The organism is Prevotella brunnea, assembly GCF_008016795.1.
Classification (GTDB): domain Bacteria; phylum Bacteroidota; class Bacteroidia; order Bacteroidales; family Bacteroidaceae; genus Prevotella; species Prevotella brunnea.
The window spans coordinates 1-52,706 of sequence record NZ_SDIK01000026.1 but is presented as its reverse complement, the minus strand read 5'-3'; the positions used below and the strand labels follow the sequence as shown (position 1 = coordinate 52,706).

Sequence of the window (52,706 nt, the reverse complement as noted above, 5' to 3'; positions counted from 1 at the left end):
CTTCCATGATGCGAAGGTCGGAATTATTAAGATAAATAACAAATTATTCCCCCAGTAAATTTCTACTGAGCCGAATTTATGTGTCGCTACCGACAAATTTCCCTTGCTTTATCCGAAGAGTTTAAACGTAAAAGGTCGCAATCCATTTGAATTGCGACCTTTATAATTCTTGTATGCTATGACTGAAGGGCAACTTTTAGCCCAATGATGCAATGTGCTTGCAGAGACCTGACTTCAAGTTAGCTGCTTTGTTCTTATGAATGATATTGGTCTTAGCAAGTTTGTCAAGCATCTTCTGCACTGTAGGATATTGCTTTACAGCTTCGTCCTTGTCGGTAATGGAGCGCAGTTTGCGAACCGCGTTACGCATAGTCTTTGCGTAGTATTTGTTATGCAGAGATTTTGCCTTGTCCTGGCGGATTCTTTTGAGTGATGATTTGTGATTTGCCATCTTTACTTTCTCTAATTGTTTGTATCGTAGTCCCTAGGGGAATCGAACCCCTCTTGCAAGAATGAAAATCTTGTGTCCTAGCCGATAGACGAAGGGACCATGCTGTTTTAATTGCGGGTGCAAAGGTAGCGCATTTATTTTATCCTGCCAAATTTTCCTGCTTATTTTTTATCAAAAGCTTATTTTTTTGTACTTTTGTATGTTTTAAGTTAGGTTATGTTGGTAAAAACAGCTGCTGTGGTACTGCGAAGCATTAAATATGGTGAGTCTTCGCTCATCGTAGATGTCCTTACTGAAAAGTCGGGGCGAGTGTCTTTCATCGTGCGCGTTCCCAAGACTTCCAAATCGAGAGTTAAGAAGCAATATTTCCAACCTTTGACAATCCTTGATTTGGAATATTTCGATCGTGCTCGGTCCACCCTGCAGCATATCCGCGATGCGCGTATCGCTGTTCCTTATTCCACCATTCCATTTGATCCGATAAAGTCGAGTTTGCTTTTCTTCCTTTCCGAATTCCTTTTTTATGTAACGCAATCCGAGCAGGAGAACGCCGCACTGTTTCGTTATATAGTGAATAGTTTGGAGTGGCTCGACGCTTCTTCTGAAGGTCTTGCCAACTTCCATTTGCTTTTCATGGCACGTTTAAGCAGGTTTGTTGGTTTTTATCCTAATCTTACGACCTATCGGGAAGGTAGCTTTTTTGATTTGCGTAATGGTTGTTTCTCTCCGAAAGCACCGCTTCATACCGATTTCCTTTCATCTGCAGACGCAACCTTTGTGATAAATCTAATGCGTATGAATTACGAAACGATGCACCTTTTTAAGTTTACACATGAAGAGCGCAACCGAATCGCCGCTCTCATCCTTTATTATTATCGTTTGCATATCCCCAATATGCCCGAGTTGCGAAGTTTTTCGATCTTGAAAGATGTTTTTTCGTAAGCATCTGTTCATCCGACAAGTTTTAATTGTCATAAAAATTTATGCGACCCTTGTGGCTTTTCCCCTGTTGTTTCGGTTCTATAACATCGCCACCTCGAACTGACCGGGCTGATACTATGCGGTAAGTCCTTCGCTTTTTTTTATCGGTATCGGTCGCAAGTATGCTAAGTTGCGTATTCCGTTGCCTCACTTTGCTTGCTTGACTTTGCTTTTTAGCGTCATAAGGTGATATGGCAGTCGGAAAATACTGAAGTGGCGCCATCTTGCCGACCGAAGTGGCAGTGCTCTAATCCCCACTTTAAGTAAAGCTGATGACACCCTGTATTTCCTCTACCTGTCCATCATCTTCCGGCTTCTCGGGGGTAGTCTTCAGTTCTTTTATCATCTGCTTTGTGCGCTTGTAGGTTGGCGTGTTTTCTATGGCAAGGATGATGTCCTCGTTGTCCAAATCTTCTTGCGAGAAAAGATAGATGTGTGGGCGACGTTTGTACTGCGAGTTGTTGTTGTCCTTGTAATAACGCTCCCTTCGGTCTCTGCGTTCTGCCTTTCGTTCTTCTTCCTCTGCGATGCGTGCTGCCTCTTCCTGCGAGTGCTTGAGGAGATGACTGTTCATTCCGTCCACGTCTTCGATGCCGAAACCTGTGGCAAGCACGGTTACTTTTACTTTCTTGTCGAGTGCGGGGTCGAGTGCCAGTCCCCATTTCAGTTCGAAACCGTCGCTGAATCGTCCCATGAAATCATTGATATCGTTCATCTCCTCCATTGTCAGTCCCGGATTCTCCTGTCTGTCGCTGCTGAAATTGATGGATAGCAATATCTTCTTCGAGTTGTAGATGTCATTCTCGTTGAGCAATGGGGAGTTGAGCGCGTCTTCAATCGCTTGCTTCACTCTGCCTTCTCCTTCGCCATAGCCGGTGCTCATGATGGCTACACCACCATCCTTTAGCACTGTTTTCACGTCGTTGAAGTCAAGATTTATCAGTCCGTGCACCGTGATAATCTCTGCAATGCTCTTCGCTGCTACGCTTAACGTGTCGTCAGCTTTTCCGAAAGCATCAAGCACGTTCATCTCCGGATAGATTTCGCGCAATCGCTCGTTGTTGATAACCAGCAAGGCATCAACATGTTTTGCCATTTCTTCTACACCATCGAGTGCCTGATCGATCTTCTTGTCGCCTTCAAATCGGAAAGGAATGGTTACAATTCCCACGGTCAAGATACCCAGTTCTTTGCTCACTCTGGCAATTACAGGTGCTGCTCCGGTTCCGGTTCCGCCTCCCATTCCTGCTGTGATGAATGCCATTTTTGTGCCATCGTCGAGCATTTTCTTTATGTCTTCTATCGTGTCTTCTGCCGCTTGGCGTGCTTTGTCCGGTTTATTTCCGGCACCAAGTCCTTCTTTGCCTAATTGCAGATGGATGGGTACGGGAGAATCGTTGAGGGCTTGTGCATCGGTATTGCAAAGAACGAACGTTACTTCGTGAATGCCCTCTTTGTACATGTGATTAACGGCATTGCCACCACCGCCACCAACTCCTATAACTTTGATGATACTGTTCTGTTCGGTTTCCCCAAAATCAAGAATATCTAATTTATTATTGTTATCTGCCATAACCTTTTGTTCTTTTTTTGTTTTCCAATCTAAAACATCTCTTCATGAAGTTCATCAGTCTTCAGGCTCAAGGATGGAACCTCCAAACTCTTTGATTTTACGCTGTAATTTTCCCCAGAAGCTGTTTTTGCGTTTCTCTTCTTCTTCCTTGCGCAATCTTTCTTTTTCTTCTTCCTTTCGCTTGCGTTCTTCTTCCTCCTGTTTTCTCTTGTTTGCTTCGGCTTTTTCTTTCTCAGCAGCAGTCAGTACTACGCCTTGACCTATTTCCGGTGCCCTTCGAGGTGTCTGATGAATATCCGTGGTACTTGAAGTTGTTGCCTTGTTTTCGTCGAAAAGGTTTTTATCCGGATTGATGGGTTCGCCGGCGCAGTTCATGTCTCCCTTTGCCAGTAGTCCAAGGATAGTGTTCATGGTTCCGTTCTTAGCGTTGATATCCGAATCGCCGGTGGTGATGGTCTGTGCGACGAATTTTGCCATTCTAACCTTGCTTACATGCGTGTGATTACGGAAAGCCTGCTCAATGTTCTTCAGGTTTGAGCCTCCGCCGGTGAGGATAAAGCCTCCCAGCAGTTTGTCGATGAATTCCGGTGGTATCTGATAGATTACGTTCTCTATGATTTCTTCCACTCGTGCCTCGACAATCTCTATGAATTTTCTACTTTCTACAGTTCTTTCCGCATCTATGGAGTAGTTAAGGTTGTTGTCGATGTCGTTGTTCTCTGTGAATGCGCTGGCGTATTTCAGCTTCATTGCCTCCGCGTCTTTCTCTTCCATTTGCAGACTGGCTATGTCTTTCGTTATGTTTGCGCCTCCGAGTGGTAAGACAGCAAGGTGGCGGAGGATGTTCTTGTGATAAACGGATATGGTGGTGGTGTCTGCTCCCAAGTCCACAAGTACGCATCCGCCTCGTTTTTCCGCTTCTGTCAGTACGCTGTCAGCCAATGCCAGCGGAGCAAGGTACATCTCCGCAATGGCGATGCCTGCTTTCTCGAAGCAGTTATTGAGGTTATCGTAGAATGATTTGCGCCACAATATGTTTAGGAAGTTTCCTTCCAAGTGGCTTGCTTTTATGCCAACGGGGTCGATGGCGTATTGATTGTCCACTTTGTATTCCTGTGTGGCAGCGTCCAAAATCTCCTGATCCTGATAAGTCATGTTGCGGTTAGCGTCCATCAGTTCGTTTATCATGTCTCCGGTGATGATGGTGTCGTTTGGCAATTCTTTGATGATGACATTCCTCACGCTGCGAATCGACTGTCCTCCCACGCCCACATAGACATGTGAGATTTCGTGTTTCAGTTGTTTCTTGAGTTTTGCGATGATGTTGGTTAAGCACTGCCCTGTCTTGTCGATGTTATAGACTACGCCTTTGCGGATGCATTGTGAGGCGTTTTCTTTGACAACGGCGTTCACAGAGATACTTCCGTCAAGGTTCTTCTTGCCGGCAATTCCCGTAATCTTTGATGAGCCCAGTTCAATGGCTACAATGAATTCTGCCATATACGTATATATTATTTTTCTTTTTCCTTTATTCTGTTGCCTCGTTTGTTTCTTCCGGCTTTTCTTTCTTTACCGTTTCTTCTTTCTTTTCTGTTTTCACTGTATTGACTTCTTGCCGATTTTCAGTCTCAGTTCTTCTCTTACAGATGATTTGGTTGTCGAATTCGACGTTGATGTAGGAATATTTGTTCCATCCGGCGTGTGCGAGTCCATAGCGATAGAATTTCTCCAGTCGTGTTAGTTTTTTCTTTGCGAACTCACTTACAGATTTCTCGTTTGCCGATTTTCCTTTTTTCGTGGGTAAGAAGCCTAAAAAAGCGATGTGTTCTCCGACGCGTGGGACGATTTCTATTCCCCGATCTTCGCGCACATTGATTTGTTCTATTTGGTTAAGCCAGAAGTTTGATTGACTGATTGTCTTCGCGAGTGGGGCGATACCATATCGTGCGAACCACTGACTAATGTTTCCCGATGCGATAATCAGGTCGCTTGTGTATTTTGAGTTAGGCAAGATGCCCCCGTTATCATCAAGATAATAATCATCTCCATTCTCGCTTTTTATTCTGATGATGGGCATCCGTTGTGAAATTGTGATGTTTACGTGTCCGTTTTCCGTAACGTAACATTCTGCGGTGTTCACGAATGGCCCCACCTTCAGTGCTTCCTCAATCTTGCGTGGCTCTATGAATTTTAATTGTTTGTTTAGCGGATAGAGTTCTTCTTTTACGAGGATTTTCTTTATTTCTTCCGCGCTTAGGAAGCCGGAGTTATTGGAATCGGATATATTGATATCCACTTTCGTGCAGATACGATTGGTTTTGTCCGGCGTGTTCCAAGCAGTAACCGCCATGACAAGATAAATTGCCAAGATGACATCCAATGTTCCGATGATGATCTTTTTCCAATGTATCTGCATTTCTTATTTTTTTGCTTTGATGATTTTCGCTATTTCGGGGACATAGTTATCTAAGTTTCCTGCGCCCAATATCACTAACACGTCAAAATCTCTGCTTTTTACAAAGTCCAAGACCTCATCCTTAACGATCATTTTTCGTTCTATGCCTTCTTTCAGGTTTTCGAAGATAAGTGCGGAGCTAACTCCTTTGATTGGTTCTTCGCGCGCCGGATAGATTTCCGTCAGCACCACTTCGTCGAAATGGCTTAACGCGTTGGCGAACTCTTTGTGGAAATCTCTTGTTCGTGTGTAGAGATGAGGTTGGAATATCACCGTAATCTTACGGTTGGGATAAATTTCCTTCAAGCTTTCTGCACTTTGGATGATTTCTTTCGGATGATGTCCGTAGTCAGAGACCAACACATGCCGGTCATTCTTGATTTTGAAATCGAACCGGCGATCCACTCCCGCGTAGGTTTTCATGCCGTTCCGCAATTCATCGGCGGTACATCCGTTTAGTTGTGCCAAAGCCATGGCTGCGATGCTGTTTTCTATATTGATGGGAACGGGTTGTCCTAATTCTATGTTGTTTACGTTTTCGATGGGCGAAACGAGGTCAAAGCGAATGGTTCCATTCTCCATCTTGATGTTCTCTGCGTGGAAATCGCCTTCGTTTCGTGCGTAGTCATATACGGTTACGCTCGGTTGTGGATGTGGTCTCATTTCCAATTCCTTGTGTATCACCAAGACTCCACCCGGTTGTATCAGTTCCGTATAGTGTCGGAAGCTCTCAAGATAAGCCTCTTTCGTTCCATAGATGTCCAAGTGGTCGGGGTCGGTGGAGGTGATGACGCTCATCCACGGTCGAAGCCAATGGAATGATCGGTCGAACTCATCTGCTTCAATCACCACGTAGTCGCTCTTGTCCGAGAGGATGTAATTTGTGCCGTAGTTCTTTGAAATTCCTCCGAGGAATGCATTGCAGTCAAGATGGCTTTGGTGCATGATGTGGGCACACATGGAGGATGTGGTTGTTTTGCCGTGCGTTCCCGCGAAACATAGTCCTTTGTGTGTCTGTGTTAATCGTCCCAATACTTGGGCGCGCTTTTCCGTTTCAAATCCGTTTTCACGAAAAAAAGCAAGTTCTTTGTGCGTGGATGGAATGGCAGGGGTATAGACTACTAACGTGGAGTTTTTCTGTTTGCACTCCTTGGGTATGAAATCCGGATTTTCCTCGTAATGTAATCTTATGCCTTCTTGCTCCAGTTTGCGTGTAAGGTTGGTGGGGGTTTTGTCGTATCCGCCCACTACAAGTCCTTTTTGGCGGAAATAGCGTGCGAGTGCGCTCATGCCAATGCCTCCCGCACCGATAAAGTAAACTGCTTTTATGTCTTTGAAGTCCATTTTTAATTCTGTTTTATCAGTCTCAACACTTCATCCGCGATGATGTTTGCCGAGTTCTCCAGTCCCATTTTTCTGACATTCTCACTCAGATTCCTAAGTTTTTCATCATCGGCAATGGTATTCAATGCCAGTGCGAGCAATGTTTCCGGTGCGTCGGCATCTTTGGTGAATAATGCCGCGCCCTTCTTTACGAGAGCCATGGCGTTTTTTGTCTGATGGTCTTCTGCCACGTTTGGGCTGGGCACGAGAATGACCGGTTTCCCAATGAGCTGAAATTCGCTGATGGAACTTGCTCCGGCACGGCTGATTACCAAATCGGCAGCTTTATAGGCGGCGCCCATGTCGCTGATGAAATCCGTTACTTTCAGGTTGGGAAGTTCTTTCCCTTTTAGTGTTTCGAGGATGCTTTGATGATAATATTTCCCCGTTTGCCATATAAATTGTACGTCGGCTTTGGCGGCTATCAAGTCCTGATGCTCCAGCATTGAGCGGTTGATGGTGCGTGCTCCCAGACTTCCACCCACCAGCAAGATGGTTTTCTTGTGCGGATCCAACCCGAAGCTCTTGCGTGCTTCTTCCCGACTAATTGTTGTTTCGAGGATGTTCTGTCGTATGGGGTTTCCGGTCATGATGATTTTCTCCGCCGGGAAGAAGCGTTCCATGCCCTCGTAAGCCACGCATATCTTTCGTGCTCTCTTGGCAAGCAGTTTGTTGGTAACGCCCGCGTATGAGTTTTGTTCTTGAATTAAGCATGGGATGCCCATTTTTGAGCATTCGTAGAGCGTTGCTCCACTGGCATATCCGCCAACTCCTACTGCCACTTGGGGCTTAAACTCTTTGATAATTCTTTTTGCCAGTCGCAAACTCTTCCATAATTTTATGAGAACGCTGAAGTTTTTTAGTTTGTTGGCTCTGTTAAACCCCTTGATAGGTAAGCCTTTTATCTCGTATCCTGCGGCAGGAACGCGCTGCATTTCCATTCTGCCCTCCGCTCCGACGAAGAGAATTTTCGCTTCCGGGCACTTGGCTTTTAGGGCATTTGCTATGGAGACGGCAGGGAAGATGTGCCCGCCTGTTCCACCTCCGCTAATGATGATTCTTAAATCTTTATTCATTGCTCTATACTATTAACTTACAAAGTTAATCATTTTTTTTCTCTTATTGTAATTTTACTCCTCTTTTTATTTTCTCTAAGATTTTGCGAGTGAAAAAACATTGTTTGTAACCAAGAATTATTCTGTTTGTTTTCAAAAGCTTAGCTTTCGCATTCCAAAAGCTTAGCTTTTACATTGCAAAAGCTTAGCTTTTACACCGCAAAAGCTTAGCTTTTAAAATGGAATGTATAAGTGTTTGATAATCAGTGGGAAAAATGAGCCCTTCTTTCTCTTTCTGTTTGCTAATTTTCTCCTGTGTCCCGGGTGATAATAAATTGTCATTGCGAATGCTCGCCTTTGGCGGTAAAACATCCGATTCTTTATGTGTGAGCAATTGTTTGTTCGGAGATGTTATTGGAAGGCATTGAGACATTTCTCGTGTCTCCCGCCCTCTGTTTGGCAAATCGGCTGATGCTGAGCAGTGCTCCAATGTAAATGCAGTTGATGATGGTTGATGTTCCACCTTTGCTGATGAGTGGAAGTGGCTGTCCGGTTACGGGCGCCAGACCTACGGCAACCGCCATATTGAACAGTGCCTGAGTTACCAACAGGAACGAGATGCCCATGGCAAGAAAAGCCGGAAAGGAATTTTCGCATTTGTTGGCTATTTTGCCTGTTCTGAAGAGTAGCACGATATAGAGCAGTGCCACTAAAGCCGCGCCCACGATGCCCGTTTCCTCGATGATGATGGCATAGATGAAGTCAGAGAATGCCTGCGACAGGAAGTCGCGTTCGGTGGAGTTGCCGGGACCTTTGCCCACAACATTCGAAGAGGCAATGGCGATGTTGGCGTGTCCCACTTGAGCGTCTTTATCCAAGTCGAAGTCTTTTGGCGCAACATATTTATTGTCGAAAAATTTGTATATGCGAGCTTTCCATGTGTCGGCGCGGTGGAAGAGCTTGTCGATGGTACCTTCTTCTTTCTGTGTTTCCTGTATAGTCTGCTCTGTGAGGGTTTGTTTCGGATTTGTTGCAGCCTCGTTGTTCCCCACCAACATGATTAAGGCAAAGCAGAACACCGCGAATAACGCACATACACCAAGCAGTTTTCCTATTTGCTTCAAGGGGACTCGTCCCACGAACATCATCAATAGCACCGTTAGCGATATGAGCATCGCCGTGGATAAATTCTCGAAAACAATCGGACCAATGATGAAAGCCGACACGATGAGGATGAAACGAAACGCTTTCTTGTCAGCTCCTTTGTCGGTCTGCATGGCACTTAAGATTTGTGAGATGGCAAGCACGAGCGCACCTTTTCCCAATTCCGATGGTTGGAATTGTATGCCTAAGAACGATATCCAGCGATTGGCTCCGTTGGTGGTTTCTCCTGCCAGCCAAACCCATATCAATAAGATAAAAGAGGCGAAGAGCAAGATGGGTGTGGCGAGTTTGAAGTAACGACACTTTATGTTCATGACTACAATCATCATGAACCAGCCCACGGCCAATGTACCGACATGCTTGAGGATGGGATTCCAATAGTTTCCGCCTTTGTAGGATAAGGAACTTGAGGCAGAGTACACCTCGATGATGCTTATGATACAAAGAAAGAAGAAGACCATCCAGATGACCTTGTCGCCTTTGAATATGTTGTTAATCGACCTATTGTTCATTGATGTTGATAAGAGATTTTTCTCACTTGTTGTTTGTAGTTCTTAAAGTGCTTTTACCAGCGACTTGAACTGATCGCCACGATCTTCCATGTTCTTGAAAAGGTCGAAGCTGGCACAGCATGGACTCAACAATACGGTGTCGCCTGCTTTTGCCATGTCGTAACAAGCCTTTACACATTCTTTCATGGAATGAGTGTCGCGAATGGGTATGCCGAGAGAATCGAAGTTGTCGTGCAACTTCTTGTTGTCGGCACCTAAATAAACCAATCCCACGCACTTCTTTTTCACCAAGTCCTTGATGGCATTGTAGTCGTTCCCCTTGTCTTTGCCTCCGATAATGAGGATGGTGGGCGTTCTCATGCTCTCGAGCGCATACCAGCAGGCGTCCACGTTGGTGGCTTTCGAGTCGTTGATGTATTGCACGCCGGCCACCTTACACACCTTTTCCAATCTGTGTTCCACACCGGGGAAGTCGCTTAAACTCTTGCGTATGCTCTCTTTTCTTATGCCACTGATATTTGAGGCAATGCCCGCGGCCAAAGAATTATAAATGTTATGTTTCCCCGTTAGCGAGAGAGCCTCCTGCTCCATGTTGAAAGGAGTGGGCTTTTCTATCGTGTATTGCCCTTCCTCGATGTATCCAATGCTGCCTTTCTCCTTGAGTTCGGAGAATGGATATTGTACGGCTTTCACATCGAACTTCTCCAACTCTTTCTTGATAACGGGGTCGTCGTTCCAATAAATGAAGCTGTCGTCTTTGGTTTGGTTTCTGATGATGCGCATTTTTGCATCGGCATAGTTCTCAAACTTGTATTCGTAACGATCAAGATGGTCGGGAGTTATGTTGAGCAAAATGGCGATGTTCGCACGGAAATCGTACATGTTGTCGAGTTGAAAGCTACTCAACTCTATGATATAATATTCGTGTGGGTCTTCGGCAATTTGTAAAGCCAGACTCCTTCCGATGTTACCTGCAAGCCCGACATCGTAACCTGCGTCTTTGAAGATGTGATATATCAGACTTGTTGTCGTGGTCTTGCCGTTGCTTCCCGTGATACAAATCATCTTGGAATCGGTGTATCGCCCGGCAAATTCTATTTCGCTGATGATGTGTGTACCTTGTTTGATAAGTTTCTGTATCATCGGTGCTTCTTTCGGAATGCCCGGGCTCTTGATCACCTCGTCGGCATTGAGAATCTTCTCCTCAGTATGATGTCCCTCTTCCCACTCAATGTTGTGGTCGTTCAACATCGTTTTGTATTTGTCCTTTATCGAAGCCATATCCGATACAAACACATCGAAGCCCTTGACCTTTGCGAGTATGGCGGCACCTGCACCGCTTTCTCCTGCTCCTAAAACAACTATTCTATTCATATTCTTCTATCTTATCTTCAATGTTATAATGGTCAGTGCGGCAAGAATGATGGTAATGATCCAAAAACGAATGGTTATCTTGCTCTCATGAATGGCAGAGTGGGGCGTCTTTATCAGATAAGTGCACTCCGGATCTAACTGACTCTCTTGTGTGCGGAAATTGTCGTGAATGGGAGTACGCTTGAATATGCGACGCTTAATGCCTTTGCGTTTTCCCGTCTTGAAGTAATATACTTGAATAATCACGCTCAGACTTTCCACAAAGAAAATTCCGCAGAGGATGGGTAATAACAATTCTTTGTGGATGATGATGGCTCCGACAGCTATGATGCCACCGATGGTAAGGCTTCCGGTGTCGCCCATGAACACTTGCGCGGGATAAGCGTTGTACCAAAGGAAACCTATCAGCGCACCGATGAATGCCATGAAGAACACTACCAATTCTTCGGAGTCGGGAATGTACATGATATTTAGATAAGCCGCATATTCTATATGACTGCTGACGTATGCCAATATGCCCAGCGCAACCCCGATGATGGCTGAGTTTCCCGCGCACATCCCATCCATTCCGTCATTGAGATTGGCACCGTTGGAAACTGCCGTAACCACAAAGATGGTCATAATGACAAATAATATCCAGCCGGCAGCGGTTTTGTGCTTACCGCAAAACGACATAATCCCGGAATAATCAAGATTGTGATTCTTGATAAAGGGTATTGTTGTCTTGAGCGTCTTTTCGGCTTCATCTTTGTGTTTCACCACAATCTCCTTGTCGTTTTTATTGCTCACTTCTACATTGATGTTAGCCTTAACATCAGGAGAAGCCCACAAAACCAGCCCGACTATCAAACCAATGGTAAACTGTCCGATAATCTTGTACTTCCCTTTCAGCCCATCTTTATTGTGTTTGAATATCTTTATGTAATCGTCCATGCCACCGAGGAATCCCAGCCAAATCGTGGTGATAACCATTAGGATGAGATAGATGTTGCGTAGGCGACCAAGCAACAATACCGGGATGAGCAAAGCCATAATAATGATAATTCCCCCCATAGATGGAACACCAATTTTGTTGATGCCAAAAGGGTCAATGCTCGCGTCGCGTTGGGTTTCGGTGATTTGTTTGCTCTTCAAGTATTTAATAAACTTTTCACCAAACCATGCGGATATTACCAATGCCAGTATCAATGCCAGTATGGCGCGGAAACTGATGTAGCCCCATAAGTGGGAACCGCTGATGCCAAAATGATCGAGCCAACGGAAGATGTAGTACAACATAATATCTTTGTCTTTTTGTTTATGACTGCTTTTTTGCTTCTTTTTTTCGAGAGAGCTATTTAGTGCCGAATATCTCCTTTACTATCTCGTGGTCATCGAAGTGATGTTTCACACCCTTGATTTCCTGATAGGTCTCGTGCCCCTTGCCGGCAATGAGAATAACGTCTCCTTTCTCTGCCATCATACATGCCGTGCGGATGGCTTCGCGCCGGTCTGTGATGCTGATTACTTTTTTCTTCTGGGTGTTGTCAAGCCCTTCCAGCATATCATCGATAATGACTTGTGGATCTTCGTCTCTCGGATTGTCGCTGGTGAGAATGACTTTGTCGCTCCGTCTCACGGCTTCTACCGCCATTAGTGGTCGTTTTCCCTTATCGCGGTTGCCTCCGGCACCACATACGGTAATCACCTTTCCACCTTTACCGTCAAGTACGTCATGGATTGCCATCAACACGTTTTCCAATGCGTCCGGCGTGTGAGCGTAATCCACCACGGCGGTAATGCCTTCAGGTGAGTTGATGGGTTCCAACCTGCCATTAACGCTCTTCAAGGTGCTGAGAGCCAATAGTATGTCATCGGGCTGTTTGCCCAACATGATTGCGCATCCATAAACCGCGAGCAGATTGCTCACGTTGAACTTTCCGATAAATTGCACACCCACTTCCTTGCCGTCAATCTCAAGGTACATGCCTTCAAAATGACTTTCGAGTATTTTTGCGCGGAAATCCGCCATTCGCTTGATGGAATAGGTTTTGATTTTTGCCTTGCAATTCTGAACCATTACCATTCCGTTCTTATCATCTGCGTTGGTAATGGCAAAGGCGTCTTTTGGTAATTCATCGAAAAACATTTTCTTGGCGTTTCGATAATTCTCAAAAGTCTTGTGATAATCAAGATGATCTCTGGTAAGATTGGTGAACAACCCACCCGTGAATTTCAATCCGCCTATCCGTCTTTGGTGAATGGCATGACTGGAACACTCCATGAAGGCGTATTCACAGCCGGCTTCCACCATCTTTTGCAATAGTTGATTGAGTTCTATGGGATCCGGAGTGGTGTGGTCGGCAGGTACTTCCACATCGTCAATGTAGTTGCACACTGTTGATATGAGTCCGGTCTTTGCTCCGAATTTCCGAAACATATGGTATAACAATGTCGCTATGGTCGTTTTTCCGTTCGTTCCCGTTACTCCCACCAGCTTGAGCTTGCGCGATGGATTTCCGTAGAACGTTGTCGCCACATTGCCAACGGCTTCTTCAGTGGATTTTACTTGAATGTAGGTTACATTGTCGGCAGGCTTTTCGGGCATGTCTTCCAACAAAACAGCCGTAGCTCCCAACTCTATTGCCTTTGAAATGAAGCGATGCCCATCCGTTTGCGTGCCTTTTACGGCAATGAACATCTGACCTTTCTCTATTTTGCGACTGTCAATGTTGATGCCTGTAATCTCGACATCATCTTTTCCCTTTATGTTCAGGGGTCTTACAGACTTCAGTAAATCATGTAGTTTCATAGTTTTCATCTTTAACTATATCTTTTTTGAAATAGCGTGTGTTGATTATCCGAGCGATAACACACAAACCATTCCTTTTCTTATCTTTTCTCCGGTTCCAATCGACTGCCTGAGTACTTTCCCCCTGCCGTTGATTCTCACTTTTAATCCTTTCTTTTCCAGCATAAAAACAGCATCTCTGGCTCCCATTCCGCGGACGTCGGGCATCGAATTGCTTGCGTTTGTGGGTTGCCGGGTAAGTCTCATGCCGTTTTTGTCGCTTTCCATGCTTCCCCAAATTGGCGCTCCGAACGGATAAGCACCGTTCCAACCATTCTTGACGTTGAAGCCTAAACTGTTGAGCACATAGTCCGTTGCAAGCAGATTCCCCAATTTTACGGTTGGGATGAGGCTCGACAAGGAGTCCTTTGCATCCGTAACGCTGAGTTTTAAGCTCTGTGCCATGATGCCTTCAGCAATGTTATGGAATACCAAACCACTCATTCCGCCTCCGGAAGCAGGTAGTCCCGATTTCTGAATGCAGACAATGCAACTGTACCGTGGGTTGTCGGCGGGGAAATAACCGGCAAAGCTCAGCAGATAGTTGGTAACCCCGGATTTATACCCCAGTGCTCCTTTCGACATCTGTGCCGTACCGGTTTTTCCGGCTACTGCAAATTTGTCCGAACCGGCACGCTTACCTAATCCCTCTGAAACCACTTCGGTCAGTATTCGCTGAATTTGCGTAATCGTGGATTCTTTCGCTATGCTTTCGCGTACTACCTGTGGCGGATAATCTATGAGTACTTCTCCATTTTTTACCACCTGTTTTACGAAACGCGGTCTCACCATTTTTCCGTTGTTGGCAATGGCATTGTAGAAAGTAAGCGTGGAAATTGGGGGTACTTGCGTTTCATAACCAATGCTCATCCATGGCAATGCCGTTGCACTCCAATTGGTGTATTGGTTATGTTTGTTCTTATGTGGCATTCGAATGATGGCGGGGGAATAGCCGATGATGGGGATTTTCAGATCGTCTGCCAATCCCAATTTGTAAATCCCTTTTACGAACTTTTCCGGGTTTTTGTGATAGTGCATATCGATGATGCGACTTACCCCCACGTTGGAACTGTACTTTAGTGTCCACGGCAGCATAAGTGTGCCATAACCTCCGCGTCGCCAATTGTGATCTTTCATGTCGCGACCGTACATATTCCATACGCCACCACCTGTTTCCACCATGTATGTAGTGTCGGTTACACCTTCATCAAGTGCAACCATGATGGAAGCTGTCTTGAAAACAGAACCCGGTTCCAGTAAGTCGCTTACCGCATGATTCTTGATTTCGCGGTATTCGCCATCATCGCACTTGTCGAGATTTACGATGGCTTTGATGTCTCCGGTTGCCACCTCCATGACAATTGCCACACCCACGTTGGCATTGATGTCTTTCAATTCGTTTACGAGAGCACGCTCGGCAAGGTCTTGCATCCCCACGTCTATTGTCGTAACGATGTCGGCGCCGTCGATAGGTGGTGTGTCGGTGATATCAAGAAACTTGTTTCTTACTTTTCTGCGATGCTTTATTCCGTCAGTTCCGCGAAGAATCTTGTCGTAATAAAGTTCCAGTCCGCATCTTGCCGTATCTTTCGCGCCATAAAGGTCGCCCACGGTGCGTTTCGCTAACGATCCGAATGGTCGTCTGCGTGCATTGAATTCCTCCCAATGGAATCCGCTCTTATATATAGAAAGGTGGAATATGGGGAGTTTCTGTACCTCCTTGAATGTATTGTAGTCAATGCGTTTCCCATAGATGGGGAAGTGGCGTCGGTTCGCTTCCATTGCTTCCATCAATTCTTTCTTGAAACTCAATGCCGGTTTCTCCGGGAATAGTTCGTTCAAACCATTTGCGATGAAGTTGATGCTATCCATGAAAGCTGTGTCGTTTCCTGCCTTTTTTAAGGCATCGAAGTCCATGTATATTTTAAATTCCGGCAACGAGCTTGCCATAAGCTCCCCATCGGCACTGAGAATGTTTCCGCGCGTGGGAATTATGGGAACGCTGTCTTTTTTCTGTTTCTCCGATACTTCCATCCAATAATTTCGTTTTACGGTCATGGTATAGACCGCTTTGCCGAGTATGCTTATTGAGCAAAGCACCATTACGATGGCGATGACGCTGTACCGGGGAATGATTTTTCTGTTATTGAATTTGCTCATATCTTCTTAATCTTCTGGTACATTGATGATGAACGGTGGACGAGATGACATTTTCAGCACGCTGTCCTTGTTTGTCTTTAGTATCTCTAACACGTGGCTTTCTCGCGTCCTCTCTGTCAGCTGGCTGCTGCTGGACAAAGCCCGATATTTGGCATCCTCGAGCTCTAACGTCAATCGGTCTATCTCGATTAAATCTTTTTGTACGCTGTATCGATTGGATATATAAACGATGATGAAAGCCACCATGAGTATAATCAGCCATATATTATTCCGCAGCAGATGGGCATATAAAATGTCGCCACCCAAGATCTTTTTCAATGTGAAGTTGGCAGAAGCCGGTTGCTCGTCTTCTCGCGCCTGTTCCGCAATGGCAGCTTTAAGCGTTTCTCTCTCCTGTTCTATTCTCTCTCTTTCTTTTTCTTCTGCTTCTTTTTTGACTTTTTCTTTCGCGTCTTCTGCTTCGTGAAGTTTCCCCCCTTGCCGGCTATTCGAAGTTTCGTCCTCGGCTTCTGTCTTTTCGTTGATTTCCAACTTGATGCCTTCTTGTACATCGGTATCTAACGATAGTCTGAGCGCGGCGTCCATTTCAGCGTCGGGCATCTTTTCAACAGCATTTCCCTCGAACCCTTGTTCGGTGGTTGCCGGTGTCTTTCCGATGTTTTTATCCTTCATGTTCATTTGGCATCTTTTCAGCGATTCTCAGTTTTGCGCTTCTGCTTCGTGGGTTGATGGCTTGTTCTTCTTTGCTCGGAGCAATGATTTTGTTGTTGATGAGGCGGAAGGGGGCATCGACATTCCCATAAAAGTCTTTCTTTATCTTTCCCTCGATGTTTCCGGATTTCATGATGTTTTTTACCAGCCTGTCTTCCAGAGAGTGATAGGTGATTACGCTGAGCCTGCCTCCGGGGCGCAATAGGTCTTTTGCGGCTTCGAGCATCTCACGGAGCGCGTCCATCTCATGATTTACTTCTATGCGCAGGGCTTGGAAGAGTTTTGCCGTTTCTTTCTTCCCACGCTCTTTCCTGAACAATGGTTCTACTACGGCTTGAAAGTCTTTGGTTGTACGTATGGGATTTTTTTGTCTATTCTCCATCACTGCCGCTGCAATTTGTCTTGAGTTTCTCAGTTCTCCGTAGAGATAGAAAATGTTGGCAAGCTCTTCTTCTTTGTAATTCTCAAGGATATCGGCAGCCGTCCTGCCCGCGCGTTTGTTCATTCTCATGTCGAGTGGTGCATCGAATCTGAAAGAGAACCCTCGTTCTTCATCATCGAAGTGGTGGCTGCTCACCCCTAAGTCGCCTAACAGTCCGTCTATCCGTTCAATGCCATAATACTGCATCCAGTTTCTGAGGTATCTGAAGTTTGATCGGACAAACGTAAAGTTTTTCGGCATCTCCCTTAAGTCGCTCAGCGTCTTAATATTTTCTTCCGCATCGGCATCTTGGTCGAAGCTGAAGAGGTGTCCTTTTTCGCTCAGTCGAGAGAGAATTTCTCTGCTATGTCCCCCACCGCCGAAAGTAACATCAACATAGATGCCTTCGGGGTGAATGTTCAAACCATCAATGCTTTCTTTTAGCAAGACGGGAACGTGATATGTGGCTGCGGTCTTTATCATTCCGCGCGATTGGTTTTTGTCGTTTCGTTATCCGCACCTATTGTTTTCCCCATCGTGTCTTCCATTGCCTTTGAGAAGTCGTCGGCGTTTAAGAACCGGCTTGGGTTGTCGGTGCTCCACAATTCAATGCAGTCATCCATGCCGATGAACCGTATGCTCTGCTCTATATGCGCCATTTTTATGTAACGTTTCGGAATCAGAAAGCGTCCGTTGCCATCAAGTGTGATCATTTCTACATCGGATACAAACTGTCGATAGACCATTTGGTCGCGCTTGTTCCAACGGTTCAGTTTTTGGCGCAGGCAATCCAACATTTCATTCCATACGCATTCGGGATAAAGCACAAGGCAATCCTGAAAGACATCTTTTCGGAGAATGAGCGAATCAGTTCCGAAAGTGCCCAATACCTTGCGAAATCCGGCGGGGAGAAAAGCCCGTCCTTTGACATCTATTTTTGCTTCCGTACTTCCTAAAAACCGCATGCGTACTTATTTAATAATTGAAATTCGGTTCAAAGTTATACAAAATTCCCCACATATCCCCACTGTACGCCACGATATTTGTCGAAAAGTTGGTTTTTTATGATTTTTAACAGCTTGAGAAATCTTCTTGTAATTTAAATATCTTGGTAAATCTTATGTCAAAGTTGTGAATTTTTTACATTTTCTTTGAGAAATCGCCATTTATTTCAAAAGGTTTCGTTATTTTTGCATTCAGTAAGTTATTATTAAGTTCAAAGAACGAAAATGGAAAAAACCATCGAGGTGGACAAAATCCTTGCCGACAAGATGGGTACGAGAGCCAAATACGTGCCTTGCTTTGCGGTGAATTGGTTAAAACACATCATACACGAAGACGAGGTGAATGACTTTTTGTGGAAAAGTCGCGATAAGTCAGGTACGGAATGGTTAAACGAGTGTGTTCGCTACCTTGACATGACGTTGAAATTGGAAGGAATGGACAATCTGCCTGCAAAGAACGATGGTAAATTATATACTTTTGTTTCCAATCATCCTTTGGGAGGGCAGGACGGAGTGGCTTTAGGCTCGATAATAGGACAACATTATGATGGGAAGTTTCGTTATTTGGTAAATGACTTGTTGCTCAATCTTCCCGGATTAAAACCGGTGAGCATCGGAATCAATAAAACGGGCAAACAAAGCAGGGATTTTCCACGGATGGTAGAGGTGGGCTTTGCAAGCGATAATCACATGCTGATGTTCCCGGCAGGGCTGAACAGTCGGAAAATCAACGGAAAGATACAGGATTTGCCTTGGAAAAAGACCTTTATTTCCAAAAGTGTGGAGACCCAACGCGACGTAGTTCCGATTCATTTCAGTGGGCAAAACTCGGAGCGGTTCTATAGAATAGCGCATTTCAGCGATAAATACCTCAGGAAAGTGAATATAGCAATGCTCTTCCTCGTGGATGAGATGTATAAAAATGTAGGAAAAACATTTAAGATTTCCATAGGTAAGCCTATTCCATGGCAGACATTCGATAAGAGCAAAACACCGATGGAATGGGCACAATTTGTAAGAAGTAAAGTCTATGAACTTGCCTGATAATGCAGCGAGGGAAACCGGCTGCTATAAAAATAATCATGATGGATATGGAAGAAGAGATAATTCAGCCTGTAAATAAAGAACTCCTCAAGAGCGAACTCACCCCGGATAGATTGCTTCGGGCGACAAACAAGAGTCATAACGAAATTTATGTGGCATCCGCTGTCGAGGCGCCCCATTTGATGGATGAAATAGGGCGACTCAGAGAAATAGCGTTTCGCAGTGCCGGGGGCGGAACCGGGAAAGCGAAAGACATTGATGAATTCGACTTGATGCCCGATGGCTGCAAGCAATTGATTGTTTGGAATCCGGAAATGGAGGAAATCATCGGGGGGTACAGATATATCTTCGGCTCAGATTGGCATTTACAACCCAATGGGCAGCCGGTTGTCGCGACAAGTCACATGTTCCATTTCTCGGAGAAGTTCATGAAGGAATTTGCTCCTTACACCGTGGAACTGGGACGCTCATTCGTTTCGCTTGAATACCAAAACGGCAGGAAAAACAGCAAGAGCATTTTCGCTTTGGATAACCTTTGGGATGGGTTGGGAGCTTTGATGGTGCTCAATCCAGAATGTAAGTATTACTTTGGAAAAATGACAATGTATCCGTCCTATATCCGACGCGGACGCGACATGATACTCTACTTCCTGAGAAAATATTTTGGAGATAAAGACAACCTGATTATCCCGATAAAACCGTTGAAAATTGATACTCCGGAGGAAGAATTTGAGGGTTTGTTTGCCGGAGATAATTTCAAGGAGGACTACCGTATCCTAAATCGGCAAATTCGACAATTGGGCTACAACATTCCGCCATTGGTGAATGCTTACATGAACCTCTCTCCCACGATGCGACTTTTCGGAACCGCCATCAATTACGGCTTTGGCGAAGTGGAAGAAACCGGTATCTTGATTGCCGTGGACGAAATTTTTGAAGAGAAACGCATCCGACATATCGAAAGCTTCGTGAAGGATCATCCGGAAGTGTTGCACATCACAAGTGGCGCGAATAACGTTATTTATCGCGACAAGGGACATGTGAATTGATTATTCTGTCCGTCTCTCACCTTATGCCGCTCCATAATTTTCTACCCCATGAAACTTTAGATGCCTTTTTGTAAAGATAAATAACCAAAAATAATGCTTTCAAAAAATGCGGTTTTAGAAAAAATAGAGCCAAACGGTTGCTCTTTTCTGCCAAAAAGAAACATGTTTTTTCGCTTTTATCGGGCCTTTTTTGCAAAAGCACACTTATTGCAATTCGAAAGCTAAGCTTTTGCAATCCGAAAGCTTAGCTATTAAAACACAAAAGCTTAGCCTTTTGTGTTAAAAACTGCATTAATTAAAGCATATTCGCTCAGAGTAAATCTTTCGGTATGCTCATATTGTACAGTTAATCAATTGATTAGCTTAATTGCCAACCATTGTGTTATTTGTGGGCAGATATTCTTTGAAACGAAAATATGCCCATGATTTGCGACTGTTTGTAAAAAAAGTTCACAATCATTAATTATCTTTGGATGATAATTTCTAAAATGCACTTGATACCCTTTCAAGGGGCTTCATTTGCAAGTAATCGCACTCTGTTTTGTAAGCATTACAGATTTTGAAATTACAGCCTGAAGTTAAAGTAAGTTAATGAGGAGGACAATTCTCATAAATTCTTATTTATCCCTATAATAAATGGCTACTTTTGCAAAGTATATAGGACGAATTAACAACGATGCCATCAACCCTTGTTGCCAAAGAACTGCCCATCGTCTTGACACCCATCTTCTTTGAGGCGCGAGAGAGGAGTAGAACTTGGTATATGCGGAATAATTGATGATAATGATTCGCTCACTTGCTTCTTTCGCACTCGCAAAGGAGCAAGTTGAACGATTGAATAATGAATATTTGATTTATAAATAAAACTTAATCTTAAATTAAAAAGTTATGGACAACAAAGAAAAGGCTTTTCGTATAGAAAGCGACCTTCTTGGAGAACTTCAGGTTCCGGCTGATTCCTACTATGGAGTGCAGACTCAGCGCGCAGTGAATAATTACAAAATCTCAACCATGAGAATGTGTGATTATCCCGATTATGTCATCGCGGCTGCTTATGTGAAACTGGCTGCTTCCGAAACGAATCGCGAACTTGGAGAAATCAACGATGAAATTTGCGACGCCATGGCACAGGCTTGTCGTGAAATCATCGATGGCAAGTTCCATGAAGATTTCGTTACCGACATGGTTCAGGGCGGTGCGGGCACTTCCGTGAATATGAATGCCAATGAGGTGATTGCAAATCGTGCTTGCGAAATACTCGGTCATAAGAAAGGCGAACACAAGTATTGCGCTCCCAACGATCATGCCAATTGTGGTCAGTCCACCAACGATGCTTATCCAACGACCATTCGTTTGGCGTTGATTCGCATGAACAAAACGCTTGTTGAGGCATTGACAAAACTTGTGGCTTCCTTCCGTGCCAAAGGGGAAGAGTTCAAGAGCGTTATTAAGATGGGACGCACACAGTTGCAGGATGCCGTTCCCATGACTGCGGGACAGGAATTTAATGCTTTTGCCAACACATTGGAAAATGAAATCAAGAATTTAAACGATGCTGCCGCATTGCTTCACGAAATCAATATGGGTGGAACGGCTATCGGAACAGGCTTGAACGCTGCTCCCGGCTTCCCGGAAATCTGCGCTAAGAAACTTTCCGAACTGACAGGTATGGAATTCAAACCTGCAAAAGATCTTGTTGCTGCCACACCCGACACCGGCGACTATGTTGGCTATAGCCAGGCAATGAAGCATTTGGCAATACGATTGTCTAAGATTTGCAACGATCTTCGCTTGATGGCTTCGGGTCCGCGTTGTGGCCTTCATGAAATCAACCTGCCACCGATGGCACCGGGTTCAAGCATCATGCCGGGTAAGGTTAATCCGGTAATACCTGAAGTAACCAATCAGACTTGTTTCAAAGTGATGGGCAACGATACAACTATCATGATGGCAGCTGAAGCCGGTCAGTTACAGTTGAACGTGATGGAGCCAATCATCATGCAATGTCTGACAGAGGATATTACATGGATGACCAACGCGATGAATACCCTTCGCGAGAAGTGTATCGACGGTATCACCGTAAATGCGGAGCACACCAGCGAAATGGTTAAACATTCTATTGGCATCGTAACGGCACTCAACCCATATATCGGATATAAGAACAGTACGAAGATTGCCAAAGAAGCTTTGGAAACAGGAGCTTCTGTTTATGATCTCATACTGAAACAGAATGTTCTTTCTAAGGAACAGCTCGATAAGATACTCTCTCCGGAACACATGTTAGGTTCTGAGGAAAGAGTGAAATAAAAAGATTGTCTTTTGTAATAAATCGTGTGTACACGGCTTTCATAGCTCGTGTGTGCACGATTTATGGATTTACTCTTTCCAAATCTCGAACGAAGCTGTGGACAACGAAGCTCCGCTGGTGAGGAGTTAGAGATTTTAGACCTCGTTCCACAAATGAAACACCGAACAAGAAAATCCCGGTATCGCACCGTTTGGATGGATACCGGGATTTTTCAATTATTATTCCACTAAATTTTATTTTCTCAAGCGTTCAAATCGTGGTTCACGTTGATAGCTTTCGCTATGGTTAATACCACTATCGCAGCGATTAAAAATATTGTAAACATGATCTTTTTACCTTTCTGAGAGCCCTTTGCTCTCGTTCTTTATGTTATTATTTTTCTTGTTTTCAAATGCAAAGGTACTGCCACAATTCTTTTGAAGCAAGTCGTTTCCCTCCTTTTTTCCAAAAAGATGCCGTTTAATTGCTTTATGTCAAGTGAGTGGACTCTTATCCATCCTGATTTTTGGATGAAGCAAATATTTTCCGTACTTTTGTTACGAAAAGCAGAAAGGTAGCGAAATGGAGAAAAACGACGAACTGAGGACAGCCTGGGACTTTGTGGAACACACGGGAATAAGCATCTTTCTTACCGGAAAAGCCGGCACCGGAAAGACAACCTTTCTCCGTGTCGTGAAAAAACACAGTAAGAAGCGCATTATTGTGGTAGCCCCCACGGGCGTAGCAGCTATCAACGCCGGTGGCGTTACCATCCATTCGTTCTTTCAACTTCCACTTTCTCCTTTTGTTCCTGAAGCGAGGATAGAATCAAAATTCAATTTCAGCAAGGAAAAACGTAAGATTCTACGTACACTCGACCTCCTTATTATCGATGAAATAAGTATGGTGAGAGCGGATACACTCGATGCAATCGATTCCGTGCTTCGTCGTTTCAGAAATCACACCCAACCCTTTGGAGGCGTCCAATTGCTGATGATTGGCGATTTGCAACAGCTCACACCTGTGGTTCGTCCGAACGAGGAGGATTTGCTGCGGAAATATTATGATACACCCTACTTCTTTAGTTCGCAGTCTCTGAAGAACATACAATATGTTACCATAGAATTGAACAAGGTCTATAGGCAACAAGACAATAATTTCGTGTCTATCTTAAATCATATTCGTTGCGGACTAACCACGCCGGACGACCTTCGACAGCTCAACCAACGCTATATTCCCGGTTTTACACCACCGCCCGATAGCGGGTACATCCGACTCACAACACATAACCGGATGGCTCACGACTACAACCGTCGCCAACTGCGAGACTTGTCTGACCGGGAATATACCTTTACGGCGGAAACGAGCGGTCAGTTCCCGGATTATAATTATCCGGCAGATTATGAGTTGAAGCTCAAGCGTAACGCACAGGTGATGTTTATTCACAATGATCCGGATGGAAAATACTACAATGGGCGCATTGGCTATATAGTTGAAATCAATGAAAAGCAAATTAAAATCTTGTGTTCGGGAGATACCGAAGCCATTGATGTTCAGTCTAACACATGGGAAAACACGAAATACACGCTCAACGAGCAAACCAAACAAATACAATCCGAGGTATTGGGCACTTTCACGCAATATCCCCTGCGATTGGCGTGGGCTATAACGATTCACAAAAGTCAGGGACTCACCTTCCAACACGCCATCATCGAGGCACAATGGGCTTTTGCTTCCGGACAAGTTTATGTGGCTTTGAGCCGTTGTCGCACGTTGGAAGGATTGGTGCTTTCATCACCTATCGATCAAAATGCCATCATTAATGATTCACGTGTAAGCAGTTACATCGGAAACCAAACCCAACAATCGCGAGAAAGCATCAAACGTCTGCCCGAGTTGAAAGAGTCTTATTACAGAATTCTGCTGCTTGAACTGTTTGATTTTAAGGAAATAAAACGCGATGAAACCGCACTTTTTCGTGTAGTGTCAGAGTTTTATCATAAATATCCCAAGGTGCAGGCACTTCACAAGACCGCTCTTTCTGATTTGGATGAGCGTATCCTTTCCGTGGCGTCCAAATGGGAAGGCATTATCTCGGCAATGTCCAATGATAAGTTACATTCGATGGAGTTCTTGGAACGAGTTAAGAAGAGCGCACTCTATTTCTATGGCGAACTGACTGAGCTGTTTGAGCATTTGATGGAACTTACAAAATCATTGGAGAGCAACAATAAAATGGGAACAAAGCGTTTTCAACTCGCATTTTCTGATTTGCAGCAGACCTATCTCGCCAAAAAGCTCCTCTTGGAAACCATCATGCGCACGGGATTTACCACGAGCCTTTATCTGAAAGCGAAGCAAGAGGCAATCTTGTCCACACTGCCCGAAGACGGAAAGAGAAAGCGCAAAACAAAGGAGCGGAAGGAAAAAGCCGAACCTAAGGAGAAAACACAAGTTGTAACCTACAAACTTTTCCGACAAGGAAAGAGCCCGGAAACGGTCGCAAACGAACGAGGGCTCACGCTTTCCACCATTCAAGGACATTTAAGCCGATATATCGCCACGGGAGAAATACACTTAGAAGAAATTGTTGGCAACGAAAAAGCGAACTATCTGAGAAGGATTATAAAAGGAGTGAATACCGAGACAAATCTGACTGCCATCAAAAATATATGCAGAGAGGATGTTTCCTATGGCGATATTCGAATGGCACTTGCCGAGAAGGACTTGTCGAGAGGGTAAATTTGTCCATTCCCATCTTGTTGTCTTTTGTTCATAATATGGTTATCTTATTTGCCGATGTGGAAAATTAGGATAAATAATATCATAAACTTACGAATACCTCTTCCTCATCGACTTTTTTAGAGAAAAAAAATAGTGAAATGGTTTTGAGAATGAATAAAATGTAATACCTTTGTAATGTCAATGAAAAACCATTCATTGCAAGTAAGAGAATTAGTTTATTAGTAAGTTAATAATCAGACAAAAGTAGTTGGACTGTTTTCGTGAAGAAAATTATTCAATGAAAATAGAGTCAAGTAATTTTTTTGAGTTATTTAGTTAAGTGGCATGGTCTGTATCTGCGAGAGTAGGTGCAGACTTTTTATTTCTTGGCACAGGGAACTTCTCGGCACAGTAAAAAAGTAATGAGAAAACAACTCGTTGATAATCTTCCTGATTTCGACCTTTTGCGACTTGGGAGGAAAGCTAAATGTCTGTTACACCTGATTTTAAGTTCCATCATCGTTATTATTATCACTTGCAAGTCCTGAAACATCGTTCAAGCCGACAGAGCTGTTAAAAGGCAGGAAGTCCTTAGTGAGGAAATTACCAATCATTGGTAATAGGATTACCAATGGCTGGTAATAGGATTACCAGTGGTTGGTAATAGGATTACCAGTGGTTGGTAATTAGGGCTATTGTGTAATAGTGTCTGCCAAACGCACTATCCCGGTTTGGTAGAAGATAAATCTAAACCGATTATCGGGCTGTTCTTTTATGTGATTTCGTCGATTTCCTAATGTCCGATACAGATTGAATACGTGTCTTTTTCATGGCTGTCATGTTCCTTTTATCCGATTAAAAGCAACTTACTTTGTTGAAATCAAGAATAAATACTTATCTTTGCAGTAGTATTCTAAAATATAATAATATGATGCAAATAGGAGACAAGGCACCCGAAGTTTTGGGAAAAGATCAGGATGGTAAAGAAGTTAAGTTGAGTGATTTCAAGGGGAAAAAGCTTGTTCTTTATTTCTATCCTAAGGATTCCACGCCGGGCTGTACGGCAGAAGCCTGCAACCTGCGCGATAACTACGAACTGATGCTCAAACGAGGTTATGCGGTGGTAGGTGTGAGTGTGCAGGATGAGAAGTCGCATAAGAAGTTTATTGAGAAATATGATTTGCCTTTTCCGTTGATAGCCGATGTGGAAAAAACACTGAATGAAACCTTTGGTGTTTACGGAGAGAAGAAAATGTATGGTCGCACTTACATGGGGACTTTCAGAACCACCTTTATCATCGATGAAACGGGCGTAATTGAAGATGTTTTCACACCTAAACAAATCAAGGTGAAGGAACATGCGGAACAAATTCTTGCCAAGGCAGAAAAAGAATAGGTAATATAACAACTCTCGAATTGAAAAGAATTTCTGGCAAGGTGAGGCAGCAACTCATTGCAAATGCTGCGACATACGAGTGTCGGGAGTTTATTGCCAACGACCCATCTTGCTTCATGCATCAAGTATCCGGTGAACGGAACCAAGAAACGATGGCGTTTATCGCCTCTTGTCTGAGCTATGGCTCGCGAGCAGTTTTTATGCCTAAAATAAGTTTTCTGTTGGAGGCGGCTTGCGGAGAACCTCATGATTGGGTAAGAACTGGAGCTTTTCTGAATGATATTCCCGATGACTTCGAGTGTTTTTACCGGTTGTACACGAATCACACCATGGTGGACTTCTTCCAAGCTCTGCGCGAGATGTTTCTGAAATACGGCAGCCTGCGATCGTATGTGGAAGGTTATGGACGCCGGAAATACGCTTCCCACACTGCCACTTGTGAGAAAATGCAAGGCATAGATGCAGTGGAGAGTCTTTGCAGCTTCTTTTCCGCTCGCCAAATCAAGGGCATGGTGCCCCAAAACACACGGTCTTCTTGTAAGCGTTTGTGTATGTTCTTGCGCTGGATGGTACGTCAGCCATCAGCTGTTGATTTGGGAATTTGGGGCGATTTCATCGATAAAAAGACATTAATCATTCCTCTCGATACGCATGTCTTCCAACAAGGTGCGAGATTGGGTCTCATCGAGGGAAAGTCCATCAATATGACTGCGGCAAGGCAACTTACGAATAAGTTGGCACGAGTCTTTCCGGATGATCCGTTGAAAGGCGATTTCGCGCTTTTCGGAGCAGACGTGAATGGCTGATAAGGACTATGCGAGGATAAAGCTATGGCACAAAAAACGTTGAAAGAGAAAACGGCAAAAGGTCTGTTTTGGGGGGCTGTAAACAATGGCTCCATGCAGGTGCTCAATGCTGTTATCGGAATTTTTCTCAGTCGCATCCTTACCACTTCCGACTATGGTTTGGTGGGAATGTTGGCTATTTTCACCGCAGTGGCAGCTGCCTTGCAAGAGAGTGGGTTTACTTCGGCGTTGGCAAATCTGGAAAAAGCCACCGACAACGATTATAATGCCGTGTTTTGGTTCAGCACCTTTGTGAGTTGGGGCTCTTATCTCCTGCTTTTCTTTTGCGCCCCACTCATTGCCGACTTCTTTCATCATACCGAGCTCGTCGATTTATCGCGCTTTATCTTTGCCACACTGCTGTTTTCGGCTGTTGGGACGGCTCCAGCGGCATATCTTTTCAAGAATCTCATGGTGAGAGAAACTGCCCTCTTGCGCATCACTTCACTGCTTGTGTCGGGCATGGTCGGTATCATTCTCGCGTTGAAGGGTTATGCCTATTGGAGTTTGGCTTGGCAACAAATGCTTTATATTTCCCTGACAAGTCTCGGTCGCTTTTTCCTTGTTCCGTGGCGACCGTCTTTCAAGATTGATTTTAAGCCCATTTGCAGGATGTTCTCTTTCAGTTATAAAATCCTTATTACAACCATCGTGAATACAATCAGCCAAAATTTCCTGACAGTCATCTTCGGACGTCTCTATCCGGCTGCGGCTGTGGGAAACTTCACGCAGGCTTTCAAGTGGGATACCATGGCGAGTACTTTTGTTTCCGGAACGACAGGACAGGTAGCGCAACCAATTCTCGTGGAAGTGAACAGCAATCGCGAACGGCAGGTGAACGTTTTTCGCAAGATGCTTCGTTTTACGGCCTTCCTTGCCTTTCCTGCCATGTTCGGATTGGCGATGGTCGCGCATGAGTTTATTGTTGTTTTGGTGTCTGAGAAGTGGGTCGGCAGTATTCTCCTGCTGCGGATTTTGTGTGTCAGTGGTGCTTTTCTGCCTTTTTATACCTTATACCAAAACCTGATAATCAGTCGTGGAAAATCCGATATATACATGGTTTGCACCATCGCTTTGATAGTGCTGCAAATAGGATTGATGATGGTTTGTTACGCCAAAGGCATTGTTTTCATGGTCAGTGTCTATACGGTGGTGAGTGTTCTTTGGCTGTTTGTTTGGCAATATTTCGCACATCGTGCAATAGGTGTGCGACTTTTGGATGTGATGCTCGACATCTGTCCTTATCTTTTCATTACGTTGGCAGTGATGTCAGCAACCTATTTCCTTACGATATCCGTTTCCAATCTGATAATTCTTCTCTTACTTCGGATTGTTTTAGCGGCAGTGCTTTATTTTATGGTGATGAAACTTTGCGGTTCTAAGATGCTTGCAGAATGTATGGAATATCTACGTGGGAAAAAGGGCTAACGATACATTTGCAATTGCATGATGGGGTAGAGTGCGGCACGTAAGATTCTGATGAATCCTTTGCCGTTGGTATGAAACAATTTTTGGTAGTTCTTGATGCAGTGGTATTGTAAACGCAGGAAATCCGTCCATCCCTTAGCGATTTCCAGTTCCATGATTTTGATGGCTTCTTTAAGATCCGGGCTGTGGGAAACGATGTCTCGCATTAGTTGGAGCTTTGCTGAGAATAGCGGACTTACCTTTTGTTTTGTTTCTCGATAATTTTTGCATCCCCAAAGCAGATTGTTCATGGCGTTTTTCCAAGTCGGAAGGCTTCTGCTATAGTCGGTATAAGTGGTTGCCGATGAGTGTCTGCGAAAATTTACAAGTACTTTATCGATGAAAACGATACTCTCCTTCCCTGCGGCAACAATCGAAAGAACTGCATCGTACATGGAGTAGCGATAAATCGAGTGATCAATGCAGGGCAATTCTTCCAACAATTCGCGCCTGAAGAGCAGCGTGTGCCCCGGCAATCCCAAGAACATCATGCGCAAAATGTTTACGTTTCGTTTCCGATGGTCGAAGAATGCAAACGAACCATCGGTTGAAAAAGGGCGCGAAAGTCCGCTACAAAGTAGTTTTCCCTCTATCGCTCTCATCTGTAGCTCAATTTTGTTCAATTCCCAGATGTCGTCTTGATCAGCCGTAGCAATGAAATCACCTTCAGAACGCTTCATTGCCGATAGGAAGTTGCCGTTGACTCCGTGTTTTTCTTCATTCTTGAAAACTTTTATCCTTGCGTCCTTTCTCGCGTATTCTTTCAGAATGTTTTGCGTTTCATCGGTCGAACCATCGTCTTGGACAATAATTTCATGCACCGGGCAGGATTGTCGCAGAATGGAATCTAATTGTTCACGGATAAATCTTGCACCATTGTATGTGCACATTACGACTGATATCTTTGCGTTAGCTTTCATTTTTTACAGATAGAGATAATCGATAAGGAGGAAAGCGTTGTAAACCATTAAGTAGGTCGTTAGCAAAAAGAGAGTGATGCGTAAGCCTCGTTCCGGTTTTCCATGAGTTGTTTTTAATAAAAACGCGATGTTTATGGGGATGACGTAAATCCAATGAGCCGACATGATATAGACTTCAGGAATTCCAAAGCCCAATCCTATGTGCAGTATCATATCCAAAGTGGCAAAAGAAAGTACCATCCATAATAGTTTGCTGTGTCTGCCACACCATATTCCACCGATGAACAGGAGTAAAATCAAACCTTCCGCGACATAATTCCATATCCAATCATAGCTTATAATGACCGGACGACTTACCAATACATCTTCCAAGGTGTGTTTTTGATGTAGTTGTATGGATTCTCCGAAAAGATTTTCTATCACCGTTTTCCATCTTGGGGTGGTAACATCTGTCCACATGAGAAATCCTTTCTTGCTAATGGGTTTTCCGGTGTGCAGATTTGCGGGTTTCTGTGCTTTGGCTTTCAATACCACTTTACGGTGTTCGCGCCAACGTTCTTGGAATGAATGGGCTATCTCCGCGCTGTCTTTCAAAGTCGTTGTGTCCTTAAACGCTGCAAACATTCTCTCCTTTTCCGCCCTTACTCTCATGGCTTGTTTGTGTTTGCGCTCCTTTACCGAATCGTTCACATACGTTTTATATTCCCAACTCCCAAATTGCCACAGCAATGCCGCCGGTAAAAGTACTGCCACGATGAGATTTGCCGGACGAAAGAACGATTTTCCGCGTGTGAACAGGTTGGCAATAAACACTTTCAGTCCATTGTTCAACGATATTCCTGCAGTAATGAGAAAGAGCAGTATGGTTTGCCCTTTCTTCATTCGTTCTCCGTTCTTGATTTGTTTGCCGGCAATGTAAATCGTGAGTAGAAGCATGAACAGCGAGAGGATGAAGTGGTCGGGACTAACGGCTGCTACCATGATGTGTGCGAAGGAGAAAAGCAGGAATGAAAGCATGAAAGCGTCATTCCGCGCGATACCAATCAATTCTCTACATATTCTCGTCAAGATGATGAAAGCGTAGAAACTGCTTGCAATCAAAATGAAAGCCACGGTGAATTGGACGAAATTGATGCCCGTTGTCATCATCAACCAGTGATTAATGATATAAGCCGGATAGTAGAAAAATGCCAATAACGGATGTCTGTGCACATCAAATCCGGTGTACCAGTCGGAAACCACGCAATAAGTGAGGGGATCGAAGCCGGACAGATGGAAGTTTCTGACAAAGAGTTTGTAATAGTTTTCGGCGGGTTGGGAGAACTTTGGATAATAGCGGATAATTACCAAAGCATTGAGGAGTATCTGCCACAACAGGAACACTGCACCGGCGACGCGCTCGTCTTTCTTTATTTTCAGAAAATCAAATGCTTTCATATCAGATATCCGATGATTAGTCCTCCGTTGTAAGCCCACAGCCAAATGGTCAGCAAAGTTATGATGAGTCTGAATGTTCTGCGTGGCGCGTCTGCTAAAACTCTCGTAAGATAGGCGTATGCTATCGGAACGATGAAGATCCAACCCGTTGTCATGATATATACTTCGTTGATGCCGAAGCCAAGTATCAGATGTAGCGTTACATCGCAGGCGAAACTAAGTAGAAGCATTTGGAAAAAGCGCTCTTTTATCGCGATGAAACCGCCGAAAATGAAGAGCAGGACGATAATACCCTCTATGATATAAAATAGGATACTTTCGTATTCAACGAATATAGGTCTGTCCCATGAGACATCTTTCAAGAGGTACTTTCGGTGGAGTTGTATGGATTCTCCAAAGAAGTTCTCAACTATGGTTTTCAATCTCGGAGTTGAGATGTCCATAAGCTTTCCGATGCCTTCCTCACTCATCTTCTTGCCGGTATGCTCCTTCAACCATTTGGTGCGTTGTTCGGCATAATTGCTCACCTTCTTTGGATTTTTTTGTTTGCTTTTTACCTCTATTTGTTGAATGACCTCTTTCTGTGGCACTTCCAAAGCGTAATATTGCCATTGCTGAATGGCAACCAGCAAAGCCACCGGCAGGACAATTCCCAAGAGAATGTATCTGGGATGGAAAAACTTTCGCCCATTCGTGAATAATCCGGCGAGGAGCGTCTTTGCACCATTCGATGTTGCCATGCCCGCTGTAAAGAACAGTAATACAGCCGATTGCCAAGGCTTTAGCAGACTGCGTTGTCTTATTTTCATGCCACAGATATAGAATGTCATCAAGAGCAGCATGAGCGAAATGATGAAATGGTCGGGTACCATGGTGGGAATCATTACGTGTCCGAACGAAAACATCAGTAAGGTGAGCAGCGTGGCATCGAAACGGCTCACCTCAATCACTTCCCTAAGGATGCGATACATGAACAAAACCGCATAAAAACTCGACAGTATGATGACAACCGCCATGAGGAAAACGGCAAAATTGGTACCCGTCTGTCCGATGAGCCAGTGATTGAGCACATACATTGGATAGAGAAGAGTAAGGAAAAGTGGGTGGCGCGCGGTCTCAAAATGAATTCGCATTCCGGAAATGGTAATCCACGACCAATTATCGTAGCCGGACATTCTGAAATTCTTTGAGAATATCGTCCAAAATCCATTGTGTGCCCCCATCGTATATACACCGTAATGGCTTTGGATAAGCAGCGCGTTGAACGCGACGAATATCAAGAGCAGCGTCAGTGCTGGCCAACGCTCTTCGCGTTTCACCTTAAAGAGTTTTAAAACAGACATTTTTCAAAATCCAATTAACTTTGCAAAGATACAAAATATCCATCGTCCGGACATCGTAAAATCAGACAAAAACGGAAAATTCCGAATGATAGCCACCTCTTTCCTACACGAAGGTCTCTCCTTTTAGCTTGAGTTGGTATGGAATTTTTCTTTTTTTCGGATGCCGCGCTTTTCATTCGTGATTTAATTCTTCCTGTTCCGAAAGCCAAAATTCTTTGTTAATGATCGTGAAAAACGATGTCTTGTATGCTCATCGATTTGGTCAGAGTTTTCCATGAAATAGATATGAAAACTCAACAGTTTCTTTAAGTAACCTGCTGAAAAGGCAAAAAAAATTCATTAAAACGCGAAATAAACTCGGCAAAAATCGATTCTGAAGTTGCTAAAACTTACTTTTGGAAATGTAAAAGGTAAGCTTTTGCCTTCCATTTCCTTAGCTTTTGCCTTGTAAAAGGTAAGCTTTTGCCAGACGATGCATTGCCAAATAGGTTGTTTGTGCTGATAATCAGACAGTTATGATATATGTAGATTTTTCGTGTTTTTTCAACCATTGGAAAGGTTCTTTGAGAATATGCGAGTCGTGAGGTTAAGAAGTGTAAAAGTTTCCTTCGTTTTATTGTATTTAAAAACGGAGTTTTGCTCTTTTGGTTGAGAAGAAAATGAAAGCCGGTCTCCAACCAATTCTCCTGCTTTCATCGCTTATTCCGCTTGAACACCTTGGCTACTTTTCGGCAGGCATTACTTCTTTTTTAGGAAAGTTCTGACCAAAATGAAATTAATGGGGACGCAAATGCAGAATACCGGTAGCATGGCAATTTGCTTTTTCATGCCCATCCAGAGGAAGAGAGATAACAATCCGGTTTGCAAAAGATAGTTTACAAGGTGGGAAAAGGCAAAGCCCGCTCCTCGTCTTGCTGTTGCTTTCACCTTAAAAGTGTAACTCGTAGATGCAAAATAATTGAAAACAAAACTAATGACATATCCGATCGTGTTGGAGATTCTGGGTTCAATCCAGTTGATTAGTAACAGATAAATTGCGTATTGCAAGGTAGTGGCAATGATTCCCACAATTCCGAAACGCACGATTTCATCGAATTTTTCTCGATTTCTTTTTCTGAATGGTTGAAAAAACGACTCATCGGCTTCGCGAAGCAGATGGCGGTCGCCTCTGCTGTCGCCAAAGGCTGCCAATTTATAGGAATGTCGATAGGGAAAGATTTGCAGAAGCCGTTTCAATTTCTCTTTCCCATAACAATTCTTGGTGAGGAAGTTCCCGGTTATGTAATCCAAACGGATATCAATCTGTGTGCCTTCCACCTTCACCTTGTCGCCAAACTCTTTGAAGAAAGGGCGCACCCAATTTTCTATGCTTGCCGTGATGATGATAACGCTGTCGCCGTTGTTTATGGCTTTTCTGATGGTTTCCAATCCTTTCGGGCGCATGATGCCTTGCCGGTGAATGGCGAAATTCTCGCAATGCGCATTGAACTCCCCGATAGACATGTCTTTGAAAAACCACGAGAAAACTTTTTGCTTCGCTTTCCAGTTCGGATATAATCTCAATTTCATGAGAAGGAGGATGGGGGAGAATAGGAAAAAACCGCAAAAGGTTTTCCTATATCCGTACACATACTCAATAAACTCGATGAATGTGTCCTTTTTTGTGAGTGTTCCGTCAAAGTCGAATGCGTAAACTTTCATCTTACAATTGGTAAATAATGATGAGGAAAGTCAAACCGAAGCCCAATACGATAAGTTGGATAAAACGATCGCGCAGTATTACCTTCGTAGGGTCTCCGCTTTTCTTGTCCACCACAGCAATTTGAATGTATCTGAGCAATCCCAAGAGTACGAATACGCTCGTCAGATATAATTTATCGGTATGGAAATTGGCTACAACTTCCGGACTCATCGTGTACATGATGTAGCACACCAAAGTAACGCTTGCCGTGATGGTGATGGCTTGATTGATGAAAGTGAGGTTGTACCTGCTCGTGTTCTTGCGTGGGGCTTTGCCTGTCTCGTTCATCCTGAGCACGTCATCGCGCCTTTTCGCGAACGATAGGAAAAGCATCAGGAGGAAGGTCATCAGCACAATCCATTTGCTCAGTCCGATACCGGTGGCAAGTCCACCGGCGAAGAGTCGGAGAACAAAACCAAACGCTATCACGCAGACGTCGATGATGGCATGTTGTTTCAGCACTAAGCAGTAAGCAATGTTCAATATCCAATAAAAAAAGATAACTCCTGCCACTTCCGCCCCATGTTCAGGCAGCAAGAGCAACGTAAGCATCGACAGAATGACCATCGATAGCATGATGAGGTAGCCTTGTACCACGCTGATGGCTCCTGAAGCCAGCGGACGTTTGCATTTCACCGGATGTCGCTTGTCGTCCTTTAGGTCGATGATGTCGTTGAGGCAGTAAATGGATGAGGCGATGAATGAAAACGACAAGACAACTATAAAACCGGCATATAGCGCGTCCGGTTTCAGAAGTGCTCCACCGAAAAATATCGGAAGAAGCACAATCGTGTTTTTTATCCATTGCTTTGGGCGGATTAATCGGAATAAATCTATCATAATATCCTCCTCTTTATGGGTTTAACGGCTGCTTCTGTCAGCTTGTGCAGCAACCATGCCATCGGCAAGGCTATAACGGTAACCAAAAGGAATTTTACCCAATAGCTCCAACCGAATGGTTCAATGTAAATTAAAATGAAATGATGATGAATGAGATATAGTTCCAAACTGATGGAACCGAAAAAGAAACATGCTTTCCGAATGAGTCTTGATGTTTTCCTTAGCAATCCGGCGAGAATGATAATGCCGGATATGGTGAGGGGAATATAGAGCATACGTTCCAAGAATAGTGGAAACCTTCCGTGTTTTACCTGTTCCAAATAGATGCAGGCGGCGAGTGTTCCGATGAAAGCGATGAGGATTAACCAGATTGCCGAACTTTCAATGCGTTTGTTTTCCTTTACAGCCGCTCCCATGTTGATGCCTAAAAAATAGATAGGGATTCTGCTCCAGAATATTTCTAAGTGTTGCACTGTATCGTGAATGGGGGTAACATATTGCACGATGACGCACCATGCCATCATCAACGCAGGAAGCCAGCGATATGTGGGATGCTTGATGATGAGTCGCAGGTAAGCCGGCGTGAACAAATACAGCATCATCGTTGCCGGGATGTACCAAAATGTAAGTTCGCCGTTCAGCCAAAAATCCCAATTGATGGTAATATCTCCGATTAAATCGATGAAATTCTTGCTATGTCCGCCATGTCTTACAATGTCAGACCAAAGCATGTCCGGAACGTAATATGCCGTTGCGACAATCAACCACGTGGGGTAGATGCGAAAAAGTCTTTTCAGATAGAATGTGTGCGTGGATGAATCCTTTGCCCATGAATACCACAATCCGATGCCACTGAGAAAGAAAAACATATCAACACCGATGTTTCCCATTCTGCGAAGTCCGAAAAACAAATCGTTTCTCGGTAAACCGACATGAAAAAGTATGACGAAGATAATTGCAAGCCCCATAAGCTCGCCTCGATAATTGCTGATGTTGCCAAGTTCTATGCCACTCTGTTTCATTTTAGTTTCGGGGATGGGATGTGTTTCGTCAATTCTTTGAACAGCCATGCTATACAGATGGATGTGATGATATACAATAAGAGTCCTGTCCAGTAATCTCCTGTGCGCGATATGGGGATGATTACCTTTCGGGTGATGGGGTGTGAAATAAACAATGCTGCCGAGATGCTTCCTATCCATGAGAGTTGGTTGAGCAACCACCGATGAAAGGTGGAAAAGAATGTCGCGCGACTGATGTGTTTCACGAAATATATTGCGGCGATGCATACAAATGCCGGTACAAAGAACCAACTGTTCCGATTGAGACTTAAAATGTAAATCCCCAAAACTGCCAAGATGGTCCACAGCGGATATAGTCTTGGATTGGCGTTCTTTACGTGTCTGGCATAAAGAAGTCCCATACAGAAGGGCAATATCCCCCCGACACAGTTATATCTCCAACGATTCAGTGCCTCACCATCAGGCTCGCATGCCATTTGAATGGCGGTACTAAGAACCATCAGTCCTACTGCCCATCCCCAATGCCGCTTGTAGAGGAAAAGACGATATACGATATAGAGTTGAAACATTAAGCCGAAGAACCAATAAGGACCCGGCCAGATAATCTTGTCAGGGTGAGGTAAGATGTTGTTGAATAGTCCTAATTGAGCGATTATGTCAAGAACGGCATAATGATGTCTTCCCGGAGTGATGGCATCGATGAGGATAAAGGCTGCAAATCCCACAATCATTAGACGGAAAAGTTTTTTCCAATGGTATTTAATAAATTCGAGAGTAGTGGGCTCGGCGTGTTTGTCGCGGTTGTATAATTCATATTTTTGCACCAAACCATAGGCTGAAAGAAACAAGAAAATAGGGACTCCGTAATGTCCGAAGAAAGACATGACATGAAAGAAAATGAGGTTTGTCCATTCCGAAGTCATGATTTTACTCAGCTCGTCCACATTGTTTTGAAAGTATTGGTACTCGTTTTCTTTTACGATGGGTGCGAGCCAATGACAATAATTGTGAAGAATAATGCCTAAGATGGCAATTCCTCGCATGGCGTTGCATTCTGTTTTACTAAGCAATGTTTCTGCGGTCAAATTATTGTTAGTTGTTTTTATCTCTTCCATACTTTACTTATTGCGATTCGATGGGGCGTATGAAACGTTATCGTTTCTTATCTGTTGTCTTGCCATGCTTGGCGACTAAATCATCGTAGTTGGTCTTGTTTTTCAAGATTCTCGGTCGAAGCTCATTATATTCCGGACTTAAAACATCGTATTCAGCACGATAATATTTTGTGTTAATTCCCGCCAAATGGAGCAAGAGGTAAGGCAGGGCATCCGTCATGAAGCGTTTGTCTTTGGCTTTTCTTATCTTTTGAACCGTATCCGGGTGTTTTGCCGCGAATTTCGGTGAACAATAAATCCAAAAAGGCACCTCAAACTCATAGTGAGCAAGGTCGTAATCTATCGCTGCGGAATGGTTACGACAGATAAAACCTCGATTGTCTTCGTAACATTCCTCACCATGGTCGGGCATATAGATGACCACCGCTTCTTGATTCTCAAAGCGACGAATGATTTGGTCCACGATGGAATCGTTGTAAAGAACCGCATTATCGTAATGTGCGAGCATAAAACGATGCTTTTTGATTAAGTCTGACCGTTTTTCCGCATAGTCGTTAGCGTTAAAATGATGTCGATCTTTAGGATAACGGAGCTTGTATGATACATGTTGCCCGATGAGATGGAAGATAATCAAATTGTGTTCCTTGTTCTTTTGGCTCAATGTTTTATCGTAATCCTCGAGCAATCCCTCATCGAACTTGTGCAATTTGGTGTTTCTTGTGTCGAACATCGCCTCTGAGAGCTCGGGATGATTCAGGAAAAAGCCCCCACTAAAGTCATAAACAGCTTCTTTGGCTTGTGGCAAGAACTGATTGGTTATGAACGAAACGTGATAGCCTGCTTTGCGGAAGATTTGCGGGAACAGCGGATAATCGCACCATTCGCCTTTTTGACCTATGACATGCAGGGAAAAAATGTTCTTGAAGACGAAGCTGGTGAGATTCCATGGCGACACGACATCGGTGAACGGAATGAGCCTACCTGATTTCTCACGCTCTACTTGGCGAGGTGTTGTCTTCATGAAATAACCATACTGTTGAGAGTGATGACGTCCCATGCTTTCCCCGATAATCAGCACGATGTTGGGAGTTGTGAAAGCGCAACTATCCACTCTGACATTGCCTTTCGCCTCGATGAGTCTGTCGATTTGTTGGGATGCCAAATGGTTTGCAAAAATGCTGAAGACAAGTCTGTAAACCGGCAGATAGAATTGCGCACAATCAGGTCTTGTCAGTTCGTGCTCCACCTTTCCGATGGAATTCATTGAGAACATCCGTATCATTTCCCGTTTGTTGTGCGCCGAACTGCAACCCGACCAAATGAGGATGCACAGTGTTAGCCCTCCAAAAAAGGGGCGGATGCGTTCAAACACATGGTTCGTCCGGTCGAGAAAGCTCTTTATCTTATCCGGAAATTGTCGCTTGAACACCGGCCACAGTGAAATAAGTATGTGGAAAAGGATAATCAGAAGAATGAGTCCGATACCGGAATAGAGCACATCGCCCGTGATATAGCTGTTAAGAAACTCTGTAGCTTCTCGCTTGTTGGTCTCTCCTGCCAGTAGCAACATGGAGGGGTTGAGAGTCGATTGAAACTTATCCCAACAAAAAAGGTCGATAATTGTAGTTGTATAGGCAACCACGTAGAGGACACCTGCTATCCACCGGCGGACTTTTTGGGGAAAACACGTCAGGAAAAGACAGACGATATAGAGGTCGAGGAATAGCTCCTGCCAAAGATTATCGTAAACTCTCGCGTCCGGATTGTTCTTTGGGAGTTCGCCAAACGATACCACGATGGCAAGTAAGGACATGAAGAAAAAGAACGAAGCATTTTGCTTTATGGGCAGAAACACTTTGCTCAGCATGTTTCCAATCAATCTTATGGTTTTCATCCGCTCAATGAACTTTGATGCAAAGTTAGTGCAAATAATTCATATTCCATCATTTTACACTTTGAATTAACGCCTATGTGCAAATCGTGTAGGCTTTCTTTACATCGTCAATGATTTCGTTCGGCACGCAATCGCCTATGGGTTTGCCCATTTTTATTCGCTCTCTTATCTCTGTGCTGCTGATATTTATGAGTTGCGAGTTGAGCAGAGAAACGTTACTTGGTAGTTCATTTTTATCGATTTCATCGCCTTTTCTCGGATAAATGGTTATGGAATAATTTGCCAAGATGTCCTCGTGGCGATACCACTTGTTGAAAGCTTTCCAATTGTCCCCGCCAATGAGCAGTGAGAAATGATGATTGGGGAAATCTTCGGAAAGCCGTTGCAGCGTGTTCCATGTATAAGATGGTTTCGGAAGTTGAAATTCGTAGTTGCAGGCGATGATTTTCGGCAGATTACCCAATGCTTTTTCCACCATCCGTAAGCGCATTTTGTCGTCTAAAAGCGCATTGTTTCGTTTCAATGGGTTTTGTGGCGACACCATCAGCCATACCTCATCCAAGTGTTTCTGTCGCAGAAACGCTTTGGCAAGTGCGATGTGTCCGTTGTGTATCGGATTGAACGAGCCACCGAAAATCCCTATGTTCATTTATGTTTCGAGAAAGTTTTTAATGAGTAGATAGGCTTCTCTTTTTGCTTCTTTCAAGACATCGTTCACGATAATATGGTCGAATTTATCGGCAAAAGTGAGTTCATATTCTGCTTTTGCAAGTCTGTTTTCAATCGCTTCCCGAGAGTCGGTTTGTCTGCCCTCAAGTCTTTTTCGCAGTTCGGCAAGCGATGGCGGTTGAATGAAGATGCTCAAAGCCCTGCTTGCGTAATATTTCTTGATGTTGCATCCACCTTTCACATCCACGTCGAACACTACATTTTGTCCCACTGCTGATTGTTCTTCCACCTGAGATTTCAATGTTCCATAGAATCGGTCGGTATATACTTCCTCGTATTCAAGAAACTCGTTGTTTTCGATTTTCTTCCTGAATTCATCGGGTGAAATAAAGATGTATTCAACACCATTCTTTTCCGTTCCGCGCGGTGCCCGTGTGGTGCAGCTGATGGAGAAAACCAAGTTTAGTTCCGGATGCTTTTCCATCAGCCACCTGACAATTGTGCTTTTCCCGGCTCCCGAAGGTGCGGAAATGACAACCAGTTTTCCCGGTGTGGAGTGTGATTTGTTGGTTTTCATGTTGAGTCTTTATAATGCGTTGAGCACCTGTTCTTTGATTTGTTCCAGTTCGTCTTTCATCTTTACCACGATGTTTTGCATTTCCGCCTGATTGCTTTTCGAACCCGTCGTATTGATTTCGCGACCCATCTCTTGAGCGATGAAACCGAGTTTTTTGCCTATTCCTCTTCTGTTTTCCTGCATGGTCTCGCGGAAGTATTTCAGATGGTTGGTCAGTCGTTGGCGTTCCTCGCTGATGTCCAGTTTCTCTATGTAATAGATAAGTTCCTGTTCGAGTCGGTTTTTGTCGTAGTCGATGGTTGGAATCTGCTTCAATCCCTCGATGATTCTGTCCTTTATCTTTGGTACTCTACTTTCTTCGTATGGTTCTATGCTTTTAAGTAAAGCCTCGATGTTATCGATTTTTTCATTAAACTTCTTCTGTAGTGCGGCACCCTCTTGTGCTCTGAACGCCGTCAGCTGGTTAATTGCCTCTTCGATGGCAGTCTTTGCCGAAGCCCATTCCTCTTCCTCGAGTACCTCCACCTCGGTTTTGGTGGTTACATCGGGCAGGCGGAGCAGTGTTGCAATCCAGTCTTGAGGTTCGGGAATGTTGGTTTGCGCAACGATGGTTTTAAGTTGTCGATAATAATCCTCCACCAATTTTGCATTAATGGGGGCGGCATCCAAAACGGAATCCTTCTCCACCCACAGCGAGAAGTCTATCTTTCCCCGCTCCAATTGTTTTGAAACAAGTTGCCTTATCTCCATTTCCTTTTCTCTATATAGGGGGGCAATGCGAGTGGATAGGTCGAGATTTTTGCTGTTGAGCGATTTTATTTCAACATTGATTTTCTTTTCTTTGTAGGTTACGACTGCCTTTCCGTAGCCTGTCATGGATAGTATCATAGGCTTGTTGAGTTTTATTTTGTCGCTGCAAATGTACGAAAAAGGCTTGGAAATACCAAAAAGAGTGTTTCAAACCTCTGACCCGCTCAATCGACTGCTCTTCGTTTCTATCCCCGAATTTCATGTTTGGTCTATCAGGTATCCCTCGTTGCGCGTTGGAATAAAGGCTGATTTTTCCACGATCCTTTGTTTTATGCTTCTTTGAAGACCTTTGGGCAGGAATAAGACAAGTGTTCCTTTTCAAGACGGCGAGAACGAAACGTGAGTTTGAAGTTGAAACAATGACTTTTTTAATGCTGCATGGAGACGACATTATGGAAGTCAAAAAGAACGTGTTTTCAATCAAAAAAATGCAATCTGTAAGTTGTTGATAATCAAATGTATATGAATGGCATTTTAAAAGCTTAGCTTTTGCCTTCCAAAAGCTTAGCTTTCGCCTTCCAAAAGCTTAGCTTTTAAAATGCAAAAGCTTAGCTATTGCAAATCAATGGCTGATAATCGCAAATTTGTTTGTTGTTTTTTGTGATGAATTAGGCGGGAAATCGTATCATCGGGAAGCCTCCTCTAAGCTCGTGCACCATGCAAGTAGCGAGTTGTTTTCCGGAGCTTTGCCGGAATAATGTTCTACCATTGATGGGAATGCTCTATTGGAAGATGCCGGTATCGTTCCGGAAAATTAATGCGTTCATAGCTTCAATTCATCATAAAGTGGTGATTGAAAGTCATGAAAGTCTGCCGAATATGGAGCTTTCACAACTCTTTGAATATCGAAAATAAACACAATGAGTTTTAATTTGTTCTATATAAGGTGTGAATATTCAAAATTTAGCACTATCTTTGCATATCATAACACGTCCCCCGGATGACAATAAGCCTTGTCAGTTGGGTGGAAACATTGTGAATAAGGAGTAAGAAAATGTCTTGTATATTAAACATAGAAACCAGCACCAATGTGTGCTCGGTGGCATTGAGTGAGAACGGAGCGTGCATATTTCATCAGGAAGATCACGACGGACCGAACCATGGAGAGAAACTCGGAACATTCGTAGATGAGGCGTTGTCGTTTGCCGACAGCCATGCCATTCCCGTGGATGCCGTGGCGGTGAGTAGCGGTCCGGGCTCTTACACCGGCTTGCGCATAGGCACGTCTATGGCAAAAGGAATTTGCTATGGCTTTGGCATAAAGCTCCTTGCCGTGCCCACGTTGGAACTACTTTGCGTGCCCGTTTTGCTTCATCATGCGGAATTGGAGCCTAACGCCTTGCTGGTTCCGATGATTGATGCTCGCCGAATGGAAGTCTATGCCCAAGTGTTCGATCGCGCGTTGAAAACTGTTCGCCCGATTCAAGCGGACGTTGTGGATGAAAATACGTATAAGGAATATCTTGACCGTGCGCCGGTTTATTTCTTTGGCAATGGAGCCGAGAAGTGCATGGACACAATCAATCACCCCAATGCCCACTTGATAAAAGGTATAGAACCCCTTGCGAAGAACATGATGCCACTGGCTGAAAAGCGAATGGCAACGGAACAATATGAGGACGTTGCTTATTTCGTGCCGATGTATCTGAAGGATTTTGTGGCAAAAAAAGCGAAACCGCTGCTGTGAGAAAATAAAAATCGTGTTTGTGGAGAATGGAACGGAAAGGCAGCGCATCGAAAAGTCATGACGCAACGTGGAGAACACCTCCGGCTGAGAGCACTTCGGTTCGTTTCTCCCATTCAAAATAAAACAAATGTACCAATGAAAATTGAAGGTTTGGATTATAACACCCAACGAGAGAAATTAGTGTTGCCCGAATACGGAAGGGAAGTTCAAGACATGGTGAACTTCTGCGTGAAACTTCCCACCAAGGAAGAACGACAGCGTTGTGCGGAAACCATCATCTCCATCATGGACAGGATGAATCGTCAGAATCAGGAGAACAACGACCACGTTCAAAAGTTGTGGGATCATTTGGCACTGATGGCAGATTTTAAGTTGGATATTGATTATCCATTCGACGTTACACAGGTAAAGAAGATGTCTTCACGACCGGAGCCGATGAAATATCCCATGTCGAAAATCCCGGTGCGCCATTATGGGAAAATGATGTTCGAGATGTTTGAAAAGCTGAAGAACATGGAGGAAGGCGAAGAGCGCAACGAACTTATTTGCATCATAGCCAACCAAATGAAACGTTCCCTGATGCAGTGGGGGCACGGCTCATCCGATAATGAGAAAGTGGCTTCCGATTTAGCACACTACACCGATGGAAAGGTGCAGTTGGATTTGGATACGTTTCGTTTCGAGAAGATTAACGCGCGCGATTTGATGCCAACACGCAATAACAAAAAGAAACGATAGGTATGGAGTCCTTTATCATAGAAGGCGGACACCGCTTGTCCGGAACAATCATGCCTCAAGGCGCCAAGAACGAAGCTTTGCAGGTGATTTGCGCTACTTTGTTGACTTCGGAGGAAGTGATTATTCGCAATGTTCCGAATATCCTCGATGTCAATAACCTCATTAAGTTGTTGAAAGAAATTGGTATGAAGGTGAACCGGCTCGCGCCGAATGATTATTCATTTCAGGCAGCCAACGTTAATCTTGACTTTCTCGAAAGCGAGGAATTTGTAAAGAAAGCGGCTTCACTTCGTGGCAGCGTGATGCTCTATGGCCCCTTGTTGGGTCGTTTCGGCAAAGCCACCATCACTCGTCCGGGAGGCGACAAGATTGGGAGACGACGTTTGGATACCCATTTCTTGGGCTTTCGAAAACTTGGCGCGCGCTGTGTGTATGTTGAACAAAGAAACATTTACGAGTTGATGGCGGATAAACTCAAAGGAACAGATATGCTGCTTGATGAGGCTTCAGTAACAGGAACGGCAAACATCATCATGGCATCGGTGCTGGCAGAAGGCAAAACTACCATTTACAATGCCGCTTGCGAACCTTATATCCAACAGCTGTGCCGCTTGCTCAACGCAATGGGGGCGAAAATCAGCGGTATCTCCAGCAATCTGCTGACCATTGAGGGCGTAAAAGAACTGCGTGGAGCCGACCATCGTGTTCTTCCCGACATGATAGAGGTGGGCTCGTTCATCGGAATGGCTGCCATGATTGGCAACGGAATCAGGATAAAGAATGTTTCCATAAGCGATTTGGGAATCATTCCCGATGCGTTCCGCAGATTGGGAGTGCGCATTGAAGAAGAAAACGATGACCTGATTATTCCGCGTCAGGAACATTATGTCATTGATACTTTTCTCGATGGTACCATTATGACCATCTGCGATGCTCCATGGCCCGGACTGACACCCGACCTTATCTCGGTTCTCCTTGTCGTAGCTACACAAGCAAGAGGCAGCGTGCTCTTCCATCAGAAGATGTTTGAAAGTCGGTTGTTCTTCGTGGATAAACTTATCGACATGGGCGCGCAGATCATTCTCTGCGATCCGCACCGTGCCGTGGTGGTGGGGCACGACAATTCACGCACACTGAGAGCCGGACGAATGTCAAGCCCTGATATCCGTGCCGGCATTGCATTGCTCATCGCAGCACTTTCGGCAAAGGGAACGAGCAGGATAGACAATATTGTACAGATAGACAGAGGGTATGAGAATATCGAATCCCGACTGAACGCACTCGGAGCGCATATCCGACGCGTGGATATTTGTTAAATCTCTTGACCGACGACATGATAAAACGAGAGGACGTATATAAGATAGGTGTATTGGGGAAACCTCATGGCGTGCGTGGAGAACTACAATTCCGCTTCACCGATGATGTCTTCGACCGAGTTGAAGCTCAATATCTGGTGTTGGATTTGGAGGGCATTCTTGTTCCTTTTTTCATGGAAGAATATCGCTTCCGCACTGATGAGCAGGCTTTAGTGAAATTCTGCAACATTGATACGGAGGAACGAGCACAGGATTTGGCAGGAGCTGATGTGTATTTTCCACGTTCTTTCGTGCCGGATGACACCGAACGGTTGTCGTGGACACAAATCATTGGTTTCTCACTGATTGACTCTCGTATGGGGAATGTCATCGGAAACGTTGAATCGGTGGACGATTCTACGGTAAACATATTGTTTGAAGTGAGAACAAAACAGGGTAAAATGCTGTTGTTGCCTGCCAACGAAGATTTGATAATGAACGTGAACTCAAAGAAAAAAACAATAGAGATGGAGATTCCGGAAGGTCTTTTGGAACTCTGAATTATGATTTGAATGAAGATGAAACAACAAATATGCATTCTTGGCTCAACAGGAAGCATCGGGACGCAAGCACTCGACATTATTGAGCAACATTCCGATTTGTATGAGACTTACGCGCTGACGGCAAACTCTCGATGGAAAGAACTCGCCGCACAAGCTCGCAAGTTTCGTCCGGCAGCCGTGGTGATTGCCAACGAGGCTTATTACAAAGACCTTTCCAAAGAATTGGCAGACCAACCCGATATCAAGGTGTATGCGGGGGCTGAGGCTCTGAACCAGATAGTTGAGGCTGAGCCCATCAATATGGTACTGACGGCAATGGTAGGCTTTTCCGGATTGGAGCCCACCATTCACGCAATAAAAGCAAAGAAGAAGATTTGTTTGGCAAACAAGGAAACTCTTGTTGTGGCAGGTGAACTTATTTGCGGCTTGGCAGCTGAGAACCGAGTGTCCGTTTTGCCGGTGGATAGCGAACACAGTGCCATTTTCCAGAGTCTTGTGGGGGAGGATGAGAACGAGATAGAGAAGATATTGCTCACCTGTTCCGGAGGTCCGTTCCGCCTTTTCTCCAGCGAACAGCTCCAGACAGTGACCGCAGCCGATGCATTGAGGCATCCGACGTGGGACATGGGGGCGAAAATCACCATCGATTCTGCATCGTTGATGAACAAGGGCTTTGAGGTGATAGAAGCGAAATGGCTCTTTGGTGTGCCGGCAGATAAGATTCAGGTGTTGATACATCCGCAGTCGATCGTCCACAGTGCGGTACAGTTTGCCGATGGGGGAGTGAAAGCGCAGTTAGGCATTCCCGACATGCACCTTCCGATACAATATGCCTTCTCCTTTCCTAAGCGTTTGTCGCTGAGAGCTGAACGTTTGGACTTATTCAAGCAACCGTTGGAATTCTTTGAACCCGACATGCAGAAGTTTAAGTGCTTGGGAATGGCATACGAGGCGATTGAAAAGGGTGGAAATATGCCTTGTATTATGAACGCTGCCAATGAGATTGTCAATGAAGGCTTCAGAAAAGGAGCATGCTCGTTTGTTGGAATGGGGGAAATCATAGAGCAAACCATGGCAAAAGTGGGATTTGATGAAAACCCTGATTTAGACGTCTATCTACAGACCGATGCCGAAGCACGTCGCGTGGCAATGGATTTGATGAACGAGAGATTGGGTAAAAGATGATACAAGGTGCTTGCTCGCCCATCATTCCTTAAACAGTGAGATAGGAATAGGCTAATGGGAGGATTTGTTCACACCTACTTCAATCCTCATCCCCTTAAAAATGATATATAAACAAAAAAGAATAAATACTGATTAATGGAAACATTTCTGATACGATTGCTTCAGTTTGTATTGGCAATCTCTTTGCTTGTCCTTCTCCATGAGGGAGGACACATGTTCTTCGCAAAGCTCTTTGGTATAAAAGTAGAGAAGTTTTTTGTCTTTTTCGATGTATCCATTGGTAAATGGAACGGCATGCTTTTCAAGTGGAAACCTAAGAAAAGCGACACCACTTATGGAATGGGATGGCTGCCATTGGGCGGTTATTGCAAGATATCGGGCATGATTGACGAGAGCTTCGATACGGAACAGATGAAGAAAGCCCCTGAATCATGGGAGTTTCGTACAAAACCGGCATGGCAACGCTTGCTTGTCATGATTGGAGGCGTACTTGTGAATTTCCTGTTGGCACTCTTTATCTATTCCATGATTATATTTACATGGGGCGAAAGTTATTACAAAGTGTCGGATATGTCGATGGGAATGGTCTTCAACGAAGATGCGAAAGCACTCGGTTTCCGTGACAATGATGTGATGATAGGCACCGATCAAGGCGCATTTCGCGAGTTTGCCAACGTCAATGGCGACTTCTTTCGGCAGATAGCCCAATCAAACTATGTCGATGTGTTGCGTGGTGGCAAGAAAGTTCGTATCTCAATGCCCGGCGATTTGGATATGCTCTCCATGATAAAGGAGCGTCCTCTCTTTGCCGAACCTTACATCCCGGCACGTGTGGACAGCGTTCTGGGGGGCACACCGGCGATGAAAGCCGGAATAAAAGAAGGCGACTTGCTGACATCCATCAATGGAAAGCCGGTTAAAACGTGGACCGACATGAATTTCCAAGTCGGTGTTTTGAGCGACATCGCTTCAGTAAAGCATACCCGGAAGGATTCTTTGGTTTTGCGAAATGTTCTTCTTACCGTCCGGAGAGCCGGAACTCACAGGGTCGATACTGTCAGAATGATGCTTACTCCCGACTTAAAAATGGGTGTGGTGCAGAGCACAATGGCAACTTATTATCAGCCGACGGAAGAAAGATATTCTTTCTTTGCGAGTTTCCCGGAAGGAGTTAAATACGGTGTGAACATCTTGCGCGGCTATGTAAGCAACCTTCAATATCTCGCTTCTGCAGACGGAGCGAAGAGTCTCGGTGGCTTTGGCTCAATAGGAAAGCTCTTTCCGCCTTTCTGGGACTGGTATATGTTCTGGAACATGACAGCTTTCTTGAGCATTATCCTTGCGTTTATGAATATTCTTCCCATTCCCGCACTCGATGGTGGTCATGTTATTTTCCTGCTTTATGAGATGATTACTCGCCGAAAGCCATCGGAAAAGTTCATGATTCGCGCCGAATACGTGGGCATTACCATCCTTATTCTGTTGATGGTGGTTGCCAATCTCAATGACGTATTGCGCTGGATAGGTTTGATGTAGAGTTTTTTGTGGTAATGATAACTGTTTTCAACACGGGCGAGACACAAGACAGTCTGCGTCGGGAGTACAATCCCGATGGCTCGATACTTCGGCGTGCGCAATTGCGTATGTTGGATATGTTGGACTATCTCGTTACCGCTGCCGAACAAGCCGGCGTGAATTGGCGATTGGATGGTGGCAATGTGTTGGGAGCTTTGCGTCACGGAGGCTTCATTCCTTGGGACGATGATGTGGATATTGTGGTGGATTGGAAAGACTACAAGCGGTTTTGCGACTACCTGAAGCAACATCCTCATCCGCAATACCTGCTCCAAGACAGCGACACCGATGCCGGTTATTGGAAGTTTTGGGCAAGTTTTCGCGACCGAAAGAGTGAGCACGTCAGTACCGAAGATGCCGATTTGCGCGACAGGAAGGCGTTGGAGGCGATGCGATTTCGCGGTTTGCATATCGACATCTTCCCCTATGAAGACCGCATTCTGCCGCGTTTGCAGCGCATTGCCGGAAAGTTGGCAGTGAAACTAAACCTTGATGTGGCTCCGCAACATCCGCAATGGGCACGGTGCGGTTATCGATTGCTCAATCATTGTGTGTTTCCCATCTTTCGGTTGTTGGGACATTTCTTCGGAAAGCGCGGAGAGTTTATGCACAGTTACGGCACATGGTTCTATGAACGCTTCCCCCTTGATGTGGTACGCCCCTACAAACCCATAAGGTTTGAGGATAGAACCTATAATGGTCCGGCACGTCCGGAAGATTTTTGCCGTATCATCTATGGCGACTATATGGCTTTGCCACCCCGAGACAAGCGCAACCGGCATCAAGCCACCATACGTTTCCTTGAGTGAAAGGCAAGCAGAAGTCCGGTTTCCGAATCTTGAACAATGATGAAAACCGGAGCCTTTCGGCTTCTTACATGTTTTTCTCGTAATGCTGCTGTTCATCAATGGTGAGCCGCAGTTTTTCTTTCATCCCCCCTTCGGTAGTCCATCCCAAGGCGCGCAGACGAGCTGTGTCGAACGTTGCCTTTTTAATTACGGAGTATCCGGCTTTCTCTTCGGCGTCAGGAATATCCACAACCACCCTCTTCCCGGCAATATCGGCTATGTCTTCCGCCAGTTCTCGAATGGAAATGTTACTCTCTGTATCGGCAATGTTATAAGGTTTCATGTTCTCCCCCTTCAACAATATATGCAGTAAAGCCGATGCGCAGTCCACCGAGAAGCACCATGAACGGAACTGTCTGCCACTACTTTTCATCACGATGTCCTCACCTGCCAATACGTTGCGGATGAATTGCGCGTAAACCCGGTTATCCTGCTCCGTGAAATAGGGACCATACACATGTGAGGGTCGTGCTATCGAGACATTCAGTCCGAACTGTTGGGCATGACTCACACAAAGCGTTTCGGCGGCACGCTTGGAAGAAGGGTAGCAGGAACGAACCGTGGTGGGATTGATATATCCGCTGTAGTCCTCCGCAAACGCTCTTCCATCGCCCTCGCCATAGACTTCTCCCGATGAGACATAGACAAACCTGCACAGTTGGTGGGCTTTTCCATAGCTCAACAGGTTGTCCACGCCGTAGATGTTGGCTTTCATCACCCCCACGGGGTCGGTGGCATAGGCACTTGGAGAAGCACCGCTTGCTGCGTCGATGATGAAGTGGAAATCAATGTCGGTCTTCATCGGTGTCGTTACATCGAACGCGATGAAATGAAAGTTGGGCAGATACCAATATGCGGCAAATCTTTTCCTTGCTCTTTCTTCGTTTCTGCCGGCAGCATAGACCCGGAAGTGGTGTGCATTGTGTCGCATCAGGACATCCACCAAACATCCCCCTATCAATCCCGTTGCTCCCGTTACGAGCAGGTTGCTTCCTTCCAATAGTTCCCAAGGTAACTCCGCCGTTGCTGCCTGCTCAATCCGTAAACGATAATCTGTTGTCATTTCAACCAATATTCCTTATCCGTATTTTTCAATGCCTTAAACAACTCAACGTCTTCCGTCTGCGTCAGTTTCAGTCCGTTGCGCTCCGAACCGGCGACAAGGTGCTGGTCGTCGATGCCCAATGCACCCAACAAGGTGCAGGATGCCACCGTGTTCTCTATGCCTTGTGCCTTGGCTTCGGCGTGTGCATCGAGTAAAGTCTTCAGTCGGTAGGTGTGTGGCGTCTGCGTTCGAATGAGTCGCTCGCGCGGTATGGAAATGTTCGACAGGCAATCGCCCTTCACTTCCATGATGGCTTCCTTGCACACGAGTCCCGTCACGGCATAGCCGAACTCTCGGCATTTGGCGATGTTCTCGGAAATGATGCGCTCCGACACTAATGGTCGCACGCCGTCGTGTACCAAGACAATATCATCGTCGTTGCAACCTTTTGCTTTCAAGCCTTCCAAACCGTTGAGAATGGACTGCTGGTTGCTGTTGCCGCCTTTGAAAATCCATTTCAGTTTCGTTATGTTGAATTGGTTGGCATAGGCTTGCAGCACCACTTCCCAGCCCTGAAGGCAAACCACGGCCATGGCATCTATCTCCGGATGCTCCTGAAAAGCTTTCATCGTGTAGATGATGACGGGGATGTTGTCTATTGTCATGAACTGTTTGGGAATGTCTTGTCCCATTCTGTTGCCCGTGCCGCCTGCGGTTAATAATGCGATGTTCATATTGTTCGTTTTGTTGGTTGTCGATGATTTCTGTTTCACAAGTCGTACTGCACGTTGTGATAGGTGAAGATGAGCGGATAGAAGAATCCGCGAATCCAGCCCATGAGTCCTTTTGCGTTCCCGTTGTAATAGATGCTGTCGCGGTGTCGTGCACAGATGAGGCACAGTTGCACGAGTGCCCACAAGTCTTTTCTTAGCATCAGTCCCGCCATGCGGTGAGCCAACGGCTGTGTTGTTGCGCTTCTTTCGCAGATGTATTGATAGAGCTTTTGCCAGTTGCGTTTTCCTTGCAGTTGCCGATAGTTGGCATAGCCCTTTGTGTAAGGTTCCGTTTTCGACATCCGGCTGTTGTCTATTCCGTGCGATTTGTTCTCCTGTGCTATGGCGGATTCCGGGTGGGAGCGGTGCCAGTTCAGTGGTTCGTCGATGCGCACGATACCTCTTTGCAGCTGAGCATTGATGGCCAGCGACCAGTCGTAGTGGATGTAGCTTATCCAGTTGGCATGATTGTGGGCAAACTCGCGGCGCAGGAGCATCGTGTGTCCGGCAAATCCCGTGAAGAGGAGTGCCTCAAGGCTGTATTGTGGGGTAACATAGACCGACTTTTCGGGCGATTTGCCTCTGTGATGGCAGCAGAAGCAGATGTCCTTGTCGCCAATGGCAGCCACCTGTTTCTCTATTTTCGTCGGATACCAGATGTCGTCTTGGTCGGCAATGGCAATGAAGTCGGACGTGGCTCGTCGGGCGGCTGTCTCGAAATTGGCATTGAAGCCCATGTTCTTTGTGTTGCTGAACACCTGAACATTTGGGTGTTCTGCCTTGTAGGCCTGTGCCATTGCCACGGTTTCATCGGTCGAGCCATCGTCTTGTATGATGATTTCCCGAATGGGGTAGGTCTGCCCGATGATGGAATCTACCTGTTCTTTCAGGTATTTGGCACCGTTATATGTGCAGACGATTACCGATACGGTCTTGAAATTGTTGTTTGCCATAGGTGATAATGTACTGCAAATGTATGAAAAATAATCCAAAGTCAGCGTAATATTGCATAATAAGTAGATGCTCAAAATTAATTGCCACAATCTTTTCGCTTGTTTTTCATTCTAAAAGCTTACCTTTCACTTTTTAAAAGCTTACCTTTTGCGTTGTAAAAGCTTACCTTTTGGAGTGCAAAAGCTAACCTTTTAAATCTCAATCTGTATCACCCTGATTATCAATAGGTTGCAAAGAGCGTTTTAGCCCCTTTTTTGTCATGTGATTTCATGGTGATGACGAGACGATTTTTCGTTATCTGATGCCCGATGGTTCGGAATCAAAAATCCGCCGGCAAACGATTCTTTTTTATTACTGTCCGCTAAACATCCCACATTTTTTATGAATTAGGGCTGACACTTCTCACGAGGTATCAGCCCTTTTTGTTATCTTTGCTTTTGTTTCCAAACTCAGATAACATGGGCAAAAGTACACATTTCTTCGGACAGCCGGTATATGGTCAGCTGATAAAATCTCTCGACCATGATAAAATAGTTGAAATAAGCCGTCGGAACGGCGGTGAGCGGTATGTGAAGACCTTTGATGGCTTCACCCATCTTCTTACGATGCTGTATGCAGTCATCATGCGCTTCGACTCCCTGCGCGAGATAGAGGCGGCAATGACGGCTGAGGTGCGCAAGCTTCATCACATAGGCATTGACAGGGGTACTCAGAGCAGTACCCTGTTATAAGCGAATGCCAGACGCGCGGAGAAATTCTTTGGGGACGTGGATCCCGAACTTTTCGAGT

Annotated in this window: 45 protein-coding genes and 1 tRNA gene; 17 read left to right on the top strand and 29 right to left on the bottom strand. The window is 44.8% G+C overall.

Annotated elements, in window-relative coordinates; translation table 11 throughout:
• Positions 1-196 precede the first annotated feature (196 nt).
• The gene (rpsT, locus tag ETF27_RS04240) at positions 197-451 is read right to left on the bottom strand and encodes a 30S ribosomal protein S20 (protein ID WP_130830231.1); all 255 of its coding nucleotides are present in this window, start codon (positions 449-451) and stop codon (positions 197-199) included.
• A gap of 27 nt (positions 452-478) precedes the next feature.
• A tRNA-Glu gene (locus ETF27_RS04235) sits at positions 479-550 on the bottom strand.
• A 117-nt stretch (positions 551-667) separates the two neighbouring features.
• Between ETF27_RS04235 and recO the strand changes: the two genes are divergently transcribed.
• Positions 668-1,393: a DNA repair protein RecO gene (gene recO / locus ETF27_RS04230; RefSeq protein ID WP_130830230.1), complete on the top strand. Its 726-nt coding sequence runs from the start codon at positions 668-670 to the stop codon at positions 1,391-1,393.
• Between the two features lie 298 nt (positions 1,394-1,691).
• Here the strand turns inward: recO and ftsZ are convergent, their stop codons facing one another.
• From ftsZ to mraZ, 13 genes are all read right to left on the bottom strand, one after another.
• Positions 1,692-3,005 carry a cell division protein FtsZ gene (ftsZ, locus tag ETF27_RS04225; RefSeq protein WP_130830229.1) on the bottom strand — a complete coding sequence of 438 codons (1,314 nt, stop codon included), beginning with the start codon at positions 3,003-3,005 and terminating at the stop codon, positions 1,692-1,694.
• A gap of 54 nt (positions 3,006-3,059) precedes the next feature.
• Positions 3,060-4,505, bottom strand: a complete 1,446-nt coding sequence (gene ftsA, locus ETF27_RS04220; protein ID WP_130830228.1) for a cell division protein FtsA — start codon at positions 4,503-4,505, stop codon at positions 3,060-3,062.
• A gap of 28 nt (positions 4,506-4,533) precedes the next feature.
• Complete coding sequence (locus ETF27_RS04215; RefSeq protein ID WP_130830227.1) at positions 4,534-5,421, bottom strand: cell division protein FtsQ; 888 nt, start codon at positions 5,419-5,421, stop codon at positions 4,534-4,536.
• Positions 5,422-5,424: 3 nt separating this feature from the next.
• The gene (murC, locus tag ETF27_RS04210; protein WP_130830226.1) at positions 5,425-6,804 is read right to left on the bottom strand and encodes a UDP-N-acetylmuramate--L-alanine ligase; all 1,380 of its coding nucleotides are present in this window, start codon (positions 6,802-6,804) and stop codon (positions 5,425-5,427) included.
• A 2-nt stretch (positions 6,805-6,806) separates the two neighbouring features.
• A complete protein-coding gene (gene murG, locus ETF27_RS04205) occupies positions 6,807-7,919 on the bottom strand; it encodes an undecaprenyldiphospho-muramoylpentapeptide beta-N-acetylglucosaminyltransferase (RefSeq protein ID WP_130830225.1) in 1,113 nt (370 codons plus the stop codon).
• Positions 7,920-8,278: 359 nt separating this feature from the next.
• Positions 8,279-9,574 (bottom strand): FtsW/RodA/SpoVE family cell cycle protein, encoded by a 1,296-nt coding sequence (locus tag ETF27_RS04200; RefSeq protein ID WP_147785526.1) that lies wholly within the window; start codon positions 9,572-9,574, stop codon positions 8,279-8,281.
• 42 nt (positions 9,575-9,616) lie between these two features.
• Positions 9,617-10,948, bottom strand: coding sequence for a UDP-N-acetylmuramoyl-L-alanine--D-glutamate ligase (murD, locus tag ETF27_RS04195; protein WP_130830223.1), 1,332 nt, complete (start codon positions 10,946-10,948; stop codon positions 9,617-9,619).
• A gap of 6 nt (positions 10,949-10,954) precedes the next feature.
• Positions 10,955-12,226: a phospho-N-acetylmuramoyl-pentapeptide-transferase gene (gene mraY / locus ETF27_RS04190; RefSeq protein ID WP_147785525.1), complete on the bottom strand. Its 1,272-nt coding sequence runs from the start codon at positions 12,224-12,226 to the stop codon at positions 10,955-10,957.
• Positions 12,227-12,281: 55 nt separating this feature from the next.
• The gene (locus ETF27_RS04185) at positions 12,282-13,739 is read right to left on the bottom strand and encodes a UDP-N-acetylmuramoyl-L-alanyl-D-glutamate--2,6-diaminopimelate ligase (RefSeq protein ID WP_130830221.1); all 1,458 of its coding nucleotides are present in this window, start codon (positions 13,737-13,739) and stop codon (positions 12,282-12,284) included.
• Between the two features lie 45 nt (positions 13,740-13,784).
• A complete protein-coding gene (locus ETF27_RS04180; protein WP_130830220.1) occupies positions 13,785-15,938 on the bottom strand; it encodes a penicillin-binding protein in 2,154 nt (717 codons plus the stop codon).
• Between the two features lie 6 nt (positions 15,939-15,944).
• Positions 15,945-16,610 (bottom strand): FtsL-like putative cell division protein, encoded by a 666-nt coding sequence (locus tag ETF27_RS04175; RefSeq protein ID WP_240048125.1) that lies wholly within the window; start codon positions 16,608-16,610, stop codon positions 15,945-15,947.
• Positions 16,600-17,553, bottom strand: a complete 954-nt coding sequence (gene rsmH / locus ETF27_RS04170; protein WP_130830219.1) for a 16S rRNA (cytosine(1402)-N(4))-methyltransferase RsmH — start codon at positions 17,551-17,553, stop codon at positions 16,600-16,602. Before rsmH ends, ETF27_RS04175 begins: the two co-directional genes overlap by 11 nt.
• Positions 17,550-18,035 (bottom strand): division/cell wall cluster transcriptional repressor MraZ, encoded by a 486-nt coding sequence (mraZ, locus tag ETF27_RS04165; RefSeq protein ID WP_130830218.1) that lies wholly within the window; start codon positions 18,033-18,035, stop codon positions 17,550-17,552. The genes rsmH and mraZ overlap by 4 nt, the downstream gene beginning before the upstream one ends.
• Positions 18,036-18,299: 264 nt before the next feature.
• Between mraZ and ETF27_RS04160 the strand changes: the two genes are divergently transcribed.
• From ETF27_RS04160 to ETF27_RS04130, 8 genes are all read left to right on the top strand, one after another.
• On the top strand, positions 18,300-19,118 hold the full coding sequence (locus ETF27_RS04160) for a glycerol acyltransferase (RefSeq protein WP_130830217.1): 819 nt from the start codon (positions 18,300-18,302) through the stop codon (positions 19,116-19,118).
• A gap of 47 nt (positions 19,119-19,165) precedes the next feature.
• Positions 19,166-20,167, top strand: coding sequence for a GNAT family N-acetyltransferase (locus tag ETF27_RS04155; RefSeq protein WP_130830216.1), 1,002 nt, complete (start codon positions 19,166-19,168; stop codon positions 20,165-20,167).
• A gap of 888 nt (positions 20,168-21,055) precedes the next feature.
• Positions 21,056-22,474, top strand: coding sequence for an aspartate ammonia-lyase (locus ETF27_RS04150; RefSeq protein ID WP_130830215.1), 1,419 nt, complete (start codon positions 21,056-21,058; stop codon positions 22,472-22,474).
• A gap of 562 nt (positions 22,475-23,036) precedes the next feature.
• Positions 23,037-25,196, top strand: a complete 2,160-nt coding sequence (locus ETF27_RS04145) for a helix-turn-helix domain-containing protein (RefSeq protein ID WP_130830214.1) — start codon at positions 23,037-23,039, stop codon at positions 25,194-25,196.
• A gap of 404 nt (positions 25,197-25,600) precedes the next feature.
• Positions 25,601-25,726 carry a hypothetical protein gene (locus tag ETF27_RS11635; RefSeq protein WP_262711915.1) on the top strand — a complete coding sequence of 42 codons (126 nt, stop codon included), beginning with the start codon at positions 25,601-25,603 and terminating at the stop codon, positions 25,724-25,726.
• A gap of 383 nt (positions 25,727-26,109) precedes the next feature.
• Positions 26,110-26,574 (top strand): thioredoxin-dependent thiol peroxidase, encoded by a 465-nt coding sequence (gene bcp, locus ETF27_RS04140; RefSeq protein ID WP_130830635.1) that lies wholly within the window; start codon positions 26,110-26,112, stop codon positions 26,572-26,574.
• Positions 26,575-26,594: 20 nt separating this feature from the next.
• Positions 26,595-27,380, top strand: a complete 786-nt coding sequence (locus tag ETF27_RS04135; RefSeq protein ID WP_240048124.1) for a TIGR02757 family protein — start codon at positions 26,595-26,597, stop codon at positions 27,378-27,380.
• 24 nt (positions 27,381-27,404) lie between these two features.
• A complete protein-coding gene (locus tag ETF27_RS04130; protein WP_130830211.1) occupies positions 27,405-28,847 on the top strand; it encodes a lipopolysaccharide biosynthesis protein in 1,443 nt (480 codons plus the stop codon).
• On the opposite strand, the gene ETF27_RS04125 is transcribed toward ETF27_RS04130, so the two are convergent.
• From ETF27_RS04125 to ETF27_RS04075, 11 genes are all read right to left on the bottom strand, one after another.
• Complete coding sequence (locus ETF27_RS04125) at positions 28,844-29,806, bottom strand: glycosyltransferase (RefSeq protein WP_130830210.1); 963 nt, start codon at positions 29,804-29,806, stop codon at positions 28,844-28,846. The genes ETF27_RS04130 and ETF27_RS04125 overlap by 4 nt on opposite strands.
• Before the next feature lie 3 nt (positions 29,807-29,809).
• Positions 29,810-31,243 (bottom strand): DUF6080 domain-containing protein, encoded by a 1,434-nt coding sequence (locus tag ETF27_RS04120; protein WP_147785524.1) that lies wholly within the window; start codon positions 31,241-31,243, stop codon positions 29,810-29,812.
• Positions 31,240-32,586, bottom strand: a complete 1,347-nt coding sequence (locus ETF27_RS04115) for a DUF6080 domain-containing protein (RefSeq protein WP_147785523.1) — start codon at positions 32,584-32,586, stop codon at positions 31,240-31,242. Before ETF27_RS04115 ends, ETF27_RS04120 begins: the two co-directional genes overlap by 4 nt.
• A gap of 738 nt (positions 32,587-33,324) precedes the next feature.
• A complete protein-coding gene (locus ETF27_RS04110; protein WP_147785522.1) occupies positions 33,325-34,287 on the bottom strand; it encodes a haloacid dehalogenase-like hydrolase in 963 nt (320 codons plus the stop codon).
• 1 nt (position 34,288) lies between these two features.
• Complete coding sequence (locus tag ETF27_RS04105; protein WP_147785521.1) at positions 34,289-35,167, bottom strand: decaprenyl-phosphate phosphoribosyltransferase; 879 nt, start codon at positions 35,165-35,167, stop codon at positions 34,289-34,291.
• Positions 35,164-36,189 (bottom strand): acyltransferase family protein, encoded by a 1,026-nt coding sequence (locus ETF27_RS04100; protein ID WP_130830634.1) that lies wholly within the window; start codon positions 36,187-36,189, stop codon positions 35,164-35,166. The genes ETF27_RS04105 and ETF27_RS04100 overlap by 4 nt, the downstream gene beginning before the upstream one ends.
• Positions 36,186-37,304 (bottom strand): acyltransferase family protein, encoded by a 1,119-nt coding sequence (locus ETF27_RS04095; RefSeq protein WP_130830204.1) that lies wholly within the window; start codon positions 37,302-37,304, stop codon positions 36,186-36,188. The genes ETF27_RS04100 and ETF27_RS04095 overlap by 4 nt, the downstream gene beginning before the upstream one ends.
• 37 nt (positions 37,305-37,341) lie before the next feature.
• Positions 37,342-39,198, bottom strand: a complete 1,857-nt coding sequence (locus ETF27_RS04090; protein WP_130830203.1) for a phosphoethanolamine transferase — start codon at positions 39,196-39,198, stop codon at positions 37,342-37,344.
• Positions 39,199-39,271: 73 nt separating this feature from the next.
• Positions 39,272-39,847, bottom strand: a complete 576-nt coding sequence (gene nadD / locus ETF27_RS04085; protein ID WP_147785520.1) for a nicotinate (nicotinamide) nucleotide adenylyltransferase — start codon at positions 39,845-39,847, stop codon at positions 39,272-39,274.
• The gene (gene gmk, locus ETF27_RS04080; RefSeq protein ID WP_147785519.1) at positions 39,848-40,444 is read right to left on the bottom strand and encodes a guanylate kinase; all 597 of its coding nucleotides are present in this window, start codon (positions 40,442-40,444) and stop codon (positions 39,848-39,850) included.
• Between the two features lie 9 nt (positions 40,445-40,453).
• Positions 40,454-41,332: a YicC/YloC family endoribonuclease gene (locus ETF27_RS04075; protein WP_147785518.1), complete on the bottom strand. Its 879-nt coding sequence runs from the start codon at positions 41,330-41,332 to the stop codon at positions 40,454-40,456.
• 916 nt (positions 41,333-42,248) lie between these two features.
• Here ETF27_RS04075 and tsaB point away from each other — a divergent pair.
• The 7 genes from tsaB (at position 42,249) to ETF27_RS04040 (ending at position 49,106) form a co-directional block, all read left to right on the top strand.
• On the top strand, positions 42,249-42,941 hold the full coding sequence (tsaB, locus tag ETF27_RS04070; protein WP_130830198.1) for a tRNA (adenosine(37)-N6)-threonylcarbamoyltransferase complex dimerization subunit type 1 TsaB: 693 nt from the start codon (positions 42,249-42,251) through the stop codon (positions 42,939-42,941).
• A 135-nt stretch (positions 42,942-43,076) separates the two neighbouring features.
• A complete protein-coding gene (locus ETF27_RS04065; RefSeq protein WP_147785517.1) occupies positions 43,077-43,679 on the top strand; it encodes a DUF4290 domain-containing protein in 603 nt (200 codons plus the stop codon).
• Between the two features lie 2 nt (positions 43,680-43,681).
• Positions 43,682-44,995, top strand: a complete 1,314-nt coding sequence (gene murA / locus ETF27_RS04060; protein WP_130830197.1) for a UDP-N-acetylglucosamine 1-carboxyvinyltransferase — start codon at positions 43,682-43,684, stop codon at positions 44,993-44,995.
• 17 nt (positions 44,996-45,012) lie between these two features.
• Positions 45,013-45,534, top strand: a complete 522-nt coding sequence (gene rimM, locus ETF27_RS04055; RefSeq protein WP_130830196.1) for a ribosome maturation factor RimM — start codon at positions 45,013-45,015, stop codon at positions 45,532-45,534.
• 18 nt (positions 45,535-45,552) lie between these two features.
• Positions 45,553-46,722, top strand: a complete 1,170-nt coding sequence (locus ETF27_RS04050) for a 1-deoxy-D-xylulose-5-phosphate reductoisomerase (protein WP_147785516.1) — start codon at positions 45,553-45,555, stop codon at positions 46,720-46,722.
• Between the two features lie 135 nt (positions 46,723-46,857).
• Positions 46,858-48,258, top strand: a complete 1,401-nt coding sequence (gene rseP / locus ETF27_RS04045) for an RIP metalloprotease RseP (RefSeq protein ID WP_130830194.1) — start codon at positions 46,858-46,860, stop codon at positions 48,256-48,258.
• Between the two features lie 14 nt (positions 48,259-48,272).
• Entirely contained in the window at positions 48,273-49,106 is an 834-nt protein-coding gene (locus tag ETF27_RS04040; RefSeq protein WP_147785515.1) for a LicD family protein, read from the top strand.
• A gap of 64 nt (positions 49,107-49,170) precedes the next feature.
• Here the strand turns inward: ETF27_RS04040 and ETF27_RS04035 are convergent, their stop codons facing one another.
• The 3 genes from ETF27_RS04035 to ETF27_RS04025 are packed head-to-tail and all read right to left on the bottom strand — an operon-like array spanning position 49,171 to position 51,916.
• Positions 49,171-50,208: an NAD-dependent epimerase/dehydratase family protein gene (locus ETF27_RS04035; protein WP_147785514.1), complete on the bottom strand. Its 1,038-nt coding sequence runs from the start codon at positions 50,206-50,208 to the stop codon at positions 49,171-49,173.
• Entirely contained in the window at positions 50,205-50,924 is a 720-nt protein-coding gene (locus ETF27_RS04030; RefSeq protein ID WP_060940704.1) for an IspD/TarI family cytidylyltransferase, read from the bottom strand. Before ETF27_RS04030 ends, ETF27_RS04035 begins: the two co-directional genes overlap by 4 nt.
• Before the next feature lie 35 nt (positions 50,925-50,959).
• On the bottom strand, positions 50,960-51,916 hold the full coding sequence (locus ETF27_RS04025; RefSeq protein WP_147785513.1) for a glycosyltransferase: 957 nt from the start codon (positions 51,914-51,916) through the stop codon (positions 50,960-50,962).
• Between the two features lie 459 nt (positions 51,917-52,375).
• Between ETF27_RS04025 and ETF27_RS04020 the strand changes: the two genes are divergently transcribed.
• Positions 52,376-52,648, top strand: a complete 273-nt coding sequence (locus ETF27_RS04020) for a DUF4372 domain-containing protein (RefSeq protein ID WP_240048123.1) — start codon at positions 52,376-52,378, stop codon at positions 52,646-52,648.
• Positions 52,649-52,706: the final 58 nt, after the last annotated feature.

Bases quoted from the DNA above. Each gene is read 5' to 3' on its own strand.
- rpsT (WP_130830231.1), bottom strand. From the start codon at position 451: ATGGCAAATCACAAATCATCACTCAAAAGAATCCGCCAGGACAAGGCA.
- recO (WP_130830230.1), top strand. From the start codon at position 668: ATGTTGGTAAAAACAGCTGCTGTGGTACTGCGAAGCATTAAATATGGT.
- ftsZ (WP_130830229.1), bottom strand. From the start codon at position 3,005: ATGGCAGATAACAATAATAAATTAGATATTCTTGATTTTGGGGAAACC.
- ftsA (WP_130830228.1), bottom strand. From the start codon at position 4,505: ATGGCAGAATTCATTGTAGCCATTGAACTGGGCTCATCAAAGATTACG.
- ETF27_RS04215 (WP_130830227.1), bottom strand. From the start codon at position 5,421: ATGCAGATACATTGGAAAAAGATCATCATCGGAACATTGGATGTCATC.
- murC (WP_130830226.1), bottom strand. From the start codon at position 6,804: ATGGACTTCAAAGACATAAAAGCAGTTTACTTTATCGGTGCGGGAGGC.
- murG (WP_130830225.1), bottom strand. From the start codon at position 7,919: ATGAATAAAGATTTAAGAATCATCATTAGCGGAGGTGGAACAGGCGGG.
- ETF27_RS04200 (WP_147785526.1), bottom strand. From the start codon at position 9,574: ATGAACAATAGGTCGATTAACAACATATTCAAAGGCGACAAGGTCATC.
- murD (WP_130830223.1), bottom strand. From the start codon at position 10,948: ATGAATAGAATAGTTGTTTTAGGAGCAGGAGAAAGCGGTGCAGGTGCC.
- mraY (WP_147785525.1), bottom strand. From the start codon at position 12,226: ATGTTGTACTACATCTTCCGTTGGCTCGATCATTTTGGCATCAGCGGT.
- ETF27_RS04185 (WP_130830221.1), bottom strand. From the start codon at position 13,739: ATGAAACTACATGATTTACTGAAGTCTGTAAGACCCCTGAACATAAAG.
- ETF27_RS04180 (WP_130830220.1), bottom strand. From the start codon at position 15,938: ATGAGCAAATTCAATAACAGAAAAATCATTCCCCGGTACAGCGTCATC.
- ETF27_RS04175 (WP_240048125.1), bottom strand. From the start codon at position 16,610: ATGAAGGATAAAAACATCGGAAAGACACCGGCAACCACCGAACAAGGG.
- rsmH (WP_130830219.1), bottom strand. From the start codon at position 17,553: ATGATAAAGACCGCAGCCACATATCACGTTCCCGTCTTGCTAAAAGAA.
- mraZ (WP_130830218.1), bottom strand. From the start codon at position 18,035: ATGCGGTTTTTAGGAAGTACGGAAGCAAAAATAGATGTCAAAGGACGG.
- ETF27_RS04160 (WP_130830217.1), top strand. From the start codon at position 18,300: ATGGAAAAAACCATCGAGGTGGACAAAATCCTTGCCGACAAGATGGGT.
- ETF27_RS04155 (WP_130830216.1), top strand. From the start codon at position 19,166: ATGGAAGAAGAGATAATTCAGCCTGTAAATAAAGAACTCCTCAAGAGC.
- ETF27_RS04150 (WP_130830215.1), top strand. From the start codon at position 21,056: ATGGACAACAAAGAAAAGGCTTTTCGTATAGAAAGCGACCTTCTTGGA.
- ETF27_RS04145 (WP_130830214.1), top strand. From the start codon at position 23,037: ATGGAGAAAAACGACGAACTGAGGACAGCCTGGGACTTTGTGGAACAC.
- ETF27_RS11635 (WP_262711915.1), top strand. From the start codon at position 25,601: ATGAGAAAACAACTCGTTGATAATCTTCCTGATTTCGACCTTTTGCGA.
- bcp (WP_130830635.1), top strand. From the start codon at position 26,110: ATGCAAATAGGAGACAAGGCACCCGAAGTTTTGGGAAAAGATCAGGAT.
- ETF27_RS04130 (WP_130830211.1), top strand. From the start codon at position 27,405: ATGGCACAAAAAACGTTGAAAGAGAAAACGGCAAAAGGTCTGTTTTGG.
- ETF27_RS04125 (WP_130830210.1), bottom strand. From the start codon at position 29,806: ATGAAAGCTAACGCAAAGATATCAGTCGTAATGTGCACATACAATGGT.
- ETF27_RS04120 (WP_147785524.1), bottom strand. From the start codon at position 31,243: ATGAAAGCATTTGATTTTCTGAAAATAAAGAAAGACGAGCGCGTCGCC.
- ETF27_RS04115 (WP_147785523.1), bottom strand. From the start codon at position 32,586: ATGTCTGTTTTAAAACTCTTTAAGGTGAAACGCGAAGAGCGTTGGCCA.
- ETF27_RS04110 (WP_147785522.1), bottom strand. From the start codon at position 34,287: ATGAAAGTTTACGCATTCGACTTTGACGGAACACTCACAAAAAAGGAC.
- ETF27_RS04105 (WP_147785521.1), bottom strand. From the start codon at position 35,167: ATGATAGATTTATTCCGATTAATCCGCCCAAAGCAATGGATAAAAAAC.
- ETF27_RS04100 (WP_130830634.1), bottom strand. From the start codon at position 36,189: ATGAAACAGAGTGGCATAGAACTTGGCAACATCAGCAATTATCGAGGC.
- ETF27_RS04095 (WP_130830204.1), bottom strand. From the start codon at position 37,304: ATGGAAGAGATAAAAACAACTAACAATAATTTGACCGCAGAAACATTG.
- ETF27_RS04090 (WP_130830203.1), bottom strand. From the start codon at position 39,198: ATGAAAACCATAAGATTGATTGGAAACATGCTGAGCAAAGTGTTTCTG.
- nadD (WP_147785520.1), bottom strand. From the start codon at position 39,847: ATGAACATAGGGATTTTCGGTGGCTCGTTCAATCCGATACACAACGGA.
- gmk (WP_147785519.1), bottom strand. From the start codon at position 40,444: ATGAAAACCAACAAATCACACTCCACACCGGGAAAACTGGTTGTCATT.
- ETF27_RS04075 (WP_147785518.1), bottom strand. From the start codon at position 41,332: ATGATACTATCCATGACAGGCTACGGAAAGGCAGTCGTAACCTACAAA.
- tsaB (WP_130830198.1), top strand. From the start codon at position 42,249: ATGTCTTGTATATTAAACATAGAAACCAGCACCAATGTGTGCTCGGTG.
- ETF27_RS04065 (WP_147785517.1), top strand. From the start codon at position 43,077: ATGAAAATTGAAGGTTTGGATTATAACACCCAACGAGAGAAATTAGTG.
- murA (WP_130830197.1), top strand. From the start codon at position 43,682: ATGGAGTCCTTTATCATAGAAGGCGGACACCGCTTGTCCGGAACAATC.
- rimM (WP_130830196.1), top strand. From the start codon at position 45,013: ATGATAAAACGAGAGGACGTATATAAGATAGGTGTATTGGGGAAACCT.
- ETF27_RS04050 (WP_147785516.1), top strand. From the start codon at position 45,553: ATGAAACAACAAATATGCATTCTTGGCTCAACAGGAAGCATCGGGACG.
- rseP (WP_130830194.1), top strand. From the start codon at position 46,858: ATGGAAACATTTCTGATACGATTGCTTCAGTTTGTATTGGCAATCTCT.
- ETF27_RS04040 (WP_147785515.1), top strand. From the start codon at position 48,273: ATGATAACTGTTTTCAACACGGGCGAGACACAAGACAGTCTGCGTCGG.
- ETF27_RS04035 (WP_147785514.1), bottom strand. From the start codon at position 50,208: ATGACAACAGATTATCGTTTACGGATTGAGCAGGCAGCAACGGCGGAG.
- ETF27_RS04030 (WP_060940704.1), bottom strand. From the start codon at position 50,924: ATGAACATCGCATTATTAACCGCAGGCGGCACGGGCAACAGAATGGGA.
- ETF27_RS04025 (WP_147785513.1), bottom strand. From the start codon at position 51,916: ATGGCAAACAACAATTTCAAGACCGTATCGGTAATCGTCTGCACATAT.
- ETF27_RS04020 (WP_240048123.1), top strand. From the start codon at position 52,376: ATGGGCAAAAGTACACATTTCTTCGGACAGCCGGTATATGGTCAGCTG.